This window comes from Bradyrhizobium sp., assembly GCF_030654605.1.
Taxonomy (GTDB): Bacteria; Pseudomonadota; Alphaproteobacteria; order Rhizobiales; family Xanthobacteraceae; genus Bradyrhizobium.
This window is the reverse complement of sequence record NZ_JAURXB010000241.1, coordinates 1-57,361: the sequence shown is the minus strand read 5'-3', so window position 1 is coordinate 57,361 and position 57,361 is coordinate 1. Positions and strand designations below refer to the sequence as shown.

The window sequence follows — 57,361 nt, the reverse complement described above, 5'->3', positions numbered from 1 at the left end:
AACACCCTCTCTATGTCGAGTATGCGTGCCACCAGCCGGCCGATCCCAACTACACCGGGCTACTCCGGCTATGGGACTTCAGTGCGGAGTCCGAATTCCTTGTCGAGGAAGAACGGCGGCCCGTTGCCGAACGGGAGCGCGCGGTCTTGGGCCACATCCGGGTCCAGGACCCAGCCTTTTATCAGAATTACCTTCTGCAGTCGGTTCGCTACGATTCGGAGTTCACGCTCCGATACTCGGAAATCTTTGACCGCCTTCCCGACCTCGAACGACTGACCCGCTTCTCGGGCGTTATCGACGATCTAGCGATCGAGCGGCGGATCGAGCTGGCAAAGCTGTTTCTCGATCGCGTCGCAAGCCTTCACCGGGTACGCGTCGCGCATCGCGACCTTGACCGCCATTCCGTGTGGATCGACGACCGGCGCAGCAAGGTCGTGCTGTCCGGATTCGGCGCCGCGCATTTCCCGGAACGAAAGTCGATCGGCGAGACCCGCTCGAAACTCATGGCCGGCGGTCAACGAGTGCCTGAAGACGTCAGCGGCAGCGTGCGCGGAACGGCGTTCCAGCAGGACGTGTTCCTGGCGGCCGCCCTCGTCTGGGGCCTTCTCACCGGCAAACGTCTTCAATCCGTGGACAAAGTGCCGGTTTGGCCGCCGGATAGTCTGGCAGACGAGAACGACGTGCCGCCGGCGTTCGCCCCATGGTTCGATAAATGTCTGCAGCTTGATGCACGCAAGCGGTTTCAGGATGGCGTCGAAGCAGCCGACGCTTTTGCCGAGCTGGTCCGCAAGACAGAAAAACTATCGCCCGAAAGGCAGCTCGAACGATACCGGCATGACCTCGATCCGATTTCAGATTACGCCCCCATCGAGTGGATCACGCAGAAACCGTACCGGATATACCGGGCGCGCAAGAACGACGCCGATCTCTTCGTCAAGAGTTGGCCGGAACGATCGCTTGGCGACAGACGCAAGGCAGCCGTTCGCCTGATCGAATTCTTTGGCAAAGCCCACGCGCTTCGCCTGGTTGCCTCTGAGTGGCTTCCGAACATCGAACTGGCGTGCCTGTGCACGGATGGATTGCTCTTGGTCCAGGAGTGGATCGATGGAATCGCGCTCGAAACATGCGATACCACCGACTGGTCGCCCCTGGACCTTCGCTTATTCGTGATCGACCTCGTCACCGCGATCGAGGAGCTTCATGAGCTGGGCCAAACGCACGGTGACCTCTCGCCCGCTAACATCATGGTTCGAACGCGTGAAGGGCGGCCGCGCCCGGTCCTCGTCGATACAGTCGATTTCTCGTCGGACGAAGGCGGCAAGAAAACGCCCGCGTATTGTCCGCCTGAAGACACGGACCTACGCGTCCGCGACCGGTATGCGGTTGGCCAAATCTCCCTGGAGCTTGCTGATCGTTGCCCGGACGCCGAAACTAAGGCGGCCCTATTGCTTGGCGTTGCGAAAAGCGGCGAAGGCGCCGCGCCGTGGTTGACCCTAAAGATTCTCAAGGACGCCCTCGCACCGCAAAAGGCGCAGCCGCCCGCGCCCGTGCTCAACCTCACGATTGAAACTCCCCGCACGTCCTTTGAGGGACAATTATTGTCCGACAATGGGCTCTTCCATCTGGTCAAGTCAAAGGGAAAGAGCTCGATAGACATATTCGGCTTCGATCAGCGCGTCACGATTGACCTTGACGACAAGGATTTGAAGCCCCGGTACGCGGTTGCCCAAGGTTCCGATCTGAACGGCGCCTCTTGGGCGCAACGGTGGCGTACGTTTTCATTCAAAGGCAGCGTTTCCGTTCAGCGCGCGCAACGGGCGCGCTTTTCGGGCTTCGACGAACTGGCGGCAATACTCAAATCGGACGCGGCACAGGCTGCGCCCAGCGCGGATCAACAGCAACAACCCGCGGCCCCCGCCACAGAGAAGCAACCGCGGGTTCAGCATTTTCCGGTGGCACGGTTTTGGCAGGAAACCATCACAGTTGAGGATGAAATCACCCCCGATGTGCAGCTCGCCGAGGATCCAAAATTCGATTCCGAAGAGCGCACGCTCTTTCTTTCGGTGGCGACTGACATCTTTTCCGAACTTGAAATTACCGACGGGCAGCCGGTCGGCGTCACCTGGAATGGGCGCAAGCTCGGCGATCTCGATTCAGTCCGCTCGCGGGGCACTGCGCTGGTCGTTCGCAACGTCCGCAACTTCCGGGGCTTGCGCGCCGGCGCATTCCTGAAGCTTCAGACTTCGGACGACTTCACCAGCTTCCAGCGGCGATCGCGGGCTGTTGCTAGAATCCTTGAAGGCCGGTCCCAGATTCGGAACCTTGTTGGCTACTTCGATCCGCAGAACGCCACACCCCCGCAAAATACCGGATCGGACGTGAGTGATGACGACATCTCCTGCTACAAACTCAACGCCGATCAGTCCGAAGCTTTCAAACATCTTTGGAAGTTCGGCCCGGTCGGGCTGCTACAAGGACCGCCCGGCACCGGAAAGACTCTGTTTATCGCTTCCCTCGTGCACTACGCTCTCACGCGCGCCCATTTGCGCAACGTTCTCGTCCTTTCGCAATCTCACGAAGCTGTAAACACCGCAGCCGAGCGAATTCTCCAGGTCTCAGAACGGCTCGGCGGCGCCATCGATCCTTTGCGCGTTGGCCAGCACGCTAAAATATCCCCCGCGCTTCGCAAATATCACGCGCGCGCCATTCAGGATCGCTATCGCGAGCTCTTCCGTGCCGGCATTAAGGAGCGGGTGTCGGCGGCCTCGGGACGGCTCGGCCTCGACCGCCACTACGTGGCCGAGGCGCTTGAGATCGAAGCCGTGTTCGGATCGCTCGCCCGCCACATTGAACTCTGCGAATCGGACATTGCGACTGGTATTGACGCCGATGTCGTCACCGCGGCGAGGGATCGTCTCGCTTCTCTCATGGATGTTTGGCACACGGCCCTCAGGGAGCGTGACATTGACGGCGAGGGCAACCCACGGGACGCGTTGGGCGAGATGCGTGAGGATCTCGCGTCGCGTCATTCCGTCTACGACGTCGATGCGCGCCGACGGCTCTTGCGGCTTCTCCAGCTCGGCAATGAGTGGAGTTCGGTTCTCGGCATTCGCGGTCGGAGCCTGGAGGAATTGTTGGCCCGGAGCCGGAACCTCATCTGCGGCACATGCGTGGGCATCGGACGGCCTGGCATCCAGCTCGAACGCAACGCATTCGACCTGGTGATCATTGATGAAGCCGCACGTTGCACGCCGAGCGAACTTGCCGTCGGGATGCAATCCGCCCGACGGATTCTTCTTGTAGGCGATCATCGCCAGCTTCCACCGCTCTTTGATCATGAACTTCTAAGCGCGATCGGCCCCCGGCTGGGCATCGCCTCCCGCAAGGACCTCCAGCGAAGCGATTTCGAGCGGGCGTTCCATTCGGAGTACGGCCGGGCTGTCGCCCGCAGCCTGAAGAAGCAATACAGGATGGCGCCAAAGATCGGGCGCCTTGTCTCCGACGTATTCTATCCGGGGCAAGAGCTGAGCACCGAGCGCGGCGCGCCACCATCTTACTATGGCCTGCTTCCAAAACCGCTGGATGACGAGATCGTCTGGATTGATACCGGACCCTCCCGTTCGGGCCGTCGCGAAAGCGCGGTAGGTACCAGCTATGTCAACAGGAGTGAGGCAAGCGCGGTAATTTCCCTGCTCCGTTCGATCGCAGCGTCGGAAGCGTTCCTGACAGCTGCGAAGGCCGACCTCAAGAATGACGAGCCACTCATCGGCGTCATCTGCATGTACGGACCGCAAGCGGACCTCATCGACGAATTGTTCGTAAGCTCCGGCTTACCGGAAGAGTTTCGCTCGCTGGTCAAGATCGATACGGTCGATGCGTATCAGGGAAAGGAAAACAGGGTCATCATCGTTTCGCTCGTCCGGAGCAATCCCGAGTACAATATGGGCTTTGTGCGGACGGCTAACCGCATCAATGTGGCGCTCTCACGTGCCATGGAAAGACTGGTGCTCGTCGGCTCGGCGCAGATGTTCGGAGGACAGGCCAGCCCGCTTTCGCTCGTTCTCAATACGCTTCGCGCGCAAGGGCGCGTCGTCAGCGATAATCGCGGGGAGCGATAGACCATGGCGTCAGATCTCCGCCACGATGGCATCGAAATCGACACCGTCTCATTCGTCGTACGCGCGCAAAAATTCCGGGTTGCTGCAATGGTCATGAAGCGCACGCCGGTGCCGGTCGCAACCGAATTTGCGACGCGTCTTGTTCATCTCGTCCAGGGCATTCGATTGGAGGAAATGGCGGGGTTTTTCGACTTGGAGCCCGCGGAATCAAAGGTCTTGTTGGAAGATGTTCTGAGCACCGGCCTCGTGACGGAACGCAACGGACAGCTCGTCCTATCACAACGGGGACACGAAGCGCTGTCGCCCCTGACTGATACGCTTGAACTCTTTGAAGTTGAAGACATCACCACGACGATATCCTTGGACCTAGCCGCCTTCGCCCCCGTCGACGAAACCAATCTTAATGCTCGTGAAGCCCGCATTGTCGAAGAGCTCAAGCTACCCGATCGAGAAAAGGCGGCCTCCGCAATCGCCGCGGCTAGGGATGCATTCGAGTTGCATTTTCAGGAGTGGCGATCGGGACAAGGCCGACGCTGGCTCGACGAAGATACGCGGCTGCATTCCATCGAAGATATTCAGGTGGTTGGCACGTTTCCGTCGGTATTTCAGATCCCGGTCCGGTGGCGCGCAGGCGACCCGCCGGCGATTGAACCCGATTTTTCGGAACTTTCGCAGAGGGGACGGTCCGGATCGCGGAATTCTCTTATTGCCGAGCTGAGCACGCGCTTGAATGCGTTCGCTGCGCCACAGGATCATGACAGGGCGTTCGAGCTGCTCGCCGAACTGGACAATGGGCTTTTCAGGCGCGACGGAATGCGATCGTCGCGGGAGCAACACCACTGGGCTGCTTTGTTCGAGAAGCCGGAGCAGCGCCCTTTACAAGGTTTTGCCGCTCCTGGACTCCGGCTCGCGGGAACTACCTCCACGGCAGCCGTCCGGTCGGCACTACTTGACTGGACGCAAAGTGTAGGCGGGGCCTCGACGGCAACTAGAGCACCCGTCTTCTGGCTGCCGCCGCGGAGCGCGAGCTGGGGCCGAAGCGTTCCGTTTGCAAACCTTGCAAGCGCCCTCTCGACCGCTAATGCCCCGGATGATGGCACCGTCTTGCTCGCAAGAACGCAGGACGGTGGCAGTGATCAGAAGTTCTGGTCTAAGCTGTATGGTCCGACAAGCAAACTCTCCGCCAGTTTCGACAGGTGCCTTGCAGTTGCTGCGACTGACCTACCAGATGCATTGGAGATTATCGTCAAGCCTGGGTCATGGGCGATGGCGCTCATCCACGCGCCGGAATCGGCATCCGGCTACCCCTTCCCGTTTGGATACATCACGGCCTCGCGCGACATCGTCGATCGCATTGCCCACCGTATCGCCGAATTGGCATCCCGCGCCGACGGCACCAAGGCCGTGCTGTGGACCCGCACAGGAGAAGACCCACACAAGGCCCTCGCCATGATGGACGAGGCACTGGGGATCGGCGTCGCATGACTTTCACGGGCCGGCTACTCGGCCGGACGTCTTCTCGGAGGGCCCAGACGTGTCGCTCCGAATGCTAAGTGGTTATTTGTAGGCGTGTCTTTGACGTAGCAATATGCGCCTCACCAATCCGCACATTCTACGCCACGGCCGCCTAATCCCGCCCGTGCGTATAAGCCCTCTTCCACAAAAGTGGTTCTGGAGGTTTGATCCTGGCGTGGGCGTGTGGAATTTTCGCAATGAATACTGCTTTCCTCTTGATGGCGCAGTACGGTGGTAAGGCAATCATTCCGATTGAGGACGTGTGCCGGGACTATTTCTCCCATCTCAATGCTACGAAGCTGGTACAGAAGATATCGGCAGGCGAAATAGCAATTCCACTCGTCCGCATTGAAACCAGCCAGAAAAGCGCCAAGGGCGTCCACCTCGTTGATTTGGCCAAGTATCTCGACGCTCGCGTGGAAGCGGCCAGAAAGGAAATGATCGCCCTCACTACTTAACCGGATCAAAACCGAGTCGGCTTGTTTCAATCGAAACTATATTAAGCCTAGTCCAAACGCGCGAGGTGCTTCGCTAGCGACCTACCCTCGCCTAGGCAATGGCTTTTCAGCGAAATATTGGTTTCGGTAATTTACTGCAGAAGTCGGAGATCCCAGCCGATAATTATTACTTTGCTGCTGTCGATGCTTTAGGATCGATCTCTTCTTGCTCAAGCATCTTTGCCTGGTCTGTGCGAAGCCAACGAGCCAACTCGCCGATAGGGGATGGTCGGGTCGCCAGCCTTTCCAGTCCATTACGAGACTGCAATGGCGTCCCCAACGTCAAAGCAAGTGTTGAACTCATTTCGTGCAAACAAATAGGTACGTTGCTGTACTGAAGGCGAAACAGTCGGAGTCCGTTGCGCAAAAGCACCGTCCGTTCGCCGCAAGAACAACTGAACCGCTTGTGCACTTCGAAAAGCGCCGCTGGTCGGCGAACGCGATCGCACGGAATAACCGCGGCACGCTGTATTGCGCGACAGCAAACCGAAGGCAGGACCGAACCGAAATACGTTTGCTGGAGGCGCCATCAAGAGCGCGGTACAGCATTTGGTACAGCATGGCTGATCGCGACCATGCTTAAGTGCTGAGAATATTTTGTTTTTCTCTTTTGGTCCGTCCAATCCATCATCGGGGCGACGGAAAAGCGGTGGTCTAAGATGTTCATTCTATTGGTATTTTTCTACACCAGAGCGGCTCTGGTGAGCAATTGGGCGACTGAAGAATTCTGCGTGAGCAAGCTCCGGTATATCCGCTTTTCCAGGATCATGTCAGCCCGGATTGGATTCTAAGCCGCTGCTCCTTTTGTGGGACGGCGTTTCAACCACAACAGCCTGCGCAGACTGGGGATTGACTGGCCTGCGTCGGTAATGCCTCAACACGGGAGCAAAAAATGCGGGGAGAGATGCATGTCGGAGAAGGTCGCGGTCATCGGAATGGGACAGATGGGATCGGGGATGGCAGGACGCCTCAAGGAGTCCGGCCTCGATGTCGTCGGTTATGACGTCAGTGCCGATCAGCGCGCCCGCCTGGCCAGGGACGGCTTCCAGATGGCGTCTGACATCGCCGAAGCGCTCGCCGGGCGAACACTGGTGCTGACCAGCCTGCCCGATCCGAAAGCCGTGATGGAAGCATGGCTCGGTGCCGACGGGATCGTCGCGCACGCCGCCAGGGGTACGCTGTGCATCGAACTGAGCACCATCGACCCGCAGACGATGCGGCAGGTCGCCGGGGCCGCTACCGCCCGCGGGCTAGCAGTCGTCGATTGCCCCGTCAGCGGCAGTCCCAACGAGGCGCGCAGCGGCAAGCTGATCCTGATCGCCGGCGGCGAGATGGCCGACGTAACCCGCGCCGAACCGATCCTCAAGCTGCTCGGCAACGACTGGAAATACACCGGCGGCGTCGGAACCGCGAAGGTCGTCAAGATCGTCAACAACATGATGTCGATGGGCAACGTGCTGGTGGCGGCGGAAGCGTTCGCGCTCGGCGTTGCCGCCGGCGTCGAGCCGGACAAGCTCTACGACGTGTTGTCGGTGAGCGGCGGCCGTTCGCATCACTTCACCAAGCGCTTCCCGAACGCGATCAAGGGAGATTTCTCGCCGGGCTTCAAGATGGAGCTGGGCGAGAAGGATCTGGCGCTGGCCGTCGAACTCGGGCGAACGACCCGGGTGCCGACACCCTCCGCTTCCGCGACCCGCGAACTCTACGCGCTGGCGCTGGCCGAGGGATTTCGCGGCCAGGACATCGTCTCGCTGCTGGCGATGTATCAGAACTGGGCCAAGCCGGCGCCGTCGGGAGGCAACAAGTGAAAGCGGTCGTCGTCGAGAACTACGATTCCATCGACAATATCCGGCTGCAAGACGTTGCCATGCCGGACGTGTCGGCCGGTCAGGTTCGTGTCAGGATACAGGCTGCCAGCGTCGGGTTCGTCGATGGCCTGAAGGTGCAGGGGCTGTATCAAACCAGGGATCCCCTGCCCTTCACGCCTGGAACGGAATTCGCCGGAATCGTGGATGCGACGGCGGCCGATATCACGGAGTTTACGCCGGGTACGCCGGTCATGGGCATGGCGAGATCGGGTGGGCTGGCGGAATACATCACCGTGCCGGCGGCAGCGCTGGAGCCGATGCCGGTGGGGATCGCGCCCGAGGTCGCGGCCTCGTTCCGCGCCAACTACCTCACCTCGCTCTATGCGCTGAGCGAGCGCGCCGCGTTGCGCGCGGGCGAATATCTGCTGGTACTGGGCGCGGCCGGCGGCGTCGGAATCGCCGCGGTTCAGCTCGGCAAGCTGCTGGGCGCCCGCGTCATTGCCGCGGCCTCAAGCGAGGAAAAACGAAATTTTGCCATTCGCTTCGGCGCCGATGCGGCAGTGGATTACACGCAGGCCGATTGGCGCGACAGGCTCAAGACGCTCACCGATGGTCACGGCGCCGACGTGATCTTCGATCCCGTCGGCGGCGAAGTCTCGCTGCAGGCATTCCGCTCGATCGCCTGGAACGGCCGCCATCTGGTGGTCGGCTTCGCCGCCGGCAGCATCCCTGCGCTGCCGTTCAATCTGCCGCTGTTGAAAGGCGGCTCGCTGCTCGGCGTCGACCTCGCCCAGATTCCCCGCCGCGAGCCGGAGGCGTACCGGCGCGTGATGGCGCAGCTGTTTACCTGGCTCACTGAAAAGAAACTCGAGCCGGTGGTGGGCAAGGTGTTCGCATTCGATGATTTTCGTGATGCGTTCCGGACCATGCGGAACCGCACGGCGCTGGGGAAGATGGTGGTCAGGATCGGATAGCAAAGGGTTAGCGTGCCGCCTCGAATCCGGCGAGGGCGGCGGTCAGATTGGTGCCGAGAATATCCGAGAGATATCCGCCTTCCTGAACCAAGACCGTGGGAAGCCCCAGCCGCGCAACGGCCGCACCGATGCGGCGGAATCCATCGGTGGTCACGGCGAGGCCCGCGAGCGGGTCATGCTCCGACGCATCGAGACCGAGCGCCACGACCAGCGCACCCGGCGCAAAGGCACGGATCGTCTTCTCCGCTACGCCGAGCGCCTGCAGGTAGCCGTCATCGCCGGTGCCGATCGGCAAGGGAATGTTGAGATTGGCGCCAAGCCCCTGCCCCGCGCCGCGCTCGTGGGCATAGCCCCAGACGTACGGATAGTAGCAGGCTGGATCGGCATGGACGGAAACCGTGAGCACGTCGGGCCGTTCGTAGAAGATGCCCTGCGTGCCGTTGCCGTGATGGACGTCGACGTCGAGGATTGCCACGCGCTCATGCTTCAGCCGCAGATGGGCCGCCGCGACGGCGCTGTTGTTGAGAAAGCAAAAACCGCCGGCGAGGTCGCGATAGGCGTGATGACCGGGAGGACGGCAGAGCGCGTAGGCCGCGTCCTCGCCGTCCATCACCAGTTGTGCCGCCGTCGTCGCCACATCCGTCGCCGCACACGCCGCCGCCCAGGTGCCGGGTCCGATCGGACAGCCCGTATCGGCTGTATGCCAGCCGAGACGACCGACAATATGGGTCGGGTAGGTCGCGGCATGGCGGACCGGATGTATGTTGGCGATCATCTCGGGGCCTGAATCCCCAAGCGCCGTCCAGGCGTCCCAGGCCTCGGCGAGAAAACCGAGATATTCGGGACTGTGCACCCTGGCCCGGGGCCCCTGCCCGAACGCGACCGGGTCGACCAGATCGTGCTTGCCGGCCTTGAGCCCCGCCAGCAGCCGGTCGGCGCGTTCCGGTTGCTCGGTGGTTCGCTTGACCACGCCGCGAACCAGGAAGAATTGCGGGTCGTGACTTCGATGCAGTTCGGTATAGACGGCCTTCACGCGGATGCTCCGTGGGTCAAAACAAAATCCCAATGCACCAGCGTCGCACTAGATGGCTTCCGAGTCAGCCCCCGAGATCAGCCAAACCGGTTGTCATATCTGGTGATGGCAAGCTCAGCCGCATCGATGTCGGGTTTGCGACCCGACAGCAGATCCGCGAGCACGCGTCCCGAGCCGCACGCCATGGTCCAGCCGAGCGTGCCGTGACCGGTATTGAGATGGAGGTTGGCATAGCGGGTCGCGCCGATCACAGGCGGACCGTCGGGTGTCATCGGCCGCAACCCGCTCCAGAAGGTGGCCTTGCCCAGATGGCCGCCGCCCGGAAACAGGTCGGTCAGCGATTGATCGAGCGTCGCGCGTCGCGCCGGATGCAGCGTGTCGGAATAGCCCGACACTTCGGCGGTGCCGCCGACGCGGATGCGGTCGCCGAGCCGCGTGATCGCCACCTTGTAGCTCTCGTCCATCACCGTCGACACCGGCGCCGCATCGGGATCGGCAATCGGCACCGTGATCGAGTAGCCCTTGATCGGATAGACCGGGATCGAAATGCCCAGCGGCCTGAGCAGCCGCGGCGACCAACTGCCGAGCGCCATCACATAGGCGTCGGCCCGCAACACGCCCGCGCTGGTCGTGACGCCGGTGATCCGGGAGCCGTCGGCGACCAACCCCTCGATCGTGGTGCCGAGACGGAACTGGACGCCGAGCTTTTCGGCGTGAACCGCGAGCGCCTGGGTGAACATATGGCAGTCACCGGTCTCGTCCTGCGGCAGCCGCAGGCCGCCGACGATTGCGGGCTTTGCGGCGGCGAGCGCAGGCTCCGCGCCGATACAGCCATCGCGATCGAGCAGCTCGAACGGCACGCCGTACTGCTTCAGCACGGCGATATCGCTGGCCGTGCCGTCGAGCTGGGCCCGGGTGCGGAACAGCTGAAGCGTGCCCTGGCTGCGCTCGTCGTATTTGATCGCGATCTCCGTGCGCAGCGCGCGCAGGCAATCGCGGCTGTATTCGGCGATCGGGATCATGCGGCTCTTGTTGATCGCATAGCGCTCCGATGTGCAGTTGCGCAGCAGCTTGAGCAGCCACAGCCACATCACGGGATCGAACTTCGGCCGGATCACCAGCGGACCATGCTTCATCAACAGCCACTTGATCGCCTTGACCGGCACGCCGGGGCCGGCCCACGGCGACGCGTAGCCGGGCGACACCTCGCCGGCGTTGGCGAAGCTGGTCTCGAGCCCGGGCTCCGCCTGGCGGTCGACCACGGTGACCTCGTGTCCGGCCTTGGCAAGATAATAGGCTGATGTCACGCCGATGACGCCGCCGCCCAGAACCAGAACCTTCACGATCGTCTATGCTCCCGCCGCAGCCGTCGTTCCACCGTTACGAAAATGTCCGCTGCGGTCCAGGGCTTTGCAAACTTCAGGCCACCCGCTTGATTGCATCGCCCAGGATCGCCGCAATATCGTCGATGTGACTGCGCTCGACGATCAGCGGCGGCGACATTGCGAGGGAATCGCCCGAGTTGCGAAGCACGAGGCCGCGGTTGAAGCAGTCGACCATGACGTCGTAGCCGCGTGCTCCCACGGCATCCGGCCGCGACGACAGCTCGACACCCGCAACCAGCCCAATGGCGCGGACGTCGATCACGTTCGGCAGCCCGCGCAGCGAATGCATGGCATCCTGCCAGTAGTCGGTGAGCTCGGCGCCGCGCGTGAGCAGCCCCTCTTTCTGGTAGATCTCCAGCGTCGCGATGCCGGCGGCGCAGGCCACCGGATGCGCGGAATAGGTATAACCGTGGAACAGCTCGATCTGGCTGGCCGGCCCGGTCATCAGCGTGTCGTGGACCTTGCGGCTCGCAAACACCGCGCCCATCGGAACCACGCCGTTGGTGATCCCCTTGGCGGAGGTGATGAGATCGGGCGTGACGCCGAAATAGTTGGTGGCAAAGGGCGCGCCAAGCCGGCCGAACCCGGTGATCACCTCATCGAAAATCAACAGGATGCCGTGCTTGTCGCACAGCGCGCGCAGACGCTGCAGATAACCCTGCGGCGGGATCAGCACGCCGGTCGAACCGGCGACCGGCTCAATGATGACAGCCGCGATGGTTTCAGCGCCATGCAGCGCGACCAGACGCTCGACGTCGTCGGCAAGTTCCGCGCCGTGCGCGGGCTGGCCCCTGGAGAAGGCATTGCGCTCGAGATCATGGGTATGGCGCAGATGATCGACGCCCGGAAGATGCGTTGCGAAGGCCCTGCGGTTGTTGACCATGCCGCCGACCGACATGCCGCCGAAACCGACGCCATGGTAGCCGCGCTCGCGGCCGATGAAACGGGTGCGCGTCGCCTGCCCGGCCGCGCGATGATAGGCGAGTGCGATCTTGAGCGCGGTATCGACCGACTCTGAGCCGGAATTGGTGAAGAAGATGCGGTCCAGCCCGGCGGGCGCGACCGCCGCCAGCTTCTCGGCAAAATCGAACGCCAAGGGATGCCCGATCTGGAACGACGGCGCATAGTCCAGCGTCGTGAGCTGGCGATGAACCGCGTCCGCGATCTCGCGCCGGCCGTGACCGGCATTGACGCACCACAATCCCGCCGATGCGTCGATCGCCTTTCGGCCATCGACTGTCGTGTAGTACATGCCTTCGGCGGAGGCGATCAGGCGGGGCTCGGCCTTGAACTGCCGGTTTGCCGTGAACGGCATCCAGAATGCGTCGAGACTTGCGGTGTTTGGGATCTGATGAATGGTCACGGGCGACTCCCTCTGCGGCTGGCCGCATCGGGCCATGTTCATGAAAATGCAGCAAGGCCTTTTCTGCTACCGCTCAAGTAATTGATTTTACTACGCTGCGATGATAATATTCACTCGATCCGCAACACCCTCAACAGCCAAATCACAACCATTGGGACGACGATGAGCATTGATGTCGGCGAGCGGCTTCGTTTCGTCCGCGACCGCAACAAACTATCGCAGCGCGAGCTGGCCAAGCGTTCCGGGGTGACCAACTCGACGATTTCGCTGATCGAATCCAACCAGATGAATCCCTCGGTCGGCGCGCTCAAGCGCATTCTCGATGGCATACCGATGGGAATGGCGGAATTCTTCGCCCTCGAACCCGACCGGCCGCGCAAGGCGTTTTACCGTTCCGACGAGCTCAGCGAGATCGGAAAAGGCCAGATCTCCTTTCTCCAGGTCGGCGACAATCTGTTCGGCCGCGCGCTCCAGATCCTGAAGGAGCGTTACGAACCGGGTGGCGACACCGGGCGTATCCCGCTGGTGCACGACGGCGAGGAAGGCGGCATCATTCTGAGCGGCCGGCTCGAGGTGACCGTGGATAGCGAACGCCGCATCCTCGGACCCGGCGACGCCTATTATTTCGAAAGCCGCCGGCCGCATCGCTTCCGCTGCGTCGGCGGCAAACCCTGCGAACTGATCAGCGCCTGCACGCCGCCGACGTTCTGATGGGCAAGTGGAAAATCCCACAGCGTCATTGCGAGCGAAGCGACGCAATCCAGCTTTCTCCCCGTTGCAGAAAGCTGGATTGCTTCGTCGCAAGAGCTCCTCGCAATGACGTTGATGGGTCGGTCAGTTCCATTTGACCGCGGCAGTGGTCACCGCCGGCGGCACCACATACTCGATCTGCACCTTCTTGCGTTCTGCATCCCTGCGGGCCTGCAACCAGCCCGGGAACCACATCGCGATCGCGGGGAAGATCAGCACCAGCACCACGCAGAGAACCTGGATCACCATGAAGTCCGCCATGCCGCGATAGATCAACCGCAGATTCCATTCCCTCACGACCTGTTTGAGATAGTAGGCCGACATGGCGACCGGCGGTGACAGGAAGGCTGTCTGCAGAACCACGGCGACGATGCAGCCGAACCACACCATGTCGTAGCCGAGCCCCTTGGCCACAGGCGCCAGCATCGGCATGAAGATGAACACGATCGCCGGCCATTCGAACGGCCAGCCGAGCAGGAATATCAGGGTCAGCAGCAGCGTCATCGTGCCCCAGGCCGGCAGCGGCGAGGCCAGCAAGGCATTGGTCATCCAGCTCGCCGTGCCGAGCCAGGCGAACACCGCTCCGAACACGTTGGAGGCGACGGCGAGCAGCAGCACCATGCTGGTGGTCGCCATCGTGCTGTAACAGGCTTGCAGCAAGCCGCTCCATGTGAAGCGACCGTAGAGGATGACCAGAATGATGGCGCCGAGCGCGCCGAGCGCGGCGGCCTCCGCGGCGGTCGTGATGCCGGCAAGGATCGCACCCAGCGTAACGACGGTCAGCACCGTCACCGGAACGAGGCCCACCAGACACTCCCACAGCACGATCCTTATCGATTCCGGCCGCTCCTCCAGCGGCACCGGCGGTCCGAGCTTCGGATTGAAATGGCAACGGATCAGGGTGTAGCCGATGAACATCGCCGACAGCAGAAAACCCGGGCCAAATGCGGCCGCGTACAGGTCGATGATCGAGATGTCGAGCACCGGCGCCATCACCACCAGCATCACTGACGGCGGAATCAGGATGCCTAGTGTGCCACCCGCCGCGATCGAGCCCGCCGACATCCGCACATCGTAGCCGGCCCGGATCATCATCGGTCCGGCCATGATGCCGAGCAGCGTCACGGTCGCGCCCACGGTTCCGGCCGCGATGCCAAACAGCGTCGCGGTGAGGATGACAACGACGTAGAGAGCGCCTTTCAGCGGCGCGAACAGGTCGCGGAACGCCTTGAACAGCCGCTCCATGAGGCCGGCCTGGTCGCAGATGAAGCCCATCAGGATGAACATCGGCACCGCGACCAGTTCATCCTGCTTCATGATGCCGATGGTCTGCAGGTAAGCGAGGCTGAGCACCCGCGGCCCCATGCCGATGTAGCCGAACACGCCGGCAAGAAACAAAAGCGTGAAGCTGATCGGCAGGCCGATGAAGATCGCCCCCAGCATCACCAGCAGCATGAACAGCCCAAGCAGCTCGAGTCCGGTCATATCTCGATCTTTTCCTTGTGCTCGAACTCACGCCCGAACTGAATCTGATACCAGCACTTCAATACTTCCGAGACGCCCTGGATCATCAGCAGGACGGCCGCCAGCGGGATGGTGGCCCGGAATGGCCACATGATCACGCGCCACACGCTTTCCTGCGACCTCTCGCCGGTGTCCCAGGAATGCATTGCGGCGTCGTAGCTGACCACCATGAAGGTGATCATGACCGGGTAGAACAGCAGGACGTATGAGATCATGTCGATGATCCCCTTGGTGCGCTCCGAAAAATTCTCCCAGTAAATATCGGTACGGACGTGCGCGCCCTTGTAGAGCGCATATCCGCAGCCGAGCATGAAGGCCGCGCCGTTGGCCATGAAGCTCGACTCGTAAACCCAGGCGGTCGGGGCATTGAACCCGTAGCGCATCACGACCTCGTAGGTGATCGTCACCACGAGGAACAGCATCGTCAGCGAGATGAGTTTGCCGGTAACGTCCGAGAACCGGTCGATGGCCCGAATGATCGTGTAGAAGGCGTGTGGAAATTCTCTTCCCACGCCGGCAGGATGCGAGGCTCCGCCGTCAATCGACATGAATGATCCCCCCGATCATGAGGCGAATACAAAGAATCGCATCATGATCTCATCTCTCGGTTGAGCGTGATCTTTTCGGAAAGCCGGTTCCCACTTTTCCGGATCATGCCCCTGGAAAGCAACTGGCGCCTTTCAATGACGCCAGTTGCGCGCGCGAAAGCGGATCACTTCTTCTGCAGATAGACCTTGTCTTTCCAGTAGTACTCGCCGGCGAAATTATAGGGCGGGAACCAGGAAAGCTTGAACGGAACGATTTTCTCGGCGTAGGCCTTCTGACTCTCCATCGCCTTCTTGTAGAAGGGGTTCTTGGCGGCGTACTCGGCCTGGATCTTCTCCCACTCGTCGAGGAAGTTCTTCAGGATCTCGTCCGGCGTGCGATGCATCTGGACGCCCGCCTTTATAAGGTCCTGGCAGGCCTGCGCGGTCTCGCGGTTGAACGCGAAATTGCGCTGCGTCGTGGCATAGACGCTGGCAACCTTGACGATCTCCTGCAGGTCCGGCGTCAGCTTCTTCCAGACGTCGCCGTTGATCATCAACTGCCCCCCGGTCACGGGCTCGTGCATGCCAGGGGTGTAGTAGTGCTTCGCGACCTGGTGCAGACCGAGCTTCTTGTCTTCCTCGCAGTTGATCCATTCGGCGCCTTCGATCACGCCGCGCTCCATCGCCGGAACGATCTCGCCGCCAGGAATGGTCACGACCGACACGCCAAGCCGGCCGTAGGTTTCCGCGCCGATGCCGTAGATGCGATATTTCAGGCCCTTGAGGTCGGCGAGGCTGTTGATCTCCTTCTTGAACCAGCCCATGCCCTGCGGGTAGTCGGTCGGAATCGGGAAGCCGACGACGTTGAGCTTGAGGACGTCGCGATAGAATTCTTCCAGCAGGGCCATGCCGCCGCCGTCATAGTACCAGGCCCAGTAGTCGCTTCCGTCCATGCCGAACAGCGGACCGTGCGACATCGGGATCGTCGCGGTGTTGCGACCGAGAATGTAGCCGAACGGCGCCATTCCGACGTCGAGGACGTTTTTCGATGTGGCGTCGAATACCTCGAACGGCGGAACGATCGCGCCGGCGGGGAGCGTCTCGATCTTGAGGCGGCCGCCCGACATCTTTTCGACGGACTCGGCCCAGAGCTTGAAGATGAGATGGAAATTCGATGACGCGGGGTGCGTCGATTGCCCCTTTAATAATAGGGGTTTTGGCGCCTGAGCCTGCACTGGCTGGGTAAAGGCGGCGACGAGTCCGAGGGCCGCAGCCACGACAATAGTTGACGTGTACTTGAGCATTTCATTCCCTCCGTTGGATAGCATCCTCCTTGATTGATGTTTTCTTGATTTTATGAAGGGAGTTTCGAGCCGGATGTTAGCGCTGTCAAGGCGATCTCGATCGGCAAGCATGGCCGAGCCGAAATATATCCGGCGCGGCAACACGGCTTCGCACTTGCGGTAAATCGGCAAGGCGCGGAACCTGACCAAGTCCGGACACATCCACAGGTGGTATTTGGACGACCGCGACGCGGCGACCAATCACGCGTACAATCCCGCAACGATCGGCATCCGCGCCGCGCGGATCGCCGGAAATAATCCGCCGACCAATCCGACGACCAGCGCCAGCGCAACGCCCTCGGCGATCAGCCATCCCGAGAGCTTGAAGTCGAATACCACCTGGGTAAAGTTTCCGCCCAGCGTCGAGGCCGTGACGCCGTCGAAGATCAGATAGGTCGCCGCAGCGCCGAGCAGCCCGCCGATCGCCGCCAGCGACAGCGATTCCGCCAGCGTGCCGACAAAGGCCGGAAAGCCCCCAAAGCCGATGGCTCGCAGCGTTGCGATTTCCGTCGCGCGGGCTGCCACGGAAGAATACATGGTGTTGAGCGCGCCGGCGAGCGCGCCGAGCGCCATCGCGATCGCCAGTGGCCAGCCCAGCTTCTGGATCAAATCGGAGGTCTGCGACGCCTGTTCGGCAAAGTAGGCGGCCTCGGATTTGACGTCGAGCTTCAAGCGCGGATCGTTGTCGCTGTAGCTCTTGAGCTCGCTCAGCGCGGCCGGCCCAGTGAGACGCGCGCGGACGGTCTGCACCACGTTGTTGCGGTTGAACAGGCTCTGCACCACCGGCAGGTCCGCCCAGATCTCGGATTCGAACACGCTGCCACCGGCTTCGAACACCCCGACCACGGTCCAGCGTGTCGCGCCGAACGCGACCGTGCTGCCGAGCTCGAAACCTTCGAATTCCCGCAGCAGCGCCTTGCCGACCACTACCTCGTTGCTGCCGCGGCCGAACATGCGGCCGGATGTGATGGCAACGCCCTTGCGCAGCGTCGCGCCCTGTTCGCCGATCCCGCGCAGCGGCAGGTTGGCCTTCGTCTTCGTCGAACGTTTGACGCCGTCGACGACGAGATACAATTCGGGCGAGATCAGCGGCTTGCCGTCGCTGCCACGCGCGATGCCCGGCCCGTCCTCGATCAGGCGCACCTGGTCGCGGCTCACCGTGCTGTTGATCTCCGCCTGCGAGCCCGCCCGCAGCACGATGGCGATGTCATCGGCGCCCGATCCGGCAATGGTGCGCTGGAACCCATTGGCCATCGCGAGGAAGGCGAGCAGCACGATCACCACCAGCGCAACCGCGATCACCGTCGACAGCGACAGCCAGCGTCGCTGCCCCATGCTCCTGAGATTGATCGAGGTGACCGCCATGACCTGCAGCAAAAGCGAACGCATGATTATCCCCGTCCGAGCGCGGTTGCGATTTTGAGCCGCATGGCATTGAGCGCCGGAATGATCCCGGTGATCAGGCCGAGCGCGACCATCAGCGCTATTCCCTGCAGCGCGATGGTGGGCGACACAGCAAAGGCCGGTGCGATACCGGACAGGCTGCTGCGCATCGCCATCGCGATCAGCGCCGCAATCCCCAGCCCCGGCAAGCCGCCGAGCAACGCCAGCAGCACCGATTCACCCAGCACCATGCGCAGAATTCGCCCGCCCGAGAATCCGAGCGTCTTCAGCACGCCGATCTCCCTCGTGCGTTCGCGGATCGAGAGCGCCATGGTGTTGCCGACGATCATCAGGATGGTGACGAAGGCGGCGCCGACCACCAGGAACACGATCAGGGCGATGTTGCCGAACTGCGCCGCGAACGCCTTGCCGAAGGCCTTTTCGGTGTCGGTCGAGGTTTCCGCGGTGGAATTGGCGAACATCGCATCGATGGCCTTTGCGACGCGGTCGTTGTTCTCGGGCGAATTGGTCTGGAGAATCATCCAGCCGATGGTGTCCTTGCCGAACGAGCGGGTCTCGTCGAAATAGGCGTACTGAAACAGCAGGAAGTTGGTGTCGACGTGCTCCGCCTTGCCCTTGATGATGCCGGCGATGGTGAGGTCCCAGGTATGCCCGCCGCTGCGCCGGCTGAAGATGTTGCTCGAAACCGGAATGCGGTCTCCGACCTTCCAGCCCCATTTCCTTGCCAGCGCTTCACCGACCACCGCGCTGCCGCGGTCACGGACGAAGGCCTGAAGCTGCTCGGGCGGAACCTCGAACTCGCTGCGATAGACATCGAAATAGGTCACGGGCTCGATCGCCAGTGTCATCAGGAAATTCTTCGGGTCCTGATAGTATCCGCCGAACCAGTTGGCGTGGGTCACCTGCCGCACCCCGTCCAGCGCGCGCACGCGATTGAAATAGGCAATCGGGAGCGGCTGGGTGAAGTTGATCTTGTTGACGGTGATGAGCCGATCGGCGGCGGCGCGATCCTCCCCTGCCGTGAAGGCGCGGTAGAATCCGGCGAGCACGCCGAAGATCATGAACGCGATCAGGATCGATACGATCATCAGTATCGCGCGCAGCTTGCGGCGGAACAGGTTCTTCCGTACCAGGTCGAAGTCGTTCACGCCGCAAGCTCCTGTTCGACGAACTGGCCCTTGTCGAGATGCAGCGTCCGCTGCGCATAGCGCGCCGCCGCGGGATCGTGCGTGACCATCACGATGGTCTTGCCGAGCTCCTTGTTGAGCAGCTGCAGGATCGAGAGAATTTCGTCGGCGGAGTGACGGTCGAGGTCACCGGTCGGTTCGTCGCAGAGCAGCAGGTTCGGATCCGACACGATGGCGCGCGCGATGGCGACGCGCTGCTGCTGGCCGCCCGACATTTCGCGCGGATGGTGTTTGACCCGATCGGCGAGACCAACCACCGACAGCGCGGTGTGGACGCGTTCCGCCCGCTCCTTCTTGCGCAGATTCGTCAGCAACAGGGGAAGTTCGACGTTTTGCGCAGCCGTCAGCATCGGCATCAAATTGTAGAACTGGAAAATGAAGCCGATGTTGGCCGCGCGCCAGCTCGCCAACCGGCCCTCGGACATGCCGTCGATGCGGCTGTCGGCGATGCGCACCTCGCCTGCATCGGCGCGATCGATTCCGCCGAGCAGATTGAGCAGGGTGGTCTTGCCCGAGCCGGACGGCCCCATCACCGCGACGAAATCGCCGCGCGGTATCACCAGGTCGAGATGATCGAAGATCGCAATCGTCTCCTTGCCTTTGACGAAGCGCTTGCTCACGCCAACGAGACTCACCATCGGATTTTCTGACGCCACTTGTCTTCTCCCTGTCGAATTCAGTTGGCGGAAGCGGTCGCATTCGGCGGCAGCGCGCCGGCGTTCGCGTCGCGTATGAACGTCACCTTCACCGCCATATCGGGCAGGATGCGCGGATCCTTCTGCTCGAACCGGATACGAACCTTGACGGTCGCCTTCTCGCGATTGGCCGTCGGCACGATGGCGATCACGGACGCCGGTATCGACCAGTCCGGATAGGCATCGAGCACGGCGTTGACCTTGCCGCCGGCAACGACACGTCCGATGAACGCCTCGTTGACGTCGACCTCGACCTCGATGGAATCCATGTCCACGATGGTGCAGATGCCGGTCCGCGTGAAACCGCCGACCGACATCGGCGAGATCATTTCTCCCGGTTGCGCGCTGCGGTCGACCACGACGCCGCTGAAGGGCGCACGTATCCTGTACTTGCCGAGCACCGAGGCGCTGCGCTCGGCGTCGAGTCTTGCGCTGTCACGCTGCGATTGCGCCTGGCGCAGCTGCGCGGTCAACACGCCAACGCGTGCCTGGGCCTTGGTATGATCGGCATCCGTCGCATAATTCTTCTGCGCCAACGTCTGAACCCGCGAAAGAATCAGGGTAGCGTCCTTCAGGTCGGCGGTAACAGCGCCGATCGCAGCATCCGCCGCTTCGACGCGTGAGCGGGCCAGCGCCAGATCCGATTCGGCGAGCACACTGTCGAGCCGCGCTACCACCTGCCCCTCGGTGACGGTCATGCCCTCCTCGATCAGCACTTCCATTACCTTGCCGGTGATCTCGGCGGCAACCGTCGCCTTGCGGCGTGCGACCACGTAGCCGGACGCGGCCAGCGCTCCGGTGTCCTTCTTCACCATGTCCTGCTGCGGCGGCTGCGGAGAGGCCGTTACCGCCGGCTGCGCGACAGTGGGTTCGGCGCCGCGCAGGCCGCGAAATTCGGGCAAGCCGAACACCACCACCGCGGCTACTGCAATGACCGCGACGCCTGCGACTGCCCCCAGCAGCCAACGCGACCGGCCGCCTGACACGGGCGCTGCCACGCTCGCGCTTCGGTCGATCGCAAGCGACTTCAGCAATTTGGTCTTTTCTTCCGTCATTGCCTCGATGATCCCGGCAGCTCGTAACGCTGGCCCTGGCGGGCCCTGCGTGACGGGTTGCCCCGCGCGCCCACGATGTCCTTTTCACATTTCGTAAACGTGTCGCGCCACACTTCTAAGACGCTCATCCTCCCGGCAAACCGACAGATGGGGTCATGAAAATCGAGTTCGGCGCTAACCGGCGCGTAAGATTCGAACGAAAACTGCAGGGAATTTCCGGCCTAATAGGGGCGGAAGCTATTTGCTCCTCGGTCCGGCCACCACCGAAAACCAGTCGGCCGGCTTCGCCAAGGCCGAGGGTGGCAGAGCGGGCTGACACCATACCCATATACCTTTTCTTCGCATATTCGTCAATATGCGGAGGGCTGGACCAGCAATCAGGTAGTCATTTGTCCTTGGAATGCCTCAGATCGGATAGTGCTGCGGGCCGGTCTCGATCGTGATCCATCGCAGCTCGGTGAACTCGGCGATGCCCGCCTTGCCGCCGAAGCGGCCGTAGCCGGACGCTTTCACGCCGCCGAACGGCATCTGGGCCTCGTCGTGCACGGTCGGTCCGTTGACGTGGCAAATGCCGGACTCGATTCGCTTGGCGACATCGAGCGCCCGCGCGATGTCGCGGCCGAACACCGAGGCCGACAGGCCGTATTCGGTATCGTTGGCGACCCGCACCGCCTCTTCGACGCCGTTGACGCGGACGATGGAGACGACAGGGCCGAACGACTCCTCGTTATAGATCCGCATGGTCGAGGTGACATGATCGACCACCGTCGCCGACATCAGCGTGCCGTCGACCTTGCCACCGGCGACGACGCGGGCGCCCTTCCCGATCGCATCCTGGATCAAGCCCTGAATCCGGTTGGCGGCCTCGACGCCGATCAGGGAGCCCAGCGGGGTATTGCCCTTGCGCGGATCACCGGCCACCAGCGTTTCCGCCTTGGTGGCCAGTTTGGCGACAAAGGCATCGGCGACCTTGTTGTCGACCACGATGCGTTCGGTCGACATGCAGATCTGTCCCTGGTTCATGAAAGCGCCGAACGCGGCGGCCGCAACGGCGGCATCGAGGTCGGCATCATCAAGCACCAGCAGTGGCGCCTTGCCGCCGAGTTCGAGCAGCGCCGGCTTCAGATACTTCGCGGCGGTCTGCGCGATGATGTGCCCGACCCGCGTCGAACCGGTAAAATTGATACGGCGTACGGCGGGATGGGAAATCAGCGCATCGATCAGGACAGGCGCGTCTTCCAGCGCATTGGTGATGACGTTGAGGACGCCCGGCGGCAGGCCGGCTTCGCGCAGACATTCCGCGATCAGCCGGTGCGTGCCGGGACAGATTTCGGACGCCTTGAGTACGACGGTATTGCCACAGGCCAGCGGCAACGCGATCGCACGCACACCGAGGATGACAGGCGCGTTCCACGGCGCGATGCTGAGCACGACGCCGGCGGGCTGGCGGATCGCCATCGCGATACATCCGGGCTTGTCGGAGGGAATCACCTCGCCGGAAATCTGCGTCGTCATCGAGGCCGCTTCACGCAGCATGCCGGCGGCGAGATGGACGTTGAACCCGGCCCAACCGGCGGTGGAGCCGGTTTCCGCGGCCATCAATTCGATGAATTGCGGCGTCTTGCTCGCCAGTACGTCGGCGGCCTTGAGCAGAATCATGCGGCGCGCGCTCGGGCCGGTCGCCGACCATGCCGGAAACGCCGCCGCGGCGGCATCGGCCGCGCGCTTGACGTCGGCAATCTTCGCCGCCGCCGCGCGGGTGGCGACCTCGCCCGTCATCGGGTTGAGGCGTTCGAAGGTGACGCCGTCGATCGCCTCGACATCCTGGTTTTCAAGCAACAGATTGATCTTGTTCATTGCGATTTTCCCTCCATGATTTTCTGGCTTGGCGCCGGTTTCGATTCCGCCCAGATAAGCCCGCCGCACCGCGGGGTCGGACTGCAGCGCCTGCGCCGTGCCGCTGCCGACGATCTTGCCGTTTTCGATCAGATAGCCGCGATCGGCGAGTGCCAGACTTTCCCGGGCGTTCTGCTCGACCATCAACAAACCGACGCCGGTTTCGCGTACTTGCCGCAACGCTGAAAACAATTCGCGCACCAGCAGCGGCGACAGGCCGAGCGAGGGTTCGTCCAGCAGCAAGATGTCCGGATTCGACATCAGCGCGCGGCCGATCGCGACCATCTGCTGCTCGCCGCCACTCATGGTGCGAACCATCTGGCCCATCCGTTCGTTGAGACGGGGAAACAGCGACAGCACCTTCTTGCGACGCGCGGTCTCGCTGTCGCGCGCCCGTTTCGGATTGGCGCCCAGCAGCAGGTTTTCGGCGACGGTCAATTCGCCGAAAATGCCGCGTCCTTCCGGCACTGACGCCAGGCCCGCCTCGACGATCTCGTGCGCCGGCAGCCGCGAAATATCGCGGCCGGAAAGCGCGACGCGATTGCCCGGCAGGCTCGGCACGATGCCGGCGATGGCCTTCATCAAGGAGGTCTTGCCCGCACCGTTGGCGCCGAGGATGACGACGATCTCGCCGCGGTCGACGGTCAACGCCGCATCGCTCAAGGCGCGGTGCTGGCCATAGGCGACGCTGACGGCTGAAACCTCAAGCATCGGTCGATACCCCGAGATAGGCCTCGATGACGGCGGGATCGGCCAGCACCTCATCCGGGCGGCCCTCGGCGATGCGGCGGCCGCTGTTCATCACCACGCAGCGGTCGCAAAGCGAGCGGATCGCGTCCATCACGTGCTCGACCAGCAGGATCGACAGCCCCTCGTCCTTTAACGAGCGGATCAATTCGATGCCGATCAACAGTTCTGACGGGTTCAATCCCGCGAGCCATTCATCGAGCAGCAGCAGCCGCGGCTTCAGCGCCAGTGCCCGCGCCAGTTCCAGCCGCTTGCAATCGATGTAGGTCAGTCCGGATGCCGGGACCCCTGCCCGATCCGCCAGCCCGACACGCCGCAACAGCCGGTCGACGGAGTCGTCGACCTCGCCGCGCGACAGCGGCGGAGAATGGAAGGCAAGGCCGGCCTTGACGTTCTCGGCGCAGCTCATGCCGTTGAGGACACGGACCAGCTGGAACGTGCGCGCGAGCCCGAGGCGCGCGATGCGATGGGCCGGCATGCCCGCGATAGCCTGCCCGGCAAACCGGACGCTGCCGGAGTCCGGACGCAGCACGCCCGAAATCAGATTGAGCGCCGTGGTCTTGCCGGAGCCGTTGGGACCGAGCAGGCCGACAATCTGGCCGGGCTGCACCGCAAGGTCGACGGCGTTAACCGCGACAAGCCCGCCGAAGGCGCGGGTCAATCCCGAGACCTCGAGCACGGGTGCGGAAGACGCGGCCGTCATGTCTGCACCTGTGGCGCGACCGGCGGTTCGGACTTCCGCCGGCTGACGCGCTCCCACAATCCGGTCACGCCTTGGGGCAGCGCATAGACGATCAGCAGGAACACGATGCCGATGATCAGGGTCGAGGTCGAGGGAAAGCGCGCCGACAGAAACTCGAACAACAGCGTCAGCGGGATCGCACCGACCGCCGGCCCCCACAGCCGGTGCGCGCCACCGAGCAGCGCCATGATCACGACCTGGAACGAGATCGTCGGGTTGAACGCGATCGAGGGCTCGATGTAGGTCCAGCGCGGCGCCATGATCGCGCCGACCAGGGTGATGAAGACAGCGCTGATCGCAAACAGCGTCACTTTCGCAAGTGTGACATTGATCCCGCAATGTTTTGCCACGGTTTCGTCCTCGCCGATGATGCGCAGGGCAAAACCGAGGCGGGAGCGGGCGATCAGCCAGCCGATCGCGAACACCGCAACTGCTAAAGCGAGCAACTGCCAGTAGATGTCGTTCTGGGTGATATCGACGAATACGTAGCGGCCGAGGACCCGCGTCTTGTTGACCTCGTACCAGATCACGAGCTGGCGGACGAGTTCGGCCAGGCCGAAGGTGAAGATGACAAAATGCAGGCCGCTCAGCCGCAGCGTTGAAATGCCCACGATCATCGCCATCAGCGCGCCGATTGCAGTCGCGATCAGCAGCACCAGCGGCCATGCCAGCACCTCGCCGAGCACCGCCACGGTATAGGCGCCGACGCCGAAGAACGCCGTGGTCGCCAGCGACACGTAACGTGTCGGCCCGGAGAACAATCCCCATGCGGTGGCGAGCACCGTGAATTGCAGCAGGCTGATTGCGAGCGAAAGATAATAGGCATCGGCGTAGAACGGCAGCAGCGCCAGCACCACAAGGCCCGCGCCACCTGCGGCCAACGCTGCGATTTGCGTCGGGCTCATCGCTGCGCCCTTCCGAACAGGCCGGCCGGCTTGACCAGCAACACACCGAGAAACAGCGCGAAGTTCACCGCCAGCGTCAGTCCGGGATCGACGAAGGTCGCCACCAGGGATTCGCTGAGGCCGAGCGCCAGGCCCGCGACGAGGCAGCCGAGCAGATTGCCGACGCCGCCCATCACCACCACCATCAGCGCCTTCATGGTGAAGATGACGCCCGACGACGCGCTGAAGGTGAGGAACATGCTGACCAGCACGCCGGCCGCCGCCACCATCCCGCCGCCAAGCGCAAAAGCGAACGCCGATACCGAAGTGACGTCGATCGCCACCAGCCGCGCGGCCGAGGGATCGACCGCCACCGCGCGGATCGCGGTGCCGAACCGGGTGCGGGTCAGCGCCAGATACAGCGCAAGGCCGAACAGTACCGCGAGACCGAACGCGATCAGCCGGTTCAGCGCCAGGGTCTCGCCGAACACCGTGACGGGAATGGAGAGGAACGAATAGCTGAAATAAGCGCCGCCGAACATCGTCAGCATGATGCCCTGGACGATGAACATCATGCCGAAGGTGGCCAGCAGGCTGTCCACCTCGAGTGCGTCGCGCGTTGGCGCGCGGCGCACCAGCGGCGTGAGCAGTACGCGATACAGGATCATGCTCACGCCGAAGCCGATGGGAACGACGATCGCCAGCCCCAACAGCGGGTTCAATGCCCAACCGGTGAACAACCAGTAGGAAGCAAAGGACGCCGCGACGAGAAACTCGCCGTAGGACAGGTTCATGATGCGCGCCACGCCATATTGCAGGGTCAGCCCCATGGCGATCAGCGCATACATGCCCCCGAGCATCAGCCCGGTGAAGATGGCGTTGGTCATTCCCTTAAGTTTGCCGCAGTGAGCTGGAGATCACTGCGCCTTCCATGCCGGCTTGGGAACGATCGGGGTCCGCGCGCCTTCATTGGTGGCCGGGCCGACGCCGTAGAACTCGCCGCCCTGCCATTGTCCGACCCACCAGTATTTGGTCGGCAGGTTGTTCTCCAGTTTGATCTTGCCGATGATGGTGTCGAAGGTTCCGGTCTGCAGATCCTTGATGACCGCGGCGCGGTCGATCTTGCCGACGCGTTCGATCGCCTGCTGCAGCATCTGCAGGCTGGCATAGGTCACGGAACTCGCCCAGCGATCCGGCTCGGCGCCGTTCGCGGACGACGCCTTGTGGCGCGCCAGATAATCCTTGATCGCGGGGCTGTCGCCGTTCCATCCGCCGATCCCCATCACGCCTTCGGTGTTGGCGCCGAACTTGCCCTTGTAGAGCGGAAACGCGGTGCCGACGCCGGTGTAGAAGATCTTGGGATTGAAACCGGCGATCCTCGCCTGTTCGGTGAGCCCGAGCGTATCCGGCGGATAGCTGAAGGCGATGAATACGTCGGGGTTGAGCGCCTTGGCCTCGTTGACCAGCGGGCTGAGATCCTGGGTACCGACCGGATAGGTCTTGTCATAGGCCAGCTTGAAATTGGCTTTGGCGAGCGCGGGCCGCGCCGCGGCCGAAAGGTCGATGCCGAAACCGTCGGCGACGCTGACCATGGCAACGGTGTCGCCGATCTTGCCCTCGGTACGCAACTTGACCAGCAGTTCGACCAGCGTATTGGCCGCGCCGGCGCCGGTACCGAGCAGCCAGAAGCTGTTGGGCCAGCGCTTTGCGAGCTCAGGCGCACGATCCGAGACCGCTGTGGACGCCAGATGCGGATAGCCGGCCTTGTTCAGGATCGGACCGACCGCGAGATTGAGGCCGGTGCCCCAGGGCGGCAGGATGAAATCGACCTTGTCCTGGGTGATCAGCCGGTCGAGCGCCTTGGCTGCTTCTTCCGCGCTGGAGCGATCGTCGTACTGCACGACCTCGATCGGCACGCGCTTGTCTCCGAGCTTGAGACCACCCGCGGCATTTACTTCCTTCACCCACATTTCATAGTTGGGCAGCGTCGTCACCGCGGCGCCGCCGGCGTTTGGCCCTGTGCGCGACAGCGCGTAGCCGATCTTGACCGAACTCTGCGCCAGAGCCGGCTCGACTGCCGAAAAACTGGCAACCCCGGCGATCGCGGCTAGCCCCGCTGCCAGGCGTGTGACTGATGAAACCATGTTCTCCTCCCAGAGCATTTTCGTCCGTCGCCTTATCGGCGTTCGACGCGAAGAGACTAGTCTGGTGGTTCTGACAAGGAATTGGACGTATCGGGGCAAAGATTGTACTATTTCGTCGATTTCCTCCCGATGTGAGCGACGGATTGTCTCAGGTCTACGGCGCGATGCCCACTTTCCGTCCGGCCGGCTACGTCGAGCAGGCGGGTTCGGCGCTGCATGCGGAAGCCTTTTCCGGCGGGCTCGCCCCCCGTCACTGGGTCGTTCAGCAGGATCATATCCGGCGCGCGCATCTGCTCGTGATCGAGACACGCAGCGGCTTCGCGGCCCTGCGCGGCACCGTCGTGAAGTTCGAGGGCCCCGCCGTGCTCTGGTTACCCGGCGAGGTCGAGGGTGACCTTCAGGTCGAGGCCGGAGCGCGAGGCTACTTCGTCGCCGTTTCCGAAGACTTGCTGACTCAAACCGTGGCCGGCAGCGCCGAGGCGCTGCACCTGCGGCGCACCACCGATCGCCTGGTGATGTTGAGCGGCGCGCAGCTCGATGGCGCGCTCGGCGCGGTCACCAACTCCTGCACCATGCTGGTGCGGGAGCTGCGCATGCCACAACGCGGCAGCATGACGATGATCGCATCCCATGTGCTGCAGCTTTGCCTGCATTTGTGGCGTTCGTCGGTCTCGGACGAATCCGGCAGCGACGATACGCTGCGCGGCGACGGACCGCGGCTGGTCGGAAATTTTCTGCAGCTGGTCGAACTGCATTACCGCGATAGCTGGCCGATCTCGCGCTATGCGGCGGCGCTTGGTGTCACCGAGGACAGGCTGCATGCGCACTGCAAGCGCGAAAAAGCTCGCAGCCCGCGCGCCATCGTCCATGAACGGCTGATTCACGAAGCCTGCACCCGCCTGCAGCAACTGGACCTGCCGGTCGAGCAGATCGGCTACGGCCTCGGGTTTCGGGATTCAGGCTATTTCAGCCGGTTCTTTCAGAAGCATCAGGGCATGCCGCCCGGCGCCTATCGGCGCCGCGCCAGGGCCGAACAGGCCAAGCGCGGGCCGTTTTATGCGGCATGGCCGTGATCACGCAGCCTGGCTGGCCACTTCGATTTCGCCACGCTCGATGGTGATGGTGGTGTCCGCAAAGGTTTCCAGCAATTTCGGATTCGATTCCGTGATCAGCAGGGTGATGTCGGCGTCTTGCGCGCGCAGGCGCCGCAGAGCCTCGGCGTAGCGCTGCGCCAGCACCGGTGCGAGACCCTGAAACGGTTCGTCCAGAATGACGAGCTTGGTGCCGAGCATCAGCGCGCGGCCGAGCGCGGCCATCTTGCCCTGCCCGCCCGACAGGGATCCGGCCGGACGGGCCTTGAGCGTGGCAAGCTCCGGCAACACGGTATAGGCGCGATCGAGCCGGCGTTTAGTTTCCGCAACGTCCAGCTTGCCGACGCGGGCGGGCAGCAGGATGTTTTCCTCGACGGTGAAGGCCGAAAACAACCGCCGGTCTTCCGGCGCATAGCCGATCCCCAGCCCCGGCCTTTGGTGCGGCGCGACCTTGCCGAGATCGGCACCGGCCAGCCTGACCTCACCCGTGGTGTCGGTGAATCCCATGGTGGTGCGCGCGATGGTGGTCTTGCCGGCGCCGTTGCGGCCGATCAGCGCCACCGTCGCGCCCGCGCGCAGGTCGAACGTCACGTTGCGCAACACGTGCACCCCGGCGATCCACACATTGACCTTGTTGAAACTGAGCATGCTTCAGATCCCGATCACTTGCTCGCGGACGACGGGATCGGCGAGCACCTCGGCCGGCGGCCCGCTCATCTGGATCTTGCCGGCGCTCCACACCGCGACCCGGTCGGCATAGCGGGTGACCATGTCCATGTCGTGTTCGACAAACACCGAGGTCACGCGCTGCTTGTCCAGCGCCGCCACCAGGATGTCCATGATCGCGAATTTTTCCGAGGAGGCCACCCCCGACGTCGGCTCGTCCATCAACAGCAGCCGCGGCTTCAACGCCAGCGCCACCGCGATATCGACCAGTTTCCGCTTGCCCTCGGGCAGCTCGCCGGCCCTGCGGTCGGCGACGTCGCGGATGCTGACGAGATCGAGCAAATTCTCCATCTCGGAACGCTCGGGCAGATCGTGCAGCGACCGCATCAAGGTGGTGCGCCCGCTGTGCCCGGCCGCCGCAATCAGCAGGTTCTCGATCACCGTGTGGTCCAGAAACAATTGCGGAATCTGAAAGGCGCGCGCGATGCCGAAGCGGGTGATGTCGCGCGGCCGGTGCGCCGTGATCTCCCGACCGAGAAACCGCACCGTGCCGGCCTGCGGCTTCAAGTATCCGGTCGCGATGTTGAGGAACGTGGTCTTGCCGGCGCCGTTCGGCCCGATGATGGCGAGTTTCTCGCCTTCGAGCACGTCGAGATCGACGCCATCGGCAGCGATCACGCCGCCAAAGCGGATCGCCAGTCCCCTGGCCTCGAGCAGCACCGTCGCGCTCATGACTCATCCCTCGCGGCGCGTTGACGCTTCCACAGGCCGATCAGGCCATCAGGCGCGAACAGGATGATGGCGATGAGCACGACGCCCAGGATCAATTGCCAGGAGTTGGCGAGCTGGGCCGACGCATAGAAGCGAACCAGTTCGAACACCGCCGATCCGGCGAAAGCTCCCATCGCATTGCCGACGCCGCCGAGAATGGCGATGAAGACGAACTCGCCCGACTTGGTCCAATAGGCGAATTCCGGCGTTGCGATCTGCTGGGCGACCGCGACCAGCACGCCGCCGATGCCGCCCAGCGCCGCGGAGACGACGTAGCCGATCAGCAGGATGCGGCGGGCGGAGACGCCGAGATATTCCAGCCGCGTCTCGTTGGACTTGATCGCGCGCAGCATGTTGCCGGTCGGGCTTTCCAGGAAACGTTGAACGGCGAAGGTGGCCGCGATGGCGATCGCCAGCGTCAGGTAGAGCAGGACGTACTGGAAGTTCTCGGGCGAAAACACCATGCCGAACACGGTCGGACGCGGCACGCGCATGCCGTCCGCCCCGTTGGTGAGATGAAACATCTTTTCCAGCAACGACCACAGCACCATCGAGAACGCGAGGTTCAGCATGCCGAAGAAGATCTCGCGGTAGCGGACCACGAAGAGTCCAACCAGCAGACCGAGAATGGTCGCGACCACCGTACCGACCACGAGATAGGCCACGAGATCGCCGACGCCGAGATACTTGCCCCAGAAGCCCGCGGTATAGGCGCCGGCGGCGAAGAACATGGCGTGCCCGAACGATACCTGCCCCGCCTGCAGCAGGATGATGATGCCGAGCACCACGATGCCCTTGGCCAGAATCAGCACCACCAGCGTGGCCATGCTCGGAATCAGGATTGGAATGACGCCGGCGGCAACGACCACCGCGGCCAGCGTCCAGGCGAGAGCGGGTGATCGGCCGGCCATCAGATCTTCCTGAGCTTGGTGGCGCCGAACAGGCCTTCGGGACGCACCAGCAGCACCGCCACCATGATCAGGTAGGGAACCAGCACCTCGAATTCCGGCTGCAGATAAATCACGAAGGCGCGCGCCATGCCGATGGCCAGCGCCGTGATCGCGGTGCCCTCGATCTGGCCGAGGCCGGCGGTGGCCGCGACCGCGAAGGACAGCACGATCATTTCGGTGCCCATGCCCGGCACCAGCGAAGTCGTCGGCGACGCCAGCGCGCCGCCGAGTGCTGCCAGGGTCGCGCCGATGATGAAGGTGATCAGATAGACTCGTTGCGCGTTGATACCGATGGCGGTTGCGGCCTCGCGGTCCTCCGTGACCGCCAGAATGACCGAACCCATCAAGGTCCGGCGCAGGAAATAGCGCAGCCCGAACAGCGCCAGCACGGCGACAACAGGCAGCACGATGACCTGATAGGACGTGTAGCTGACGCCGAAGATCGAGACGTTCGGCAGGAGTTTCAGCGGCTCGGCCGCATAGATCGGCTGTACGCCCCAGATCATTCGCTGCAGATTGTCCATGATCATGAAGACGGCGAAGGTGATCAGGAGCTGCAGCACCTCCTCGCGGCCATAAACCCGGCTCAGCAGCAGGCGTTCGATCAATCCTCCCGCCACGATGCCGATCACCAGTGAGGCCACCAGCAGCGCCGGATAGGTGAGCCACGGCGAAATCGGCGTCACCAGCAGGCTGAGCGTCGCCGCGAGGTAAGCGCCGAACGCGTACAGGCTGCCATGCGCGACATTGACGACGCGCAGCACGCCGAAGATCAGGCTGAGACCGACGGACACCAGGAACACCAGCGCCGCGTAAGACAGGCCATCGAGGCTGGCGAGAACGAAGAGCGTGGAATTCATCAGGACACGGAGTTTCGAGGTGAGATCGGGGACAGGCGAGCCGTGCCTGCCCCCGCACAATGCATCCTGCTTACTTGCCGTGCTGGAAGACGGGAACGTCCATCTTGGCAAAATCGGGCTTGAGGGTCTTCAGCCACTCGACCGATTTCTGGCCCGCCGGAGCGGTGATCTTGGCGGCGTCGAAGATCATCATGTTGTCGAGCACCATGTGGTCGAAGCCGTCGGCCTTCTTGCTGACGCCGACGAGCTGGGCTTCGAGGCCCTGATTGTCCTCCGCGCGAAGCTTGACCGGCCGCCCGAACCCGACGAACTCCAGATTGGGCGCGGCATCGACCACCTGTTCACGCGTCGGCCATTTTCCGCCGTTGGCCTTGATGGCCTTGTCATACGCTCCCTGCAGCGCCGCGAAAGCCTGCGCCATGTGGTAGACGGGATAGATCGGCCAGCGCCCGGTCTTGGCCTTGAACGCTTCGTTGAAGGCCTTGAACGCGGCGTCGCTCTTCTTCTCCGGGTGCATGAACCAGTGATCGCCCCGGGCGCCGATGATCAGGCCCTCGGGCAGATCCTTGCCGAGCCGTTGCACCGATGATTCGCCGATGGCGAGCACGAATGTCGACTGTTGCAGCAATCCGCGCTGACCGGCCTGCCGCACCAGGGTGTCGAGATCGCCGCCCCATGACGTCGTGAACACCACATCCGGGCGCAGCGCCATCAGGCGCGAAACCTCGGTCGAATAGTCAGGGGCGCCAAACTTCGGAAACAATTCGGCGACGACCTGCACGTCCGGTTTCATCTGCTTGAGCGCGGTCGAGAAGATCTCCCAGCTCTCGCGGCCCCACGCATAGTCCTGGTTGACCACGGCAATGGTCTTGAAATTGGGCTTGGTCTTCAGAAGATAGATCAGGACGGCCAGCATCTCCGGCGTGGCGTTGGCCTGGCTGCGGAAGCTGTAGCGATATTTCTTGGCCTCCAGGATCGAGGCGGCGCCGCAGTCCCACATGAAGTTCAGCATCTTGAGGTCTTCGGCGAGCGGCACCAGCTGGTTGCATGACCCCGACGAGATCGAGGCGAAGGTCGCATCGACCTTTTCGTCCTGCACCAGGCGCCGATAGTTCGAAACCAGCGCTTCACCGCCGGCACCTTCATCGACGAAGGAAAGCGCCACCGGCACCCCGCCGATCCCGCCCTTCTTGTTGATATCGGCAGCGATCATCTCGGCGGCGGCCTTGCCGGGCTCGCCGAACACGGCCGCCGGACCCGACAGGAACGTGGTGATGCCGATCTTCAGTTCCTTCGGCTTGTCCTGCGCCGTCGCCGGGGCGCCGAGGACGCCCAGCAGCAGCGAAACCCCTGCCAGCAATTTAAGTGTCTTGCCTGTCCGTTTCATTGTTCGTTCTCCCAACAGTTATGACGTCTTGTTATCGTTGAAGCCCCGCTCGAACCGGCGAAGCCTTAATCCTTGAGCTGCTCGCGGAATTATCCAGGGCTGCCCATCATCGGTGCCTACGCAGCTTCGCTCGCCAGCGCCGGCAGCTTCGGACGGCGTCGAATTCCCTCCTCCACGATCGCGGTGATTCGGGCGCGCTCCTCGCCAATCAGCGGCAGGCGGGGTGCGCGGCACCGGTCATTGGAACCGATGGCAATCGTTTCCGCGAGCTTGATGTTCTGCACCAGCCTGGCCGAGACATCGATATCCAGCATCGGCTTCATCCATCGATAGATCGCCCGAGCTTCCTCGAAGCGACCAGCCTTGTACAGTTGCCAGATAGCCACGTTTTCCCTGGGGAAGGCCAGCCCGACTCCGGCAACCCAGCCATTCGCTCCCATCGCGAAGCTTTCGAGGGCGAGATTATCCACGCCGGCAAAGATCCTGTACCGGTCCCCGAGCAGGTTGATGATGTCGGTGACCCGGCGAATATCGTCGGAGGATTCCTTCACCGCCACGAACAGCGGCTCGGCGGCCATCTCGGCGAGGATCGAAGGCGTGATATCGACGCCATAGGCCACCGGGTTATTGTAGATCATGACCGGCAGTCCGCCCGCGCGGGCGACCGCGGTATAGTGGGCGATGGTCTCGCGGGGATCGGATTTGTATGGCAGTCCCGGCAGCACCATGAAACCGGCCGCGCCCGCCGCGGCGCCACGCTCCGCCAGCCTTTGCGCTTCCCGGGTCGCGCCGTCCGAGATGGTCAGCAGCACTGGCCGATTGTCGGCCACCGACCGCGCCACGGCCAGGATGTCGAGCTTCTCGTCCTGGGTCAGCGTCGAGGCTTCGCCGAGCGAGCCGCAGACGACCAAGCCATCGATCCCGGCGTCGATGTTGAGCTGATAGCAACGGGCCATTTCGGCATGGTCGATGCTGCCATCCTCCCTGAATTTGGTCGTGACCGCCGGAAATATGCCTTCCCAATTCGCCGCTTTCGCCATGCTCGACGCTCCCATCGTTCGGCCGTTGCTATCATGGCGGCAGATTGGATACAATATCCAATCCTCTGTTTGACGAAGAACGACACCTCGACAAACCGTACAACCTGATGCAGACAGGCTGGAAATGCCGGCGCCAGACAAATGTTGGATCGAATCTTGAGCCCTTCCCGCAAGCAGCCGCTGTCCCGCCGCACCACCTCGACGACGGCGGCCGACGAGATTCGAAAGAAGATATTCGACGGCGAACTCAGGGACGGTCAGCCGATCCGGCAGGACATTCTGGCGGCTGAACTCGGCATCAGCCGAACGCCCATCCGCGAGGCGCTGGTTCAGCTCGAGGCCGAGGGTCTCGTTCGCAGCGAGCCTCACAAGGGCGCGGTTGTCGCCGGACTGTCGCCAACTGAAATTGAAGAGACCTTCGAATTGCGCGAATTGCTCGAACCGGTGCTTCTGAAGACGTCGGCGCCGCGCCTGACCGAGGATGATTTCGCGGAATTGACCAGCATCCTGAAAGAATATTCCGGAGAGTTGCGGACGCGGAACGTGCGGCGCTGGGGCGAACTCAATACGGCATTTCATGCCACGCTCTATGCCCGCGCCGACCGGCCACAGACCCAAGCCATGGTAGCGCGCCTGCTCAATTCATCGGATCGCTATACACGCCTGCAACTCGTCATGACCAAAGGCCTGCGCCGCGCCGAGGCCGAGCACGCCCTGATCGTGGATCATTGCCGCAAGGGCCAGTTCGACCAGGCGGTTGATCTGCTGCGCGCCCACATTCACCACGTCAAAACGGAATTGATGCGCTACGTGACAAAGGCGAACAAGCCAAGGGCCGGCGCCAGCCGGAAATGACGCTCCTTACTGCAGCTTGACGTTCGCCGCCTTGATCACATTGCCCCAGCGTTCCACCTCTTCCTGAAGGTACTTCGCGGTCTTTTCGATGGAGCCGCCGTACGTCTCCGCCGACAGCTTTCGAAGGCGTTCCTGCAACTCGGGCTGACGCAGCGCCTCGTTCACATCGGCATTGATCTTGGCCGTGATGTTCGGCGGTCCGCCGGCGGCGAACGGTACGACAATTTTGACGGCGCGATCCGGGTAGTCCTGCGCCTGCGCCGGATGCGTGGCGGAGAGCGCGATCGGCAACAGCAGCGTCGCCGCGGCGCGCGCATAGAAAATCCCTATACCCATCGATGTCTTCCAGTGTCGGCTGCAATGCTCGCAAAATGCCTTGGCCTGTTCACGTCTGTGAGGATACAACGCCGCGACAGATTTTTTCACGCAGAAGAACCAAGAACAAGGATCAGATCATGGCGCAGCCCCTTCTCCGTGTCGCGATCGTCGGAGGCGGCATCGGGGGGTTGTTCGCAGCCAAGGCGTTGACCGCCCGGGGAATCACCGTATCGGTGTACGAGCAGGCGCCCGCGATCGGAGAGATTGGCGCCGGCGTGTTCCTGACGCCGAACAGCGTGCGGCATTTGCACAGGATGGGACTGCAAGCGCCGGTAGAAAAATGGGGCGCGCGGCTCGGCCGGAACTCGCATTACTTCCGCCAGGACGGCGTGCCGATCGCACCGGTCCAGGTGACGGACGCCTCCGGCTGGAACGCGACCTTCGGCATGCACCGGGCCGACATCGTCGACCTGCTGGCCGCGGCCTTGCCACCGGGAACGGTGCGAGCCGGGCATCGCTGCAGCGGGTTCGAGCAGGACGGTGACACGGCCCGGGTGAAATTCGCCAACGGCGCATCGGTGGAAGCCGATATCGTCATCGCCGCGGACGGTATCCACTCCGAACTTCGGCCGCATGTATTTCCGCCGTCGCAGCCGGTGTTCCACGGTTCGGTCGCCTATCGCGGGCTGGTGCCGCATGAGCGACTTCCGGATTGGCCGACCGACCGCTGGCAGATGTGGCTCGGACCCGGGCGGCACTTCCTCACCTTTCCCCTGCGCGCCGGAAAACTGATCAACTACGTCGGCTTCGTGCCGACCGACGAGCAGATGAAGGAATCATGGTCGGCCCCCGGCGATCCCGACATGCTGCGGCGGGAATTCGCCGGCTGGGATCCGCGCATTCAAGAGCTGCTCGGCGAAGTCCGGCAGACGTTCCGCTGGGCGCTGTACGATCGCGAGCCGCTGCCGGGCTGGAGCAGGGGAAGACTGAGCCTGCTCGGCGATGCCGCACATCCGATGCTTCCGCATCTCGGACAAGGCGCCAATCAGTCGATCGAGGACGGGATGGCGCTGGCCATCATGCTGGGACGTGCCGACCGGGCGACGGCTCCCCTCGCCTTGCTGGCCTATGAGCGGCTCCGGCGCGAACGCGTCGCCGAGGTCCAACGCGGCGCGCGCGCCAGCGGCCTGCGCTACGATTCGGCATATTCGGATCTCGGCGTGAGAGACGCCGAGATCACCGCGCACGCCGAATTCCGCAAGCAGCTCTACAGTTACGATCTGGTTCCGGAGGCGGAGGCTGCAGCGGCGGCGCTATACGGATAAGATTGACCTGAAGACCTCAAACGATGGATATAGCGGTAACAAACGGCGATGACCACAACATCGCTCTCCTGGAGAACCACCCGATGACCCTGCCCTTTTCCAACGCGCGCACCGGCGGCAAGATCCTGGTCGACCAGCTTCTGATCCACGGCGCCGACATGGCCTTCTGCGTACCGGGCGAGAGCTATCTGGAAGTGCTGGATGCGTTGTTCGACGTGCGCGACCGCTTCAAGCTGGTCAACGCCCGCCACGAGGCCGGCGCCGCCAACATGGCCGAGGCCTATGGCAAGCTGACCGGCAAGCCCGGCATCTGCATGGTGACGCGCGGCCCCGGCGCGTGCCATGCGGCGGTCGGCGTCCACACCGCCTTCCAGGACTCGACGCCGATGATCATGCTGGTCGGCCAGGTCGGCCGCGACATGATGGATCGCGAGGCGTTTCAGGAAATCGATTATCGCCAGATGTTCGGCCCGGTCGCCAAATGGGCGGCGCAGATCGACGTCACCGCGCGGATTCCCGAATACATCGCGCGCGCCTTCCACATCGCGACCTCGGGCCGCCCGGGCCCTGTGGTGCTGGCGCTGCCGGAGGACATGCTGACCGAGGTGACGCAGTCCGGCGATGCAGTTCGTTATCATGCGACGCAACCGGCCCCCGCCGCGCAGGCCTTCCCCCAGATTCGCGAACTGCTCGAAGGCGCGAAGAAGCCGATGATCCTCGCCGGAGGTCCCGGCTGGAGCGACGCCGCTTGCGCCCAACTGAAAGTTTTTGCGGAGGCCAACGGCATTCCCGTCGCGACCTCGTTCCGCCGTCAGGATATCATGGACAACCGGTCGTCATGCTTCGCCGGCGACCTCGGCACCTCAGGGCCTCCCGCGCTGGTGCAACGCTTCAAGGAAGCCGACCTTTTGCTGGTGATCGGTGCACGCCTCGGCGAAATGACTACGCAGGGCTACAGCATTCTGTCGTCACCCAGGGCGCAGCCGAAACTGATTCATGTTCACGCCGACGCCAACGAACTCGGCAAGGTGTTTACGCCTGACATCGCCGTGCAGTCGTCCTCCGATAACTTCGTGGCAGGCCTTGCCGATGCCAGCTGGTTCGCCGCCGACCGCTGGAGCGGCTGGCGCACTACCGCCCGCACCGATTATCTCAACGCCGTCACGCCGGTTGAATGCACCCAAGACCTCGACGTCGCCGCCGCGATGCTCCAACTGGGCAAGCGGCTCGGCGACAACGCCATCGTCACGCTCGACGCCGGCAATCACACCGGCTGGCCGCAACGCTTTCTGACCTACGCCCGCCCGGGCCGCCAGATCGGGCCCACCAACGGCGCGATGGGCTATTCGGTGCCGGCGGCGGTTGCGGCATCGCTGGTCCATCCGGATCGCGTGGTGATCGGCTGCGTCGGCGATGGCGGCTTCATGATGAGCGGACAGGAGATCTCGACCGCCGTGCAGCACGGCGGCAAGCCGATCATCCTGCTGTTCAACAACAACATGTACGGCACCATCCGCATGCATCAGGAGCGCGAGCACCCCTCCCGCGTCGTCGGGACCGACCTCGTCAATCCCGATTTCGTGGCGATGGCGCAGGCGATGGGCGCGCATGCCGAGCGCGTCACGAAGTCAGCGGATTTTGCGCCGGCGCTGGAGCGCGCCATCAGCTCGGGGCGCGCGGCGCTGCTCGAACTATGCACCGATCCGGAGCAGATTTCGACGCGCACCACCATCACCAACCTGCGGGTGGCGGCCGAAAAGCGTCAAGCGCAAGGCGCGGCGAGCGAGTAACTTCAGGACGGAAAATCGGTCTGCTTGACCTGAATCCGATCCGCATGCAGCGACCAGTCGCAAAGCGACTGGGTTTCGCAGAATCTTTGCTTGGCCAGCTCGGTGGCGTGCCCCTCGCTTGCGGCGTCAACCTCCACGATGCTCTGGCAGATTTCGGCGTGCCGGCCGTTTTCGCCGAGCACGTCCTTCATGAATCGAACGACAAATCGCGACATGGAACCTTCCCCTCGCGCCCAGCGCCAAGACAGGTCCATATAGCTCTATCACAGGGAGATTGTTTGACCGGTATCAATAAGACGGCATCGGCCGCCCGGAGGGTCTAGGCGCCGGCCGACGGCAGGCTGGCAGCCGCAATGGCGACGATCAGCTTGAGCCGGCGTCCGATCCGGGACGGCGCGGCGCGCAGCAATGAACGCAATTGTCGCATGGGCTACTTCCTCTACGCCAGTCGGAACCACGGTTCCTCGGACCAGCGCCTCAATGGAAAATGGTCCGGTCTGAGCGAAGTGTCGAGGGCGCTACGGAAATAGCAACGCAGCTTTCGTCCCACCAATGATTCACAGTGGATTTATTGCCGTGACCGGAGCAGCGACGAAAGAAATCTTCTCCTTGAAAATCGCGCCCGCGCCAGCCCATCCGAAGTTCCGGGCTCCTGGACCAGACCAGCCACCTGGGTGCTGGCGGACGCGAAACGAGATACATTGTTCCGTTCGATCATGTAAACGCGCCATCCCCCATCGGCGCCGCCAAAGTATCTGCCGCAGCCTGGCGGCGCCGATGGAGTAAGGGGGGCGCCTCCGCGGTCGCGAGATCGATCGATATACAGTCGGCCCGGGGCGATGGTTGCAGCAATTCAAACGGCGCCAATCGATTATGAGCCGGCCTGTTCGGCATCATCGGATGCGATACCGCCGAACCGCGAGTGAAAGCTCCTCGCCGCGCGCGGCAGCGGCCCATCTGCCGTTTCCAGCATCTGCATCAGATGCGCTTCGGTCATTCCCCAGCAGAGCTGATAGATGTCGCGACACAAGGTCCGGGCCCTGTCACCGGGCCAATTGTCCGACAGAAGCTGACGCGGCAAGCAAGGATCGCGAAGCTGAACGCGACGAAATTCATGCATCAAGAGCGTACGGATGATGAAACATTGCTCGGGATCGAGGGTCGATGCGCTGCGCAGCGCACGCGCCACGCTGCGGAAGCGATCGATAAACGCTTGATATTCGGCCGCCACGTCGCCCAGGTTCCAGCATTGATCCACCAATTCCTTCAGCGGCCGGCTGGACAAGGCGCCGAGGGTTTGCGCCTGCAGCACGATCACTTTGTCATGCGCGCCGGCGATTTGTAGAATATCCAGAAGCTCCTCGGTCTGCCGCGAAGGGTGAACCAAAACGCCAGGAGCGATGGCGGCATAACCCGCCCAGAGCAACTCTTTACGCAGCGCGTCGCGAAGCGCCGGCGTCAGGCTGTCGCCGGGTGTGAGGACCATCTGCCAGTCGCCTTCCCAGGCGACACGCGCATCGTCGTATATCCTGTGGAAGGCATGTTCGAACCGTCGCCGGCCCATCGCGGTCAGGCTGTAATAGCTGCGCCGGCCGATCTGCTCGGACACCAGCCATTTCTCGAGCGAGAGGCGAAACACAGAGGTGCGCACCGTGCGCGGATTGAGTCCAAGCGGCCCCACCAGACGGATGAGACCGCCGAGCCAGGCCGTACCGCCGTGCGGGGCGATCATGTCACCGTATATCGTGATTATCAGCGAATTCGCCCGCAGGGGACGATCGGCCAGCTGCTTCTCAATCCACTGGCCCAGCAAACGATTCTTCATGACCGCATTGTAACCCGGAGGATCGCAGGAGGCGACCCTCCGGGGTTGCAGCTCGGACGGGTCCGTTTGAAAATCAACGGCGGACTTCGTACATGGTCTTTCCCGCATCCAACCTTGCCGTTTGTTCGGACGATTTGCGGTCACCGGCCGGCTATTCGGGCTGTATGCGATTCCAACCTGGCTGCACGCCCGGCCCGGCGTTGTTTCCGCCACGCGACGGCGTCTGCGGCAGAGCGAACCCCTGCGTGAAGGCTGCACGGCACACCAAGGTGTACTTGAACCAGGCACCGGTGGCCGCCGCGAGAACGCCCGCCAGCACCGCGAGCAGAGGAAGTCCGCCCAAACTCGCCACGACGCCGAGGACGGCAGGCGCGGCATGGCCGAGCCAGACGAACCGCACATCGAGCGCGTTCAGCGCTTTCGATGTCCCGACCGGGACACCTGCGCTGCGCAGCGACGCGAGATACTTCCGCCACGCCAGCAAGCGCACGGCGAGCAGCACGGCGAGCAAAACGCCGAAGGCCACCAGTCCGGGCCAATACAGCGCGCCCGCGCACAGCAGGCCGGCGCCTTCGACCACGCCCGTGGCGACCATCATGCCGACGCAGCTTGCATGTCGCCAGGCTGGAATGCCCTTGTTGGCGTGCAGCATACGCGCCTGACAATAGAGGTAAAGCAGCCCCAGCAGCCCCGCGATCCAAGACGCCAACGGCCAGTTGAACAGGACAGCGGCTGCGCCGGACGCAAACAGGAACGGCGCTATCATCGCCTCACGCGACATCCACGACGTCGCCGCATTGAGGTACACATTGAGCGCGCGCCACGGGCGACCGATCTCAAACCAGACCGCAAGAAGGCCGGCGCCGACAAGTGCGAGCGCAACGACGACCAGCGGACGCAGGTCTTCGCCGTGCACGGACGCCAGCGCGGTCGCAAGCAACAGGCCGCCGCCGGCGCCGCCGCAGATGAAATTGGCAGCGGCGCGCGCGTCCCAGTTGCTCTGCTGCCGCGGCAGCACCCGGTCGCCGGTCTTCCGGGCTTCGCTCATGCCTTGGCCCCGTCCCAGATGTAGTAGACTGACGGGTCGGTTCCCAGTTCCTCATGCATCCGAAAATGCCGGGTTTCGGCCAGCAGCATCGAAATATTGCTGTCGGGGTCGTTGACGTCGCCGAAATGCATTGCACCCGAAATACAGGAGTTGACGCAGGCCGGCGTGACGTCCGGATCGAGGCCGGGCGTCTGTCCGGTGACGGCGGCGAGGTCGATCCGCTCCTTGCAGAACGTGCATTTGGTCGCCACCGACAGCCGCTCGGGATCGAAGCGCGCGATCTCGGACTTCATCGGCTCGCCGTAGGCGTAGCGCGGGTCGTGTTCGATCGAGCGCGCATCATACGGGCAGGCCATGATGCAATTGGAGCAGCCGATGCAGATGTCGTAGTCGATGGTGACGAGACCGTCCTCGCGTTGCTTCGTTGCCGTTGTCGGACAGACATGCATGCAGGGCGGATTGGCGCAATGCATGCATGCAACCGGCAGAAAAGTGCGGCTCACGTCGGGAAATTTGCCGCTTTCGATATCGAGCACGCGGCGCCATTGCACGCCTGGCGGCGTTGCGTTGGCGCTCTTGCAGGCGGCCGTGCAGGTCTGGCAGCCGACGCAACGCCGCAGATCGATGACCATGGCGTAACGCTTGCTCATGCGGCGGCCCTCGCCATGCGCCGTACGGCGACGCGGACGATATCCGCGCCCGAGCCGGTGGCGTCCGTGAGCTCGAGCGACATCGGCGCGATCGTGTTCAGGCTCGCCCGCTCCATATCCTTGGCGAAAGGGGTCGCCCAATGATCGAACTGGCCGACGATGACGAGCGTGTCCGGCCGCATGCCCTGGGTCAGCGATGCCTTGCCGTAGGTCGCGCCGATATGCGAGCGCACCTCGACGCGATCGCCCTCGGCGATGCCAAGCGTAGCGGCCGTGTCCGCGTTGATGATAACCCCGGTATTGCCGCGCACGTTTTCGGATATTTCGTGCATCATCGCGATCGCGGCGTTGCCGCCCGCGTGATACTGCATGCTCTTGGTCGTGAGCAGCCAGAACGGATAGTCCTCGATTCGAGCGCCTGAATGGACCAGCTCGCGTTCCCAGCGGGCAGGCACGTTGTCCCATACCGGCAGCGCGACATATTCAGAGAGTTGCTCGTCCCACCAGCGCATCTTCTGCTCGTGCAGGCGATTGCCCAATTCGCGCCCGATACGCAGCAGGCGTTCCTGATAGGGCAGTTCGTAACGCAGCCCCTGTTTCTCCATGGTCGGCGTCAGATACCACTGCAGACGCGACGTCGGAACGGCGTAGAACCCATGCTCCTTGTACCAGTCGAGTCCGTGCTCCTCCCTGCCCTCTGACAGCGTTCTGGTCGCGGCGCGGCAGACCGAGTCCCAGATCTGGTCGGGCTCGGGCGGCGCGGCCGGATCGAGCGAGTAATCGTAATCCTTGCCCTTGAGGGGCGACACACCGGCGATGCCGCGGTTGAGCGCGGCGATATATCCGGGCAACAGGCCTGTGCGCTTGGCAAGTTCGGTGGTGATCCAGGTGAAATCGCGGGCCTCGCCCTGCGGCGGGACAGCGGCCTGCCGCAACACGACCCCATGACAATCCCAGAACTGCTCCATGTATTTTGTCGCGCCCATATGGATCAGTTGCGTCGACTCGAGATCGGAAGCTTCCGGCAGCAGCAGGTCCGCCATGTAGTTGGTTTCGTCGACCGTATAGGCGAAGGCGACCATGAACGGGAAACGTGCCGCCGCCTCGACGAGGCGGTGCGATTCCCAGAACGAGATCGACGGGTTCGAGCGGTAGACGATCCACATTTCCGGATAGGTCGGCTTCGGCATGGTCCAGTCGGCAGGCACATTCTCCTGGAACATCCAGGCGAGCTGCGTCGGGCCCAGCGCCTGGCTCCAGCCGCCGTTGCGGCCGACGATCGGCACCAGCGTCGAATGGAGGTTGCGCGTCTCCGGCACCGGGCGCCAGCTGTTACTGCCGGTCGGATTGAAATGCTGCGCCATGAAGCCGTCTTCGCCCGGCTTCACGCTGAGATGACGATTGTCCTGCGGACGATTGACGCGCACCGTCGTGCCGAGCGTGCCGCCCGGATTCTCGAGCGCGCCGACCAGCATCGCAAGCACGGTGCGCGACCAGCAGCATTCGAAAGCGCCCCAGCCGTTATTGACCGACTTTCCGAGCGTCACCGCCACCGGCCGGAACGCCAGGGTCTCACCCTCAATTTCGATCGTCGCGCCAATACGTGCGGCTTCGAGATATTCGCCGGCGATACGGCGAATGGTTGCCGCAGACACGTCGCAGATTCCCGCCGCCCATTCCGGCGTGTATCGCGCGATGTGATCGACGAGCATCTGATAGGCGGTCGCGCCTTCGACATCGGAATATTCGCGCCTCGCGGCGTCGGCGTCGACGGTAGCGGCGCGGGCCACGCGATAGCGCCCGGCAACAGCCAGAGCAGCCCCGGGCGTATCGAAGGCCACGGCTTGCCCGCTCGCTTCGTCCCAGACCAGCGGCTTGCCGCTGACGAAATCGCGCAGATAGAGCCCGTCCGGCCCGACCAGATAGGGCGAGGCGGTGCGATCACGCAGGAAGGACACGTCGAGTCTTGCGAGCCCGTGTTCATGCAGCAACACATGGATCAGGGCGAACATGAATGCCGGATCGGTCTTCGGACGGATCGGGACCCATTCGGCCGAGCAGGCGCCAGTGATGGAAAGGTGCGGCTCGACATGCACGCGCTTGTAGCCTCGCACGCGCGCGTCGGCGTGCCGGGTGACGGCGCAAGGCCCCCCGGTCACCTCGACATTGGCACCGAGCGAAATGATGTAGCGCGTGTTGGGTGTATCCGCAGCCACTGTGAAGGCACGGTGCCAGAATTCGCCGTAGAGATGTTCGGAGTGGACGCATTTTACGCCCTGCCCCGAGCCGAAACTGTAGTCGATCGGGCCCCAGGCCGCGAGAAGCGCCGGGAACGAGCCCATGTAGTTGGCCGGGGTCCCGCCATGGCCGAAGCTGACGGCGAGGCGAGGCAGACCGGCCTCGTCGATCTTGCCTTTGTCGCTGATGCTTCTCAGCCTGGCGGCCACAATGTCGAGCGCCTCGTCCCAGGAGATCGGCGTGAAGCCAGGGTCCTCGCCGCGCCCTTTCTTCGGGTTGGTGCGCTTCATCGGCGTGAGAATTCTGTTCGGATTATAGGTCTTCTGCACGAGACCATAGGCTTTGACGCAAATCCTGCCATGCGCCGGATGCACATGCTGTGCGTCGAAATTCGGTTCGATTTCGGTGGCGATGCCGTCCTCCACCTTCACTTTCATGAAGTCGGGACCGGAAACGCAATTGTAGCAAAGGGTCGGAACGCGCTTGACGTTCTTGGCTGTGCTCATCGCGTCCTCCTCAGCCATTCAGCGGAGTCGCGCATTCGCCACCCGCCTTGGAGCATCCCTCTATCGGCATTTGGTGAATGCAAACGATAAAGGATACAATATTTGCGAATATGTATCAGCTTTCCGTATCCTATTTGATACTGAAATGACCCTGCGTATCAGGGTAAGATTGAATCCCCCACCTTCCCCTTGATTTCAGTCAAGAGCAGAGCGTTCAATATGACACATTTTGTCACGCATGCTTCGCCATTCAAGTATCACTTGTCTGAAAATTCCAAGACGACCTTGAGCGTCGGATTGTCGGCAACCCGCCGGATCCGGATCCTCTCCGAAACAGTGGACCAGATGTTCGCGACGACTCCGATACGGAACGTGCATCGAGAGATCTGGCGCAACGGCTTGCGCTACGGCGCGGAGCGACTTCTTCCGGAAGAAACTCCCGTGGCCGTGGTCTATGATGGCGGCACGTATGCGGTCATGATGGCAACGCCGGACGACCTGGAGGACTTCGCAATTGGCTTCAGTCTGACGGAGGGGGTCGTCCGCAGCGCCGCCGATATAAAATCCATCGATCTCGTTCCCTCGCGCGATGGCGTCGAACTTCGAATGTGGCTCGCTGGCGGCAATTCACAGCGGCTCAGGGAGCGCCGCCGACGCCTTGCGGGGCCGACCGGCTGCGGGATATGCGGCATCGAATCGCTCGCGGAGTCGATTCGTCCTGCAAACATCGTCGGTCATGGCCGAAGGTTTTCCGCGGGGCAGATCATGGAAGCGGTGCAAAGCATTCCGCCGCTGCAGAAACTGAACATCGAGACCCGCGCGCTTCATGCTGCGGCCTTTTGGCAATCCTGCCGGGGCGTCGTCGCACTGCGGGAAGACGTCGGTCGTCACAATGCGCTGGACAAGCTCGCTGGCGCACTCTCGCGGGATAACGTCAGGGGAAGTGATGGAATTGTGGTTCTGACCAGCCGCGTTTCCGTCGAGATGGTGCAGAAAACCTCGGTGATCGGCGCAACAGTCATCGTGTCGGTATCGGCGCCGACCGCATTGGCGGTCCGTCTAGCGAATGATGCGGGCATTACGTTGGCGGCGATCGCACGCGCCGACGGGTTTGAAGTCTTCACCCGAGGCGACCGGATTTCACCAGGCTAGCTTTTCCGCTGTTCGGGGCGGCCGCATTCCGAAGAGACGCGGTTGACAATATTCATTCGAGTCTCGATCGCGAAACACCCAAACCACGAAGCGCTCGCCGAAGGCAAGATTGGTTCATGCCGAGGGCGGGGCCTATTTGTTGACTATCCCGGCATAAACCCGAACGCCCGTTCAAAGCGCTTGGCGTAAGCAGGCCACACCTCGGGGTTGATCAGGCGCGGCGGCCGCTTGCCGTCGAGCGCACCGAGCATCTGCTCGGCAGCGATCTTGCCCATATTGGCCCGCGCCTCCCTGGTCACCCCCGCGGTGTGCGGGCTTGCCAGCACGTTGTCGAATTGCAGCAGCGGATGGCCCGGCGGCGGCGGCTCCTTGTCCCAGACGTCGAGGCCCGCACCGGCGATGCGCTTGTCGCGGAGCGCCTCAAACAGCGCGGCTTCATCATGGATGAAGCCCCTCGCCGTGGTGATGTAATAGGCATGCGGCTGCATCAGCGCGAATTGGCGCGCGCCGATCATGCCACGCGTGTCCCTGGCCAGCGGACAATTGATCGAGACATAATCGGAGGCGCGCAGGAGGTCGTCGAGTTCGACCTTTTCGCCGCCGCGCGCCGCCATCTCGGTTGCCGACAGGTAGGGGTCATAGGCCAGCACCCTCATGCCGAGCAGGCCCTTGCAGAGTTCGGCGATGCGGCGGCCGACATTGCCGAGCCCGACGATGCCGATGGTCTTGCCCTGCGCCTCGGTGCCGATCAGGGAGTTGCGGTTCACATTGGGATCGCGCCGCAACGCGCGGTCGGCCTCGATGATGCGCTTTGACAGAGTGAGCAGCATGCCGAGCGCGTGCTCGGCGACGGAATGGGCGTTACCGCCCGTCTGGTTGACGACCAGTACACCCGCCGCGGTACAGGCCTCGACGTCGACAGGGTCATAGCCGGCGCCATTGCTCGAAACGATCAGCAGATTCGGCGCGCGTTTCAGCAGGTCGGCATGGGCGTGGAAATGCGGTGCAAGTTCGTCGCGCGCCGCGCCGATCTGATAGGCGTGCGCTTCGGCCAGGATGGGCGCGAACAATTCCTCGGGGCTCTCGTTCTCGATCCGGTCGAGCCGCACATCCGGCCGCGCCGCCAGCATTTCGGCATAGATCGGATGTGCCAGGTATTTGACGTAGAACACGCGCTTGTTGTTCACGGACATTGCTGATCGATCTTTCAGTTCGGGAAGCCTTGGTATTGCGGGATTGGTGGCGGGGATGACCAGCTGCGCATGACATCCCTCCCCGATATTCGCTATTTCTATTTCTCTTATCACACGCCAGCATACCCAAGGGATAGGCAAAGGATAGGCAAGGCATCGCCAGGAGGTGCCGATCATGCATATGGTCAGCGCATGTTGACAATCCTTGAGATCGCGTCAAGTTTCGGCGCGACGACGGGGCGGCTGCGATCATATCGCGAACGAAAAATCGTCGCGAAACAAGGAATAGTTCGATGGCGGCTGCCGAGGCACCGACAGTATCCCAACCTTCTCAGGAGAAGAGCTGGCACGAGATGGCGCTGCAAGCGCTCAAGCACAACGACATCCGGCTGGTGCCCTACGTCCCCGACCGCATCCTGACGACGCTGATCAGGAACATCCATGCCGATCCGTTCTTCACCGCGTTCCCCACCGCGCGTGAGGAAGAGGCCGTCGGCATCGTCGCCGGCGCCTGGATGGCCGGCATGCGCGGCGCCGTGCTGATGCAGACGTCCGGCTTCGCCACGCTGGCCAACGTGCTGGCCTCGCTGGCGATGCCCTACCAGATTCCGCTGATCATGTTCGTCACGGAGCGCGGCACGCTCGGCGAATTCAATTACGGCCAGGCGCTGGTCTGCCGCACCATGCGGCCGGTGCTGGATTCGCTGGCGATGGAGCATCACACCTGCACCCGACTCGACGAGTTCGAATTCATCCTCGATCGGTCGATCAAGCAGGCCATCACCACGCAGGCGCCGGTGGCGCTGATCCTGTCGCCGCTACTGACCGGCGGCAAAGTCTTCGACAAGTGAGTGAAGCCATGAACACGGCCACCAACCTGCCTGCCCGCAACACCAAGGTGATGAACCGGTTCGACATCACCTCGCGGCTGGTCGCGAAGCTGAAGCACGAGGAAGCCGTGATCAGCGGCATCGGCAATACCAACTTCGATCTGTGGGCCGCCGGCCATCGTCCGCAGAACTTCTACATGCTCGGCAGCATGGGCCTCGGCTTCCCGATCGCGCTCGGCGTCGCGCTGGCGCAGCCGCAGCGCCGCGTCTTCGGGCTCGAGGGCGACGGTTCGTTGCTGATGCAGATGGGCTGCCTTTCGACCATCGCGACGCTGGCACCGAAAAACCTCACCATGATCGTGATGGACAACGGCATCTACCAGATCACCGGCGCACAACCGACCCCTGCCGCCGCGGTGGCGGATATTGTCGCCATCGCCGCAGCCTCCGGTCTTTCCAGCAGCGCGTGGGCAGCCGACGAGGAAGACTTCGAGCGTCTGGTCGATCAATCGCTCAGGGCATCCGGACCTACCCTGATCGGGGTGCGCATCGACGACAAGCCCGGCGTCGGCGCCACCCGCCGGGATCCGGTGCAGATCAGGGAACGCTTCATGCTCGGCCTCGGCGTGCGGGAAGCGCTGTAGGATTCGGCATTAACCAAGGCACATCGCGACTTCGCATCTGCGAGATATCCGGCCAGCAAACGTGTTATCCGGTGACGATGACCATCATCCTCAAAATGCTCGCCTGGCTGCTGGCCGCCGCCGTGGCGTTCGCCACGCTGGGACCGGCGGGGCTGCGACCGCATTCCGATCTTGGACAGGACGGCGAGCATGCGCTTGCCTTCGTCCTGATCGGGCTCGCCTTCGGCCTCGCCTATCCGCAGCGCCGGCTGCTGACGGCAACGATGGCGGTCGCGCTGATCGGGCTGATCGAGATCCTGCAGTTCTGGGCGCCGGGACGACACGCCAGATGGTCGGATTTCGTGGTCGATGCACTGGCGGCCTGCGCCGGCCTCGCCCTCGCTGCCGGTATCGGCTGGATCATCGGACGATCGCGCCTCGCAAGACAGCCCTGACGCAGATCCCCGCGGGGAAAAGTCCCCGCGAGGATCGATTGATGTTCTATCGCTTGGGTTGGGTCAGTCGATGATCTTGATGATCTTGCGGGTGCGCGGCTCGACGATCACCCGCCGGTCATTGACCACGGCGTAGCGATATTCGGTGTGGCTCGGAACTGTCCGCAGTTCCACGCTCGCCGGCAGCGGCTCGCCGACCACGATTCTCTCGCGAACGGTCACCGATGGCGCGCGCTCGCCTTGAATCGAGGTGATCACGGCGTTGGGAATTTCCAGACCGAGACCAACCGCAGCACCGACGGTCCCGCCGACGGCCTCGCCGACCGGACCGGCGACGGCGCCACCTGCCGCGGCACCACCCCGCGCGCCCTCAACGGTGGTCGATTGGGCGAATGCGGCGCTCGATGCGAGCAGCGACGCAGCAACGATTGAAACGGCAAGACGATTGGTCATCATGTCCTCCATGTAATTGTCGATACGCTTCAACAACTGGATCGGAGGGACGTTCCAGCATTTCGGGGTTCCATGGAGCGGATCTTGCTCAAGCGGACAGAGCCCGTGGTTGCCATCAACGCTGCACCCGTGGTCATATTGGTTATGAGTTCATCCGCAGGATCGCCCACCATCGACGGTTTGCGCATCCGGCCGATGCGGCCGGACGAAATCGCGATAGCGGTGAACTGGGCCGCGGCCGAAGGCTGGAACCCGGGCCTCGCCGACGACGTCTGCTTCGCCGCCGCCGATCAAGGCTTCTTCATCGGCGAGTTCGAAGGCGCTCCCGCCGCCACCGTCTCCTGCATCAATTACGGCGCGGGCTTTGCTTTCCTCGGTTTCTATATCGTGCGCGAGGATTTGCGCGGCCGCGGCTTCGGACTGCGGATCTGGAACGCAGCCATCGCGCACGCCGGCTCGCGCGTGATCGGACTCGATGGCGTGGTGGCGCAACAGCAGAATTACAGGAAATCCGGCTTCGAGCTCGCTTATGCGAATGTCCGTTACGGCGGCACCGTCACGCCACCGGATGCGCCGCCAGCGGGTGTCATCGCGTTGACCGAAGTCCCGTTGGCGGCCATCGAGGTGTATGACGCAACCGTGTTTCCGGCGCCGCGCTCCGCGTTCCTGCGCGCCTGGATCGGATCATCAGGACATCTCGGCCGCGCCATCGTGCGCGACGGCAGGCTTGCCGGCTGGGGCGTGATCCGTCCATGCCGAAAGGGCCGCAAGATCGGCCCGCTGGTGGCAGACGACCGCGCCACCGCCGAATTGATCTTGTCGGCCTTGCTGGCCGACGTCGGCGGCGGCGAGATCTTTCTCGATGTTCCCGGCGTGAACCGCGACGGGATCGCGCTGGCGCAAGACCTCGGACTCGCGCGAGTATTCGAAACCGCGCGCATGTATACGGGCGCGATCCCGCCGTTGCGATTGGAACGAATATTCGGCGTCACCACCTTCGAGTTGGGGTAACCCGGCTGCGACTGGCGATCACCAACGACGATACGCGCGATGATACCGCGGTCCGCCGCCGTAGTAGCGCGCTCCGTAGTACCTTGGTCCGCCGTAATAGGCGTAGCCGGGGCGGATCACGCGCCGGACCCGGGGATAATAGGCCGGGGCGTAGTAGCCGCCATAATAGGCCGGGGCATAACCGTAGACCGGGGCGTAACCGCCATAATACGCCGGCGCATAGCCACCGTAATAGGCGGGCGCATAGCCGCCATAATAACCGTAGCCCGGGCCATAGGCGTAAGCGCTCGACGCGATGCCGCTGATCAGCGCCCCCGCGATCAGTCCGCCCGCCAATCCAGGACCAAAACCCCGCCCCCGCCAATGCGCTTCAGCCGGTGACGGAGCCGCCAGGGCAGTGAAGCCGACGACGGCAGCGGTCACCAACGCCAATACTGCTTTCTTCATGTCCAAAACCCTTCCAGTGTTCCCGGGCCTTCCAACTGACAGATTAGCCGAAGGTTTCCCGTGGCGGGAGGTTGCACAACAGTCGCCAGCAAATTTAATCTTGATGAACGGCGGATTCAACTGTCGCGGCGTGCGCCGGCCACCGAAGATTGCAATTGTCCTGATGACAGACCGGGTGCGCGGATGTAGCCTGCGGCAAAAATATAAGCACGGGAGGGTGGCATGCCAGACGCAGTGGCCGCAGCATCTTCTTTGGGAGCGACCGGCGGCGGCACGACGCAACAAGTCGATGTCGCGGTGGTCGGTGCCGGATTTGCCGGGCTGTACCTGCTGCACCGCTTGCGCAAGGCCGGCTTCACCACGGTGGTGCTGGAGGAGGCCGGCGACGTCGGCGGCACCTGGTACTGGAACCGGTATCCCGGCGCGCGCTGCGACATCCAGACCATCGACTACAGCTACACTTTCGATCCGGAGCTGGAGAGCGCGTGGCAATGGTCGGAGAAATACGCCACCCAACCCGAAATCCTGCGCTACCTCGGCTTCGTCGCCGACCGCCATGATCTCCGGCGCGACATCCGCTTTGGCACCAAAATCACGGCGGCGACATGGGATGAGGCCGCCGAACGCTGGCAACTCGCGACCAGCAGCGGCGCGACGGTATCCTGCCGCTTCTACATCATGGCGACCGGCTGTCTCTCCGCGCCAAAGCCGCCGGAGATCGATGGCGTCAAGGATTTCAAGGGCGAGGTCTACTTCACCGGCCGCTGGCCGCATCACGAGGTCGAGCTCGCCGGCAAACGCGTCGCGGTGATCGGTACGGGATCGTCCGGGATCCAGTCGATCCCCGTCATCGCCGAACAGGCGGCGCATCTGACGGTGTTCCAGCGCACGCCGAACTTCGCCCTGCCCGCGCACAATGGTCCGGCGCCGGCCGATCGCGTCAGTCTGCTGCAAGCCGATCGCGCCGGCTACCGCGAGCAGGCGCGCTGGTCGCTGGCGGGCGTTCCGTGGCCGCAACAAACCGCGGTGAGCTGGCAATTGAGCGATGCCGAGCGCCGCGAGCGGTTCGAGCAGGCATGGGCCGCCGGCGATCTCGTCTACATGTTGACCCAGTTGTGGGCCGACCAGGGCGTCGACCTCGAGGGCAACGCGCTGCTTGCGGAGCTGATCCGCAACAAGATCCGCGCCACCGTCACGGATCCCGACACGGCGGCGGCGCTGAGCCCTTACGACCATCCGTTCGGGGCCAAGCGTCCTTGCCTCGATACCAACTACTACGCCACCTTCAACCGTCGCAACGTCACGCTGGTGAACCTGCGGCAGGAGCCGATCACCGCGATCACCGCCTCCGGTATCAAAACGGACAAGCGCAGCTTCGACGTCGATGTGATCGTGTTCGCCACCGGCTTCGACGCCATGACCGGCGCGATCATGGCGGTTCACCCGATCACCGGCCGCGGCGGCAAGTCGCTGTCCGACGTCTGGGCCAGCGGGCCGCAAACCTATCTCGGCCTCACCGTGGCCGGCTTCCCCAATTTGTTCATGATCACAGGCCCCGGCAGCCCGTCGGTGCTGTCGAACATGGCGGTGTCGATCGAGCAGCATGTCGACTGGGTGGTCGACCGCCTGATGGCGATGCGGGAGGCCGGCTTCACCACCGTCGAAGCGACGGACACCGCGCAGGCCGGCTGGGCGCAACACATGGCCGACTGTGCATCGCTGACGCTGCACCGGCTGGCGAATACCTGGTACACGGGCGCCAACGTCCCCGGCAAGGCGCTGGGCGTGATGCCCTATACCGGCGGCGTCGGCCCCTACCGCAGCATCTGCAACGAGGTGGTCAGCCGCGGCATGCTCGGTTTCAGGCTGACCGGCCCCGGCGTCGCCGGGCAATGCAACGACGGCGAGGTCGTTCGGCTGCAGCCCGACGTGCGGCTGGTGCTGGGCATGCTGGCGCAGATGCAGTTGCCGCCCATCGAGTCGCTCGGAGCTCAGGGAGCGCGCGACTTCGTCAATGAGTTCAACAAGGCCCGTCCGGCGGGCCGGCCGGTCGGCGATGTCGTCGATGGCACCCTGCCCGGCGCCGACGGTCAACTGCCCTACCGTCTCTACCGGCCGGCGACGCCCGGGCCGCATCCGATCGTGGTCTATTTCCATGGCGGCGGCTGGGTGCTGGGTGACGAGCAATCCGACGATCCGTTCTGCCGCGACCTGTGCCGGCGCAGCGGCATGATCTTCGTCAGCGTCGGTTACAGGCACGCGCCGGAACACCGCTTCCCGGCCGCGGCCGAGGATGCCTATGCCGCGACGCGGTGGATCGCCGAGCATGCGGCCGAGCTCGGCGGCACGACCGAGGCGGTGATGGTCGCGGGCTGGAGCGCCGGCGCCAACCTCGCCGCCGTCACCTGCCAGCTGGCGCGCGACCGCGGTGGCCCCGATATCTCCGGCCAGCTGCTGGTGTGCCCGGTCACCGACTGCAGGTTCGATCGTCCTTCCTACACCGACAATGCGACCGGCTATTTCCTGACGCGCTCGCTGATGTTCTGGTTCTGGGATCTGTATTGTTCGCCTGATGACCGGACCGATCCGCGCGTGTCGCCGCTGCGCGGCAAACTCGAGGGCCTGCCGCCGGCATTGGTGGCGACCTGCGAGTTCGATCCGCTGCGCGACGAGGGTGTGGCCTATGCCGAAGCGCTGGCTGCCGCCGGCGTGCCGGTCGAGCAGCTCAAGGCGCGCGGCCATTTCCACTCGTCGCTCACCATGGTCGACGTCGTCATCACCGGCGTCAGCGGGCGTGTGCAGATGGCCGAGGCGTTGCGCCGGTTCGCCGGGCTTCCCCGACAAGACAACGAGGATGTCCGCTCGGGCCAGAGGGCGCCGCACGAAATCGCCGCAGAGTAACGCGCCGCTGCAACGAGCGCGTTGGCTACCATCAATCGGAGAGTCGGGATTGGTCGAGTTCACTTGGAAGCGAGGGGACCTGTCATGAAACAGATTGAGGAAATTCCGGGCAAGCTCGTACTCAAGGCGGGCTCGACGACACTGACGCTCGACAAGGATTGCGGCAAGGCGACGCTGCAGAAAAAATTGCTGCTGTGGAACAAGAAGCCCGTCGAATTCGCGCTTGCCGATATCGACGACATCGCGGTGAAGTCGGAAAAGGACGGTGCCTCCGGCGCGACCATCCATCACAGCGTCGTGCACCGGCGTACCGGCGAGATCACCGTCCTGACCACCGAGGAAGCCAAGGACGCCGCCGAAACCGTGACGAGGCTGCGTGGATTCGTCGGATTGTAGCGGACCTAATCCTCGTTCGCCCTGAATCGCCCGAGCCCCTGCATCACGAACGGCGCCACCAGCGCGATCAGCGCGATGGCGAGCAGCGTCGCCGACATGGGGCTTTGCAGCAGCGCCATGGGATCGCCGAGGCTGATCGACATCGCCCGGCGCAGCTGGCTTTCGGCGATCGGCCCGAGGATCAGGCCGATCACGACCGGCGCGATCGGAAAATCGAACCGGCGCATCAGGAAGCCCATCACGCCGAAGCCGGCCAGCATCGACAACTCGACCACCGACGGTTTTGCGGCAATGGTGCCCGTGGTCGCGAACACCAGAATGCCGGCGTAAAGCCATGGCTGCGGGATCGCCAGCAGCTTCACCCACAGGCCGACCAGCGGCAGATTGAGCACCAGCAGCATGACGTTGGCGATGAACAGGCTGGCGATCAGGCCCCACACCAGTTCGGGCCGCTCGGCGAACAACAGCGGCCCCGGATTGAGTCCATATTGTTGAAAGCCCGCCAGCATCATCGCGGCGGTCGCCGAGGTCGGAAGTCCCAATGTCAGCAAGGGCACCAGCGTGCCCGCGGCGGACGCGTTGTTGGCGGCTTCAGGTCCCGCGACGCCTTCGATCGCGCCCTTGCCGAATTCCTCCGGATATTTTGTCAGACGCTTCTCGGTGGAATAGGACAGGAAAGTTGGAATCTCCGCGCCGCCGGCCGGCAAGGCGCCGATCGGAAACCCAATCATGGTGCCGCGCAGCCACGGCTTCCATGACCGTTGCCAGTCCTGCTTCGTCATCCACAGCGAGCCGCGCACCGGCTCGAGCTTTTCCTCGGAGTGATGACGGCGCGATACCACGTAGAGCGCCTCCCCCACCGCGAACAGGCCGACCGCCAGCGTCGTCACCTCGACGCCATCGAGCAGCTCGGGGATGCCGAACGCGAGCCGGGCCTGGCCGGTGAGCTTGTCGATACCGACAAGCCCGAGCGTCAGGCCGATGAACAGGCTGGTCAATCCGCGGATCGGTGAACTTCCGAAGGTGGCCGACACCGTCACGAACGCCACGCACATCAACGCAAAATAATCTTCCGGCCCGAAATTGACCGCGAAGTCGACCAGCCACGGCGCCAGAAAGGCGAGACCAATGGTGGCGATGGTGCCGGCGACGAACGAGCCGATCGCCGCCGTCGCCAGCGCCGGGCCGCCGCGGCCGGCTTTTGCCATTTTGTTGCCTTCCAGCGCAGTCGCCATCGAGGCGCTCTCGCCGGGCGTGTTGATGAGGATGGCAGTGGTCGATCCGCCATACATGCCGCCGTAATAGATCCCGGCGAACATGATCAGCGAACCGCCGGGATCGAGCTTGTAGGTCACCGGCAGCAACAACGCGACGGTGAGCGCGGGGCCGATGCCGGGCAGCACGCCGACCGCGGTGCCGAGCAGCACGCCGATCAGCGCATAGAGCAGGTTCAGGGGCTGGAGCGCGACAGCCATGCCGTTGGCGAGCGCGAAGAAGGCGTCCATCAGAACAGCCTTTCCAGCGGGCCGGCGGGAAGGCTCAACGTCAGCAGCCGGCTGAAGGCGAGATAGATCAGGGTGGTCAGGACGAAGCCGATGGCGAGGTCGGTGAGAATGGCGCGCCGCCCGAAGGCCGTCGCCGTGGTGGCGAACAGCGCCGTGGTCGCCGGGATGAAGCCGCCGCCGAGGCCGATGATGGCGATCAGCAGCGCCAACCCGCCGAGAATGAGCCACACCGCCTTTGGATCGGCGCTCTCGCGCGCCGGCAGATGGCCGCGCAGCGCCTCGACCAGATTGCCGATCGCGAGAATGCCGAGCCCGGCGGCGATGACGACAGGCATCACGTGGGGTCCCATGCCGTAGGGATTATTGGATTGCAGCTGGCTCGCGTCCCATACCAGCACCGCGGCCAGACCTGCGAGCACCACGGCAATGACGATACCAGCGGGATCGACGCGCCGCGATGCCGATCCCTGCGGCAGTTCGCTCATGATTTGACGAGGCCGACCGACTTCAGCACGTCGGTGACGCGCACAGTTTCCTTCTTGAGGAAATCCGCGAACGCATCGCCGCCGAGCCAGGCGTCGTCCCAGCCCTTCTGCTTCAGGATGGCCTTCCAGGCGTCGGACTTGACCATCTTCTCCACGGCATCGCTGAGCGTCTTCTTCTGTTCGGGCGTGATGCCGGGAGGCGCCATCACCGAGCGCCAGTTGGCCAGCACGAGATCAATCCCCTGCTCCTTGAAGGTCGGAATATCGACGCCGGGAATCCGCTTTTCCGAGGTCACGCCGAGCGCGCGCAGTTTGCCGGACTTGATCTGGCCGTCATATTCGCTGAGGCCCGAAATGCCCGCGGTGACCTTGCCGCCGAGAATGGCCGCCAGCGACTCGCCGCCGCCGGAAAACGGAATGTAGTTTATCTTTTTCGCGTCGGCGCCGATCGTGCCGGCGAACAGCGCCGCCATGATGTGATCGACGCCGCCGGCCGAACCGCCGGCAAAGGTCACCTTGGCGATGTCGGCCTTGACGGCGGCGGCCAGATCCTGCGCCGTCTTGAGCGGCGAATTCGCGGGCACCACGATGACCTGGATCTCCTCGGTGAGGCGCGCGATCGGCGTCACCTGGTCGAGCGTCACCGGCGACTTGTTCATGGCGAGCGCGCCGACCATCACAAAACCGTTCACCATCAGCTGGTTGCCGTCGCCCTTGGCGCCATTGACGAACTGCGCGATGCCGACGCTGCCGCCGGCACCCGCCACATTGGTGACCTGGACACTGCGCGCGACACCGGCGGCGACCAGCGCCTGCTGCATCGCCCGCGCGGTCTGATCCCATCCGCCGCCGGGCGCGGCCGGCGCCATCACCTTGAGTTCGAGCTGCTGCGCGAGTGCCGGAACGGCGGTCGCGAGCGTCAGCGCGACGGCGGCGCCGAGCAGGCGCGTATGAAATGGAATCATGGGGAGTTCCTCCTGATAGATGCGGGACAGCCGG

At 63.4% G+C, this 57,361-nt stretch carries 50 protein-coding genes and 1 pseudogene; 17 read left to right on the top strand and 34 right to left on the bottom strand.

From position 1 onward, the window contains the following. Nucleotides 1–146 precede the first annotated feature (146 nt). The 5 genes from Q7U29_RS21950 to Q7U29_RS21930 all read left to right on the top strand — a co-directional run bounded on the left by Q7U29_RS21950 (nt 147) and on the right by Q7U29_RS21930 (nt 8,912). Nucleotides 147–4,118 carry an AAA domain-containing protein gene (locus Q7U29_RS21950; protein ID WP_304744738.1) on the top strand — a complete coding sequence of 1,324 codons (3,972 nt, stop codon included), beginning with the start codon at nt 147–149 and terminating at the stop codon, nt 4,116–4,118. Between the two features lie 3 nt (nt 4,119–4,121). Continuing rightward, complete coding sequence (locus tag Q7U29_RS21945; RefSeq protein WP_304744736.1) at nt 4,122–5,603, top strand: hypothetical protein; 1,482 nt, start codon at nt 4,122–4,124, stop codon at nt 5,601–5,603. A 227-nt stretch (nt 5,604–5,830) separates the two neighbouring features. Continuing rightward, a complete protein-coding gene (locus Q7U29_RS21940; protein ID WP_304744734.1) occupies nt 5,831–6,091 on the top strand; it encodes a pyocin activator PrtN family protein in 261 nt (86 codons plus the stop codon). Nucleotides 6,092–6,999: 908 nt separating this feature from the next. Next, the gene (locus Q7U29_RS21935) at nt 7,000–7,938 is read left to right on the top strand and encodes an NAD(P)-dependent oxidoreductase (RefSeq protein ID WP_304744732.1); all 939 of its coding nucleotides are present in this window, start codon (nt 7,000–7,002) and stop codon (nt 7,936–7,938) included. Continuing rightward, nucleotides 7,935–8,912: an NADPH:quinone oxidoreductase family protein gene (locus Q7U29_RS21930; RefSeq protein ID WP_304744730.1), complete on the top strand. Its 978-nt coding sequence runs from the start codon at nt 7,935–7,937 to the stop codon at nt 8,910–8,912. The genes Q7U29_RS21935 and Q7U29_RS21930 overlap by 4 nt, the downstream gene beginning before the upstream one ends. A 7-nt stretch (nt 8,913–8,919) precedes the next feature. Here Q7U29_RS21930 and Q7U29_RS21925 read toward each other — a convergent pair whose 3' ends face one another. The 3 genes from Q7U29_RS21925 to Q7U29_RS21915 form a co-directional block, all read right to left on the bottom strand. After that, entirely contained in the window at nt 8,920–9,945 is a 1,026-nt protein-coding gene (locus Q7U29_RS21925) for a histone deacetylase family protein (RefSeq protein WP_304744728.1), read from the bottom strand. A 77-nt stretch (nt 9,946–10,022) separates the two neighbouring features. Further along, on the bottom strand, nt 10,023–11,288 hold the full coding sequence (locus tag Q7U29_RS21920; RefSeq protein ID WP_304744726.1) for a D-amino acid dehydrogenase: 1,266 nt from the start codon (nt 11,286–11,288) through the stop codon (nt 10,023–10,025). 76 nt (nt 11,289–11,364) lie between these two features. Next, nucleotides 11,365–12,729 carry an aspartate aminotransferase family protein gene (locus Q7U29_RS21915; RefSeq protein WP_370691809.1) on the bottom strand — a complete coding sequence of 455 codons (1,365 nt, stop codon included), beginning with the start codon at nt 12,727–12,729 and terminating at the stop codon, nt 11,365–11,367. A 126-nt stretch (nt 12,730–12,855) separates the two neighbouring features. Here Q7U29_RS21915 and Q7U29_RS21910 point away from each other — a divergent pair, with 126 nt between their 5' ends. Beyond that, the gene (locus tag Q7U29_RS21910; RefSeq protein ID WP_304744724.1) at nt 12,856–13,404 is read left to right on the top strand and encodes a cupin domain-containing protein; all 549 of its coding nucleotides are present in this window, start codon (nt 12,856–12,858) and stop codon (nt 13,402–13,404) included. A 123-nt stretch (nt 13,405–13,527) separates the two neighbouring features. Here Q7U29_RS21910 and Q7U29_RS21905 read toward each other — a convergent pair whose 3' ends face one another. From Q7U29_RS21905 to Q7U29_RS21845, 13 genes and pseudogenes are all read right to left on the bottom strand, one after another. Next, nucleotides 13,528–14,928: a TRAP transporter large permease subunit gene (locus Q7U29_RS21905; RefSeq protein WP_304744723.1), complete on the bottom strand. Its 1,401-nt coding sequence runs from the start codon at nt 14,926–14,928 to the stop codon at nt 13,528–13,530. Next, a complete protein-coding gene (locus tag Q7U29_RS21900) occupies nt 14,925–15,515 on the bottom strand; it encodes a TRAP transporter small permease subunit (protein ID WP_304744721.1) in 591 nt (196 codons plus the stop codon). Before Q7U29_RS21900 ends, Q7U29_RS21905 begins: the two co-directional genes overlap by 4 nt. 164 nt (nt 15,516–15,679) lie before the next feature. Then, on the bottom strand, nt 15,680–16,798 hold the full coding sequence (locus Q7U29_RS21895; protein WP_304744719.1) for a TRAP transporter substrate-binding protein: 1,119 nt from the start codon (nt 16,796–16,798) through the stop codon (nt 15,680–15,682). Between the two features lie 240 nt (nt 16,799–17,038). Then, nucleotides 17,039–18,226, bottom strand: a complete 1,188-nt coding sequence (locus tag Q7U29_RS21890) for an ABC transporter permease (RefSeq protein ID WP_304744717.1) — start codon at nt 18,224–18,226, stop codon at nt 17,039–17,041. Between the two features lie 2 nt (nt 18,227–18,228). After that, nucleotides 18,229–19,389, bottom strand: a complete 1,161-nt coding sequence (locus Q7U29_RS21885) for an FtsX-like permease family protein (protein ID WP_304744715.1) — start codon at nt 19,387–19,389, stop codon at nt 18,229–18,231. Next, nucleotides 19,386–20,066 (bottom strand): ABC transporter ATP-binding protein, encoded by a 681-nt coding sequence (locus tag Q7U29_RS21880; protein ID WP_304744752.1) that lies wholly within the window; start codon nt 20,064–20,066, stop codon nt 19,386–19,388. Before Q7U29_RS21880 ends, Q7U29_RS21885 begins: the two co-directional genes overlap by 4 nt. 38 nt (nt 20,067–20,104) lie before the next feature. Further along, complete coding sequence (locus Q7U29_RS21875) at nt 20,105–21,178, bottom strand: efflux RND transporter periplasmic adaptor subunit (protein WP_304744714.1); 1,074 nt, start codon at nt 21,176–21,178, stop codon at nt 20,105–20,107. Between the two features lie 405 nt (nt 21,179–21,583). After that, nucleotides 21,584–23,035 (bottom strand): aldehyde dehydrogenase, encoded by a 1,452-nt coding sequence (locus Q7U29_RS21870; RefSeq protein ID WP_304744750.1) that lies wholly within the window; start codon nt 23,033–23,035, stop codon nt 21,584–21,586. A gap of 273 nt (nt 23,036–23,308) precedes the next feature. Further along, nucleotides 23,309–23,785: pseudogene (locus Q7U29_RS21865) on the bottom strand (ABC transporter ATP-binding protein); the annotation flags it as partial. Next, complete coding sequence (locus Q7U29_RS21860; protein WP_304744712.1) at nt 23,778–24,524, bottom strand: ABC transporter ATP-binding protein; 747 nt, start codon at nt 24,522–24,524, stop codon at nt 23,778–23,780. The gene Q7U29_RS21860 and the pseudogene Q7U29_RS21865, both read right to left, overlap by 8 nt. Then, the gene (locus Q7U29_RS21855) at nt 24,521–25,468 is read right to left on the bottom strand and encodes a branched-chain amino acid ABC transporter permease (RefSeq protein WP_304744710.1); all 948 of its coding nucleotides are present in this window, start codon (nt 25,466–25,468) and stop codon (nt 24,521–24,523) included. Before Q7U29_RS21855 ends, Q7U29_RS21860 begins: the two co-directional genes overlap by 4 nt. After that, nucleotides 25,465–26,334, bottom strand: a complete 870-nt coding sequence (locus Q7U29_RS21850; protein ID WP_304744708.1) for a branched-chain amino acid ABC transporter permease — start codon at nt 26,332–26,334, stop codon at nt 25,465–25,467. The genes Q7U29_RS21855 and Q7U29_RS21850 overlap by 4 nt, the downstream gene beginning before the upstream one ends. Nucleotides 26,335–26,364: 30 nt before the next feature. Then, nucleotides 26,365–27,591, bottom strand: a complete 1,227-nt coding sequence (locus tag Q7U29_RS21845) for an amino acid ABC transporter substrate-binding protein (protein ID WP_304744706.1) — start codon at nt 27,589–27,591, stop codon at nt 26,365–26,367. 143 nt (nt 27,592–27,734) lie between these two features. Between Q7U29_RS21845 and Q7U29_RS21840 the strand changes: the two genes are divergently transcribed. Beyond that, complete coding sequence (locus tag Q7U29_RS21840) at nt 27,735–28,664, top strand: helix-turn-helix domain-containing protein (RefSeq protein WP_304744704.1); 930 nt, start codon at nt 27,735–27,737, stop codon at nt 28,662–28,664. On the opposite strand, the gene Q7U29_RS21835 is transcribed toward Q7U29_RS21840, so the two are convergent. The 6 genes from Q7U29_RS21835 to Q7U29_RS21810 all read right to left on the bottom strand — a co-directional run bounded on the left by Q7U29_RS21835 (nt 28,665) and on the right by Q7U29_RS21810 (nt 34,356). Continuing rightward, nucleotides 28,665–29,330, bottom strand: coding sequence for an ABC transporter ATP-binding protein (locus Q7U29_RS21835; protein ID WP_304744702.1), 666 nt, complete (start codon nt 29,328–29,330; stop codon nt 28,665–28,667). 3 nt (nt 29,331–29,333) lie between these two features. Beyond that, complete coding sequence (locus tag Q7U29_RS21830) at nt 29,334–30,080, bottom strand: ABC transporter ATP-binding protein (protein WP_304744700.1); 747 nt, start codon at nt 30,078–30,080, stop codon at nt 29,334–29,336. Then, complete coding sequence (locus Q7U29_RS21825; protein ID WP_304744698.1) at nt 30,077–31,030, bottom strand: branched-chain amino acid ABC transporter permease; 954 nt, start codon at nt 31,028–31,030, stop codon at nt 30,077–30,079. Before Q7U29_RS21825 ends, Q7U29_RS21830 begins: the two co-directional genes overlap by 4 nt. Further along, on the bottom strand, nt 31,030–31,929 hold the full coding sequence (locus Q7U29_RS21820; protein WP_304744696.1) for a branched-chain amino acid ABC transporter permease: 900 nt from the start codon (nt 31,927–31,929) through the stop codon (nt 31,030–31,032). The genes Q7U29_RS21825 and Q7U29_RS21820 overlap by 1 nt, the downstream gene beginning before the upstream one ends. A gap of 70 nt (nt 31,930–31,999) precedes the next feature. After that, nucleotides 32,000–33,316 carry an ABC transporter substrate-binding protein gene (locus tag Q7U29_RS21815; protein ID WP_304744694.1) on the bottom strand — a complete coding sequence of 439 codons (1,317 nt, stop codon included), beginning with the start codon at nt 33,314–33,316 and terminating at the stop codon, nt 32,000–32,002. Nucleotides 33,317–33,432: 116 nt separating this feature from the next. Then, nucleotides 33,433–34,356, bottom strand: coding sequence for a dihydrodipicolinate synthase family protein (locus tag Q7U29_RS21810; protein WP_304744748.1), 924 nt, complete (start codon nt 34,354–34,356; stop codon nt 33,433–33,435). A gap of 156 nt (nt 34,357–34,512) precedes the next feature. Here Q7U29_RS21810 and Q7U29_RS21805 point away from each other — a divergent pair, with 156 nt between their 5' ends. Next, nucleotides 34,513–35,211, top strand: coding sequence for a GntR family transcriptional regulator (locus Q7U29_RS21805; protein WP_304744692.1), 699 nt, complete (start codon nt 34,513–34,515; stop codon nt 35,209–35,211). A gap of 6 nt (nt 35,212–35,217) precedes the next feature. Here the strand turns inward: Q7U29_RS21805 and Q7U29_RS21800 are convergent, their stop codons facing one another. Beyond that, nucleotides 35,218–35,637, bottom strand: coding sequence for a tripartite tricarboxylate transporter substrate-binding protein (locus Q7U29_RS21800; protein WP_304744690.1), 420 nt, complete (start codon nt 35,635–35,637; stop codon nt 35,218–35,220). 29 nt (nt 35,638–35,666) lie between these two features. On the opposite strand from Q7U29_RS21800, the gene Q7U29_RS21795 reads away from it, so the two are divergent. Beyond that, on the top strand, nt 35,667–36,854 hold the full coding sequence (locus tag Q7U29_RS21795; RefSeq protein WP_304744688.1) for an FAD-dependent monooxygenase: 1,188 nt from the start codon (nt 35,667–35,669) through the stop codon (nt 36,852–36,854). An 83-nt stretch (nt 36,855–36,937) separates the two neighbouring features. Then, a complete protein-coding gene (locus tag Q7U29_RS21790; protein ID WP_304744687.1) occupies nt 36,938–38,644 on the top strand; it encodes a thiamine pyrophosphate-binding protein in 1,707 nt (568 codons plus the stop codon). Between the two features lie 2 nt (nt 38,645–38,646). Here the strand turns inward: Q7U29_RS21790 and Q7U29_RS21785 are convergent, their stop codons facing one another. From Q7U29_RS21785 to Q7U29_RS21765, 5 genes are all read right to left on the bottom strand, one after another. Beyond that, complete coding sequence (locus Q7U29_RS21785; protein ID WP_304744685.1) at nt 38,647–38,859, bottom strand: hypothetical protein; 213 nt, start codon at nt 38,857–38,859, stop codon at nt 38,647–38,649. 656 nt (nt 38,860–39,515) lie between these two features. Further along, nucleotides 39,516–40,469, bottom strand: coding sequence for a phenylacetic acid degradation operon negative regulatory protein PaaX (gene paaX / locus Q7U29_RS21780; RefSeq protein WP_304744683.1), 954 nt, complete (start codon nt 40,467–40,469; stop codon nt 39,516–39,518). Nucleotides 40,470–40,620: 151 nt separating this feature from the next. Next, complete coding sequence (locus Q7U29_RS21775) at nt 40,621–41,517, bottom strand: DmsC/YnfH family molybdoenzyme membrane anchor subunit (RefSeq protein ID WP_304744681.1); 897 nt, start codon at nt 41,515–41,517, stop codon at nt 40,621–40,623. Then, complete coding sequence (locus tag Q7U29_RS21770) at nt 41,514–42,167, bottom strand: 4Fe-4S dicluster domain-containing protein (protein ID WP_304744679.1); 654 nt, start codon at nt 42,165–42,167, stop codon at nt 41,514–41,516. Before Q7U29_RS21770 ends, Q7U29_RS21775 begins: the two co-directional genes overlap by 4 nt. Then, the gene (locus Q7U29_RS21765; protein WP_304744677.1) at nt 42,164–44,911 is read right to left on the bottom strand and encodes a molybdopterin-dependent oxidoreductase; all 2,748 of its coding nucleotides are present in this window, start codon (nt 44,909–44,911) and stop codon (nt 42,164–42,166) included. The genes Q7U29_RS21770 and Q7U29_RS21765 overlap by 4 nt, the downstream gene beginning before the upstream one ends. 345 nt (nt 44,912–45,256) lie before the next feature. Here Q7U29_RS21765 and fdhD point away from each other — a divergent pair, with 345 nt between their 5' ends. Then, nucleotides 45,257–46,063 carry a formate dehydrogenase accessory sulfurtransferase FdhD gene (gene fdhD / locus Q7U29_RS21760; RefSeq protein WP_304744746.1) on the top strand — a complete coding sequence of 269 codons (807 nt, stop codon included), beginning with the start codon at nt 45,257–45,259 and terminating at the stop codon, nt 46,061–46,063. Between the two features lie 143 nt (nt 46,064–46,206). On the opposite strand, the gene Q7U29_RS21755 is transcribed toward fdhD, so the two are convergent. After that, nucleotides 46,207–47,256 carry a hydroxyacid dehydrogenase gene (locus Q7U29_RS21755; RefSeq protein WP_304744675.1) on the bottom strand — a complete coding sequence of 350 codons (1,050 nt, stop codon included), beginning with the start codon at nt 47,254–47,256 and terminating at the stop codon, nt 46,207–46,209. 293 nt (nt 47,257–47,549) lie between these two features. Between Q7U29_RS21755 and Q7U29_RS21750 the strand changes: the two genes are divergently transcribed. From Q7U29_RS21750 to Q7U29_RS21740, 3 genes are all read left to right on the top strand, one after another. Further along, nucleotides 47,550–48,107: a thiamine pyrophosphate-binding protein gene (locus tag Q7U29_RS21750; protein WP_304744673.1), complete on the top strand. Its 558-nt coding sequence runs from the start codon at nt 47,550–47,552 to the stop codon at nt 48,105–48,107. 8 nt (nt 48,108–48,115) lie between these two features. Continuing rightward, entirely contained in the window at nt 48,116–48,730 is a 615-nt protein-coding gene (locus Q7U29_RS21745; protein WP_304744671.1) for a thiamine pyrophosphate-dependent enzyme, read from the top strand. A 77-nt stretch (nt 48,731–48,807) separates the two neighbouring features. Beyond that, the gene (locus Q7U29_RS21740) at nt 48,808–49,164 is read left to right on the top strand and encodes a VanZ family protein (protein ID WP_304744744.1); all 357 of its coding nucleotides are present in this window, start codon (nt 48,808–48,810) and stop codon (nt 49,162–49,164) included. 63 nt (nt 49,165–49,227) lie between these two features. Here the strand turns inward: Q7U29_RS21740 and Q7U29_RS21735 are convergent, their stop codons facing one another. Next, entirely contained in the window at nt 49,228–49,617 is a 390-nt protein-coding gene (locus tag Q7U29_RS21735) for a DUF1236 domain-containing protein (RefSeq protein WP_304744669.1), read from the bottom strand. A gap of 171 nt (nt 49,618–49,788) precedes the next feature. Here Q7U29_RS21735 and Q7U29_RS21730 point away from each other — a divergent pair, with 171 nt between their 5' ends. Beyond that, nucleotides 49,789–50,628: a GNAT family N-acetyltransferase gene (locus Q7U29_RS21730; RefSeq protein ID WP_304744742.1), complete on the top strand. Its 840-nt coding sequence runs from the start codon at nt 49,789–49,791 to the stop codon at nt 50,626–50,628. An 18-nt stretch (nt 50,629–50,646) separates the two neighbouring features. Here Q7U29_RS21730 and Q7U29_RS21725 read toward each other — a convergent pair whose 3' ends face one another. Continuing rightward, nucleotides 50,647–51,075, bottom strand: a complete 429-nt coding sequence (locus Q7U29_RS21725) for a hypothetical protein (protein ID WP_304744667.1) — start codon at nt 51,073–51,075, stop codon at nt 50,647–50,649. 222 nt (nt 51,076–51,297) lie between these two features. On the opposite strand from Q7U29_RS21725, the gene Q7U29_RS21720 reads away from it, so the two are divergent. Beyond that, nucleotides 51,298–53,976 (top strand): alpha/beta hydrolase fold domain-containing protein, encoded by a 2,679-nt coding sequence (locus tag Q7U29_RS21720; RefSeq protein ID WP_304744665.1) that lies wholly within the window; start codon nt 51,298–51,300, stop codon nt 53,974–53,976. A gap of 84 nt (nt 53,977–54,060) precedes the next feature. After that, nucleotides 54,061–54,372 carry a hypothetical protein gene (locus Q7U29_RS21715; RefSeq protein WP_304744663.1) on the top strand — a complete coding sequence of 104 codons (312 nt, stop codon included), beginning with the start codon at nt 54,061–54,063 and terminating at the stop codon, nt 54,370–54,372. 5 nt (nt 54,373–54,377) lie between these two features. On the opposite strand, the gene Q7U29_RS21710 is transcribed toward Q7U29_RS21715, so the two are convergent. From Q7U29_RS21710 to Q7U29_RS21700, 3 genes are read right to left on the bottom strand one after another with little or no spacing between them, the layout of a single operon-like run. Continuing rightward, nucleotides 54,378–55,877 (bottom strand): tripartite tricarboxylate transporter permease, encoded by a 1,500-nt coding sequence (locus Q7U29_RS21710; RefSeq protein ID WP_304744661.1) that lies wholly within the window; start codon nt 55,875–55,877, stop codon nt 54,378–54,380. After that, a complete protein-coding gene (locus tag Q7U29_RS21705; RefSeq protein ID WP_304744659.1) occupies nt 55,877–56,362 on the bottom strand; it encodes a tripartite tricarboxylate transporter TctB family protein in 486 nt (161 codons plus the stop codon). The genes Q7U29_RS21710 and Q7U29_RS21705 overlap by 1 nt, the downstream gene beginning before the upstream one ends. Continuing rightward, nucleotides 56,359–57,327: a tripartite tricarboxylate transporter substrate binding protein gene (locus tag Q7U29_RS21700; RefSeq protein ID WP_304744740.1), complete on the bottom strand. Its 969-nt coding sequence runs from the start codon at nt 57,325–57,327 to the stop codon at nt 56,359–56,361. Before Q7U29_RS21700 ends, Q7U29_RS21705 begins: the two co-directional genes overlap by 4 nt. Nucleotides 57,328–57,361 lie beyond the last annotated feature (34 nt).

Coding starts and splice junctions, on each gene's coding strand:
- Q7U29_RS21915 (WP_370691809.1), bottom strand. CDS start 12,729: ATGGCCCGATGCGGCCAGCCGCAGAGGGAGTCGCCCGTGACCATTCAT.
- Q7U29_RS21835 (WP_304744702.1), bottom strand. CDS start 29,330: ATGCTCAGTTTCAACAAGGTCAATGTGTGGATCGCCGGGGTGCACGTG.
- Q7U29_RS21845 (WP_304744706.1), bottom strand. CDS start 27,591: ATGGTTTCATCAGTCACACGCCTGGCAGCGGGGCTAGCCGCGATCGCC.
- Q7U29_RS21745 (WP_304744671.1), top strand. CDS start 48,116: ATGAACACGGCCACCAACCTGCCTGCCCGCAACACCAAGGTGATGAAC.
- Q7U29_RS21700 (WP_304744740.1), bottom strand. CDS start 57,327: ATGATTCCATTTCATACGCGCCTGCTCGGCGCCGCCGTCGCGCTGACG.
- Q7U29_RS21795 (WP_304744688.1), top strand. CDS start 35,667: ATGGCGCAGCCCCTTCTCCGTGTCGCGATCGTCGGAGGCGGCATCGGG.
- Q7U29_RS21860 (WP_304744712.1), bottom strand. CDS start 24,524: ATGACGGCCGCGTCTTCCGCACCCGTGCTCGAGGTCTCGGGATTGACC.
- Q7U29_RS21710 (WP_304744661.1), bottom strand. CDS start 55,877: ATGGACGCCTTCTTCGCGCTCGCCAACGGCATGGCTGTCGCGCTCCAG.
- Q7U29_RS21820 (WP_304744696.1), bottom strand. CDS start 31,929: ATGAATTCCACGCTCTTCGTTCTCGCCAGCCTCGATGGCCTGTCTTAC.
- Q7U29_RS21785 (WP_304744685.1), bottom strand. CDS start 38,859: ATGTCGCGATTTGTCGTTCGATTCATGAAGGACGTGCTCGGCGAAAAC.
- Q7U29_RS21895 (WP_304744719.1), bottom strand. CDS start 16,798: ATGCTCAAGTACACGTCAACTATTGTCGTGGCTGCGGCCCTCGGACTC.
- Q7U29_RS21725 (WP_304744667.1), bottom strand. CDS start 51,075: ATGAAGAAAGCAGTATTGGCGTTGGTGACCGCTGCCGTCGTCGGCTTC.
- Q7U29_RS21850 (WP_304744708.1), bottom strand. CDS start 26,334: ATGACCAACGCCATCTTCACCGGGCTGATGCTCGGGGGCATGTATGCG.
- Q7U29_RS21830 (WP_304744700.1), bottom strand. CDS start 30,080: ATGAGCGCGACGGTGCTGCTCGAGGCCAGGGGACTGGCGATCCGCTTT.
- Q7U29_RS21855 (WP_304744710.1), bottom strand. CDS start 25,468: ATGAGCCCGACGCAAATCGCAGCGTTGGCCGCAGGTGGCGCGGGCCTT.
- Q7U29_RS21945 (WP_304744736.1), top strand. CDS start 4,122: ATGGCGTCAGATCTCCGCCACGATGGCATCGAAATCGACACCGTCTCA.
- Q7U29_RS21875 (WP_304744714.1), bottom strand. CDS start 21,178: ATGACGGAAGAAAAGACCAAATTGCTGAAGTCGCTTGCGATCGACCGA.
- Q7U29_RS21935 (WP_304744732.1), top strand. CDS start 7,000: ATGCCTCAACACGGGAGCAAAAAATGCGGGGAGAGATGCATGTCGGAG.
- Q7U29_RS21735 (WP_304744669.1), bottom strand. CDS start 49,617: ATGACCAATCGTCTTGCCGTTTCAATCGTTGCTGCGTCGCTGCTCGCA.
- Q7U29_RS21810 (WP_304744748.1), bottom strand. CDS start 34,356: ATGGCGAAAGCGGCGAATTGGGAAGGCATATTTCCGGCGGTCACGACC.
- Q7U29_RS21910 (WP_304744724.1), top strand. CDS start 12,856: ATGAGCATTGATGTCGGCGAGCGGCTTCGTTTCGTCCGCGACCGCAAC.
- Q7U29_RS21790 (WP_304744687.1), top strand. CDS start 36,938: ATGACCCTGCCCTTTTCCAACGCGCGCACCGGCGGCAAGATCCTGGTC.
- Q7U29_RS21880 (WP_304744752.1), bottom strand. CDS start 20,066: ATGGTGAGTCTCGTTGGCGTGAGCAAGCGCTTCGTCAAAGGCAAGGAG.
- Q7U29_RS21825 (WP_304744698.1), bottom strand. CDS start 31,030: ATGGCCGGCCGATCACCCGCTCTCGCCTGGACGCTGGCCGCGGTGGTC.
- Q7U29_RS21770 (WP_304744679.1), bottom strand. CDS start 42,167: ATGAGCAAGCGTTACGCCATGGTCATCGATCTGCGGCGTTGCGTCGGC.
- Q7U29_RS21905 (WP_304744723.1), bottom strand. CDS start 14,928: ATGACCGGACTCGAGCTGCTTGGGCTGTTCATGCTGCTGGTGATGCTG.
- Q7U29_RS21720 (WP_304744665.1), top strand. CDS start 51,298: ATGCCAGACGCAGTGGCCGCAGCATCTTCTTTGGGAGCGACCGGCGGC.
- Q7U29_RS21750 (WP_304744673.1), top strand. CDS start 47,550: ATGGCGGCTGCCGAGGCACCGACAGTATCCCAACCTTCTCAGGAGAAG.
- Q7U29_RS21870 (WP_304744750.1), bottom strand. CDS start 23,035: ATGAACAAGATCAATCTGTTGCTTGAAAACCAGGATGTCGAGGCGATC.
- Q7U29_RS21765 (WP_304744677.1), bottom strand. CDS start 44,911: ATGAGCACAGCCAAGAACGTCAAGCGCGTTCCGACCCTTTGCTACAAT.
- Q7U29_RS21715 (WP_304744663.1), top strand. CDS start 54,061: ATGAAACAGATTGAGGAAATTCCGGGCAAGCTCGTACTCAAGGCGGGC.
- Q7U29_RS21900 (WP_304744721.1), bottom strand. CDS start 15,515: ATGTCGATTGACGGCGGAGCCTCGCATCCTGCCGGCGTGGGAAGAGAA.
- Q7U29_RS21755 (WP_304744675.1), bottom strand. CDS start 47,256: ATGTCCGTGAACAACAAGCGCGTGTTCTACGTCAAATACCTGGCACAT.
- Q7U29_RS21740 (WP_304744744.1), top strand. CDS start 48,808: ATGACCATCATCCTCAAAATGCTCGCCTGGCTGCTGGCCGCCGCCGTG.
- paaX (WP_304744683.1), bottom strand. CDS start 40,469: ATGAAGAATCGTTTGCTGGGCCAGTGGATTGAGAAGCAGCTGGCCGAT.
- Q7U29_RS21775 (WP_304744681.1), bottom strand. CDS start 41,517: ATGAGCGAAGCCCGGAAGACCGGCGACCGGGTGCTGCCGCGGCAGCAG.
- Q7U29_RS21890 (WP_304744717.1), bottom strand. CDS start 18,226: ATGCGTTCGCTTTTGCTGCAGGTCATGGCGGTCACCTCGATCAATCTC.
- Q7U29_RS21815 (WP_304744694.1), bottom strand. CDS start 33,316: ATGAAACGGACAGGCAAGACACTTAAATTGCTGGCAGGGGTTTCGCTG.
- fdhD (WP_304744746.1), top strand. CDS start 45,257: ATGTTCGCGACGACTCCGATACGGAACGTGCATCGAGAGATCTGGCGC.
- Q7U29_RS21705 (WP_304744659.1), bottom strand. CDS start 56,362: ATGAGCGAACTGCCGCAGGGATCGGCATCGCGGCGCGTCGATCCCGCT.
- Q7U29_RS21940 (WP_304744734.1), top strand. CDS start 5,831: ATGAATACTGCTTTCCTCTTGATGGCGCAGTACGGTGGTAAGGCAATC.